Genomic DNA, 56,529 nt, shown 5'->3' on the forward strand with positions numbered 1-56,529 from the left:
CATCGGGCCTATATCGAACTCGCTGCCGCTACGCCACTTTGCATCTCGGCCGAAACTCTCGCAAAATAGTCAAGAAGATTCCATTAGTCGCGCAATCAAGTATATGCGGTGGGGGTATTCCCCGTGGCGCAACTTTGGGAGCGTGAAACCCGGCTCCCCCACTTTGGTGTGTAGCGTTTGGTCGTTGGCCCAGCTGGGCGGCGCGTCGGTGAGCATCTAGGATCAAGGTCACTCGAGGATGAGGATTCCTACATGCCGCATCCGGCCGAAATCGGCCTGCAAATCATCGACCTACACCTCTGACCGGGTCGCGCGGTAATTCCTTACCGTGGGCCGAGCAGGATCGCCGGGACGGGCCGCGAGGTCAGAACCGAGCGGTGTCTGGTGGCTGCGCAAGGTGTAAGTCGAACTGGGGGACCGGCCCGTCCTCGACATCGAGATAGAGAAGCACTTCAGACTGGCCGGATCGGCGTGCCTCGGCCAGATGCACGGTGATTCCTCCACGTCGACGCACTGACACCTGCAGTTGAGTAGTTCGATAGCCGAGCTGGTCGAGTGCCGCTTGGGTCTTGGGTTCCAGATCGAGGTCGGACTTCCAGTCTCTCTTTGTGCCGGCACGACTAACGGCGATCCATTGCCCTGACGCACTTCGTCGCATTCGCAGGAGCACTCTTGGCACGTCTACGGCCATCAGCCGGGTTACCAGCATCGACTGACTTACTCGCAGTTGGTTGGATGCTGCGCGCATCTCGTCGAGCGATCGACACGGGATAGCCAACTCGGCAAGGTAGGCGCGGGGAAGGAGCAGCTCCGCAGCGATAACGTCGCAGACGATCTCCGGTTTGCGTGCGAAGGCTTCAAGCAAGGCAGAGTCGGCATCCTCGTGAGGATCGAGATGGGCACTGGTGATGATGTGTCCGATCTCGTGGCCAAGAGTAAACCGGCGCCGGCCGTCACTACGCGAGAAGGCTAGGAAGATGACTGGACGTCGCGCCGACCAATCGGTAAACCCGTGCATCCTCTCGGCTCGGTACCGAATATCGGCTGCGCCCAACTGGCGTGCAATCGAGTTCAGATCAATCGGATCAATCTGAGCGTCATAGTCCGGTAGAAGTCGCTTAAGCAGTTGAGGCACTTGGTCGCGCCACCGGGTAGGCGGCGGTCGATTTGGTCCGGAACCGCGACGGTCCATCCACCGCTCCAGACCCTGCGGCTTAGGTGCCGACAGCGACATAGGGTCAGTTCGTAACGGGACTGCATTCGGCTCGAGACCGCTCATCTGGCAAACCTAAGGTCGTAGGCCTTACTCCAGTCATCTGAGTGCGTGCGGCCCTGGCGAGCGTCTGCCGACTGCGCGATCACTTCCGCCATGTAGTCGTCAAGAAGGGTAAGTGTGCGGTTGGGCGGCCAGGCGCCGAGCTGCTGGGCCGACTTGAGTGCCTGCCACTCCAGTGTGGAAAGCCGATCACCTGATCCTGTGTTGGGAGGCTGGGCCTCGGCCTGGCTGGCGTCCCCGTCAGTGGCCAGACTCACCTTCAGGATCTGGCTGACCAGCCGGCCAGCCTCGATACCCATGAGGTCTTCGAGTTCAGCTAGTTCCCAGGCTGCTGCTTGTCCCAAATGGATCGGGTCATTACTGCGGTAGCGGGCACGTTCAGGTGAGAGCCGCTTGTGCTCGAAGGTTGCGATATCGGCATTACGGAGGCGAACCGAGAGCCAGCCGGTGACTCTGGCGAGACGCTCGATCATGTCGAGAAGCTCTTGATGACGGGCGCGGATTTGCTGCTCATGATGAGTCAGGAAGTGCCGCAACTTGGCGAGCATGTCCTCATCGTCGAGATAGGAGACCTCGATGCGGCGCGCGTGGCGTGCACCAAAGGCGACCATGAATGGCTCGGCATCCTGGTCGTAGATGAACACCGGCGCACCGGCGTCTTCCATCTGCTTCACGGCGTAGCCTGCCCCGCGGCCACAGAGGTGGCCATCCACGAGCACGAATCCAGAGGCATAGTCCAAGGCAGAGTTAGCCATGTAGTCGGCGCTCTCGGCGTCAGGATCGGCTCCTTGCCCGGGACGCCTGTGCTTGCCGGGGATGTCGGCCACCATGCCGAACTCATTCTCGATGACCTCGACGCACAGTACAGCGCGATGGATCGCGTCTCGCTGCTGCTTGCGGGAGACACGACCGATGGGGGTGCCGATCTGCACCAATGGCCGGGAGTCGAGAACTAGCCGCGGCCGCGGCGGCCGCGTCGCTACAGCGGCCCGGCCGATCAGCGCCGTAACGGCGTCGAGGCGTTCCGCGGGAATCAAGTGATGGTCGGACAGGGCGTCGACCAGGTCGGCAGCGCGGATGCGGTCGAAGATGTCCCCCAGTCCGGCGTCCGATGCCGTCGTCGAGGCCATCATGAGTGCATAACCGTGGTTGACGTCGTGAGAGAGGTGCGGGTTCTTCGGCGCGACTCGAAAGGGCTGAGCTTCAGTGATCGCGGTCAGGATGATCGCAAGGGCGCGAGTGTCCGGTTCACCGAGCCCGATGGCGTGGTTCATCGCGATGGCAACCCGCTGCACAGCCGCTTCGTCGAGTTGGACATGGGGCAGCTTCGAGTCGATCGGGTCTTCGGGTAGACGAACGGAAAGTACGAGTTGGAGGGCACGCGCGTGCTCGAGCAACTTCTCGCGGGTAGGGGCCTGGATACGCACGTGCAACCTCCGCTACTACTCGTCGGGGTGTGTCCCTGGTTGGCTGCTCGAGCCGACCGTCACGCCGCGCCTCAGTGGCCAGACCTGCGACCACTCGCTGTGCGTTGTGTTGGTACGCGGCCCAGCGGCGTTGTCAACGGTTCTGACGAGGCTGCGACCCTCCGACGTGTGACCGCTGTTGGGCACGTCGCCCCGGCCGTGGTGGTCCCGGGCCGGCGGAGTCACACACAGCCCGCCGGCCCGGGATCGGCCCGAACGCGCTTCGGACTTGGTTCGAATCTGTGTAGAGACAGCTCTCCTCGGGACGCCTGAGGCGGGTTGGATGAAGTGAGGCATGCGCGGTCCCGCCTCCTTACTACTGGTGGGTGGTTAGATCCCGAACAGAACGAGCTCTCGTTGGGTCTGCGCGTTCGGATCGTCGACGACGATCTTGTTTCCCGCTTCCTGCTGTTCGAGCAGGTACTTGTGGACCGCGATCGCCCGCTTGAGGACCTCGGTCATGGTGGTGTCGTCCCGTTGGGCCATCTCCTTAAGCGTCTTGACGACGTCGTCGGACAAGTTGACGGTCACCTTGGTGGACTTCTTGGACATGGTGCTCCTGTCTGATGCGGCCACTTCTTGACAACTCCTGACAGGTGGGTCGCGCCGGCAAGTGGCCGGTGGTGAAACCTGCGCAGGAGTGGTGGTGTCTCCTCTCTTGGGCAGCTCTTAACCCGGACGTTAGCCGTACACGATTGGCAGTTCCAAACACCTAGGGTGAGTGTCATGTATGGGAACGACCCGTACATGATACGGTATATGTACGGGTGTTAAGCGTCAAGACGGTTGCGATCGTCATCCCCGTCAACTGAATGACCAAGTCGGTGAGTGGCCGATCGTGGGTGCTGACGGGCGAGCTTCCTCGACGCACCTCGGCAGCAACGACGATGCGGCTCCGCGCCTGAACGGCCGATCGCGCCAGCGCAATTCCGCAGGACTTGCCGTACTGGCGGGCGCGTTGTCGGCAGTCACCGAGCCGACATATACGGACTTGTATGACGTCCATCGGCACCTTGTCGCGTCGCAGCATCGGCGGCGCTCACGGTTCGTTCTCTCGCGACTGCAGGCTGATCAAGACGCAGTTGAAGAGTTCCCAGGTCGCGGCATCCTCGGTCTTGCTCGTGATCCACCCATTTGGGCTTGGGATAGCGTGTCGTTCGTCGGCGTCGGACATGCGCTCCCGCGCTTGGACCAGTACATCGGCGACGTACGGAGCGCCAGGGATTCGGATGCTTACGCGACAAATGTCCGACCCAAGTTGCATCGCGCTGACTTCGAGTTCACCATCCTTTGACACCAGCGGACGCCCGACAAGGAAGGCGCGCAGGGCGGCGCTCAACTCGGAGGAGTCAAAGTTCTTGATCCTGAGGGCCCATTGAATCAGTGGGTCGGCCCCGGACCGCGTGGCGATGCCCTTCCCCATGGCTCCCAGCCGTTCTAGGCGGACTCAAGTGGCTGTGAGGATGAAAGTGCGAGTTCGCCATCGAAGTCGAGGGCAGCGACGACCCTCGTTGTCAGGTCGAGCGCAGCCGCAGGTGTGCCGGAGACGGCATGCAGGCGTGCGAGCTCAAGCATTGCTTGGGTTACTCGTCGCTCCACGAAGGGGTCTCCGTCGTTTTCGAAGAGTTCGACGACCTTCTCGAAAGTGTTTCGCGCCGCGATCAGGTGTTCGGCGCGCTCAAATGCGAAGCCGCGAATGATGAGCGCGTCACTGAGCAGCCGGCGCTCCGACTTCTCGTCAGGCGTAGCGCCGGCCACCCCATGGAGAAGCGCAGCGTAGACCGACCTGGCTGCGCTTGGGGAGCGCTCCGCCGACCCGACCGCGTCGTGAGCCGTGACGTGCGCGACTGCTTGGGCGAACTCAGCAGGGGTTGCGTCTGGGTGATCGGCCTCGAACTTCTCAAGCAACTTCTCCTGCTGATCAGGGTCCTCCACCGCTTGGCCAGTCGTATGACCGCTGATGACACCAAATACCTTGCTGTTACGCGTGAGCAACGAAGTCACCCCGCGCTCGGCTAGCCGGATACTTTCGGACGGCGAGCCCTGAGCGATGTCCGATGCGTTGAGTTCGCGCAGCGAATCCGCGTAGTCCACTGCAAAGTCCGCCATCAACGGAGCATGTTCTGGGGCGGAAGCTGGTGAGATCGCAGCGACCACTCGCCCGTACCGGGAGATGAGTACCCGTCTGCCATCTGCGAGGGCATCGAAGATCCGTCCCGCCTCCGCTTTGAACTGCGAGATCGGGATAGGCCCGTAGTCCGTCGCCATGCGTGCGCCTTCCCTCCGTCGAGAAACTTGAACTTCACTGTAGGCGCTTTGTTACCTAGATCCCTTGGTCAGATGCTACCCGGTTGCCAAGGATGAAACAAGAGCCCATGATCTTGCCATGTCCGTCTACGACAGTGGCGTCTCGGCCTATCGCGACACCACTAAGTGGCTCGTTGCCTTCGTACCCATTGGCTCGCTCATTGCTGCCGCAGTCACCCTCGGCCCGGACCTAGTAGAGAGCATCCAGGCCTCCAACGGAGTCGGCAACTGGCTAGGCGACTACTGGTTCGCAGTCATCTGTGGGGTCGTCTTCCTCCTTGGGATCGGCGCGATTCTCTACTTCGGCGCCGCCGTCCTCAGCGTTGCACCAACTGACATCGGCGCCATACAAGAGGACGCGTTCGCACCTACCCTCGCCAAGGCCATCGGCGAAGGAGTCGCCGCACCAGAATTCTTCACACCCGAGGCCTTCAGAAGCGCAATGGCAGATCTAGCAAACGCGTGGGACGGCAAGGACCCCGTCAGTGACGACGACCCGCGGCTCACCCGTCTCCGAACACCCCTCGAGAACCTGCGCCAGTGGTCGATCTTCAACAGTGTCCAAGCTAGGTTTAGCGACTTTGTTCTGGCCTTCATCCTTGGAGTCGCCGCCATCAGCACAGCGATCATCCTTGCTCCCGCTCAGCTCAACGTGGGCCCAGCGATCGAGAAGCCCACCGTGGTCCTGGTCGAACTCAGCGATACCGGCGAAGCCGACCTCGAGAAGGCCACCAGTTGCTCAGGAACAGACACGGTGTTTACCGCAATCGACGGGACGTGGAAGCATCCCACCCTCGCAGTGGATGGCACTGGGTGTGACTTCGGCGCAACCTGGAGACCGGGCCCCGGCGAAGCAGAGATCCGTCCTCAACCGGCGAACCCGTAGTGGCAACGCCCAGCGCGATACCGCCTCCCGACGAAGACGATTCCGGGACCTCAAGCCAGCAGATGAGTTCGCCTTCTGCGTGAGCGGCCGCGACTCCCTGCGCCAAACGTTATCTGGGCCACGCGCCCGCCAGGCGTCCTGTTTCGAGCGTCTTCACCCTGACTCCGCTCGCACCCCAGTGCTGGGCACCATCATCTCGTCGACGCGACTTCGCCGCAGCATCAACTCAGCGCCGGGACCTTTGGCGCAAGACCTGGCACCAACGCCGGTCTATCGCCACCGACCGTCCTGTGGCTACCGTGAAGCCGTCCGGTGCGCATCATGAAACGGAATGCACTATGCGCAACTTCAGCACAGCAGCCAACGGCGGCCTCGCCGATCTGCTGGAGCGCCCGCGCTTCGAGGTGCTGCCCACGGCAGGGGCGCCCGACACCGTCGCCGAGCACCTGCCGCCCGGGCGGTCGGTGACGGTCTCCGCCTCCCCGCGGAAGGGCCTCGACGCCACCCTCGACACCGCGGAGAAGCTCTCCGCCTTCGGCTACGACGTCGTCCCCCACATCGCGGCCCGGATGGTCGCGGACGACGCTCACCTCAAGGACATCGTCGACCGCCTTCACGAGGCCAGCGTCAACACCATCTTCGTCCCGAGCGGCGACGCCACCGAGCCCGGCGCCTACCCCGACGCGGTGGCGCTGCTCGCGGCCCTCCACGAGATGGGCAACCCGTTCCACGCCGTCGGCATCACCGCCTACCCCGAGTCCCACCCGACGATCCCCGACGACGTCACCATCCAGGCGATGTGGGACAAGAGCCGCTACGCCACCGAGATGGTCAGCAACCTGACCTTCGACGCCGGCGTCGTCGAGGCCTGGCTCGGCCAGGTCCGCGGCCGTGGCGTCTCACTCCCGCTTTGGCTGGGTGTGCCGGGCCAGGTCGACCCGGCCAAGATGCTCGCCGTCGCCACCCGCATCGGCGTCGGCGACTCCGTCCGCTTCCTCATGAAGCAGCCACGCACCGTCGCGCGCCTGGTCAACCCCCGCGGCTTCGACGCCGACACGTTCCTGCGCAGGCTCGCCCCTGCGATCACCCGCGACGAGGCCGTCGTCGCCGGGCTCCACGTCTTCACCTTCAACCAGATCGCCGCCACCGAGGCGTGGCGGGTCCGACTGATCGAGCGGCTGCGGGAAGGAGGTGCCCGCACCCGTCCGACCCTGCGGGGTCCGACCACGCCTCGCCAGCTGTGACCCGCCCCCGGGTCCGACACACCAGGAGCACTGAATGATCAGCACGAACTACCCCTCCGTCGACCAGTCCGACCGCCTCGTCCCGATCAACCTGCGCCAGTCGGGACGCACCCCGGTTGAGATGCTGATCGACACCCGCATCCGCAAGTCGCCGTACTGGCAGCTCTCCGCCGAGGCCGGCTGCTGGCGCGCCTCGGTCTACAACCGGATGTACCACCCGCGCGGCTACGTGCGCCCCGAGGACGGCGGCGCGATGGTCGAGTACGACGCCCTGGTCAACCACGTCACCATGTGGAACGTCGCCGTCGAGCGGCAGATCCAGGTCAAGGGCCCCGGTGCGGCCGACTTCGTCAACTTCGTCATCACCCGCGACGCCACCAAGATCCCGCCGATGCGGGCCCGCTACGTGATCCTCTGCAACGAGGCCGGCGGCATCCTCAACGACCCGGTCCTGCTGCGCATCGCCGAGGACGAGTACTGGTTCAGCCTGTCCGACTCCGACCTCATGTTCTGGCTGCAGGGCGTCAACGTCGGGCGCCGCTTCGACGTCGACATCAACGAGATCGACGTCGCGCCGGTGCAGATCCAGGGCCCGAAGTCGATCGACCTCATGACCGACCTGTTCGGGCCCGCCATCGGCGAGCTGCCGTCGTACGGGCTGCACGCAGGCACCGTCGACGGCTGCGGCGTGATCGTCTCGCAGACCGGCTTCTCCGGGGAGAAGGGCTACGAGATCTACCTGATGGACGCCACGATCCACGCCGAGAAGCTGTGGAACGCCGTGCTCGAGGCCGGCAAGAAGCACAACCTCGCCGTGATCGCGCCCGCCCACCACCGCCGGATCGCGGCGGGCATCCTGTCGTGGGGCCAGGACATGGACGTCGAGACGCTGCCCTTCCAGGTCAACCTCGGCTACCAGGTGCCGCGCACCAAGGAGGCCGACTACATCGGCAAGGCAGCGCTCGAGGCCGCCCGCGACGCACTCGAGTCCGGCCATCCGCCGTACACCCACACGCTTGTGGGACTGCGCCTCGGTGGGCTGCCCATCGACGACTACGCGCCCGACTTCTGGCTCATCAGCCCGCGCGACGGCGGCGACCCGATCGGCTACGTCACCTCGCCGTGGTTCTCCCCCGAGCTCGAGGGCAACATCGCGATGGGCCACGTCCCGATCGCGTCGGCCGCGATCGGCACCGAGCTGCTGGTGCACCTGCCCGACGAGTACGCCGACACCTCGGGCGTGCCCGTCGAAGCGGAGGTGGTGGAGATGCCCTTCCGCCCCTCGGTGAACCCCAACCAGCGCGAGCTGCTCAAGGCGCGCGGCCTCGACGCGGCGGTGTGAGCACCCGGGTGGGCGGGCACGAGACCGGCCGGATGCCCTCCGACGGCGAGATCGCGCAGGCCGCCGAACTCTGGCCGATCGCCCGGGTGGCGCGGGAGATGTGCGACGTTCCGGAGGAGGCGCTGCTGCCCCACGGCCGGCACATCGCCAAGCTCGACCGGGCCTGGCTGGCCACGATCGAGGACGCGCCGCTCGGCAAGCTCGTGCTCGTCACCGGCATCTCCCCCACGCCCGCCGGCGAGGGCAAGACTACGACCGTGGTCGGCCTCGTCGACGGGCTGCGCCGGATCGGGGTGAAGGCGGCCGCGGCGCTGCGGGAGCCGAGCATGGGCCCGGTCTTCGGGATGAAGGGCGGCGCGGCCGGCGGCGGCTACGCCCAGGTCGTGCCGATGACCGAGATCAACCTGCACTTCACCGGCGACTTCGCGGCCATCGCGGCGGCCAACAACCTGCTGGCCGCCCTGCTCGACAACTACCTGCACCACGGCAACGCCCTCGACATCGACCCCCGCACCATCACCTGGCGCCGGGTGCTCGACATGAACGACCGAGCGCTGCGCGACGTCGTCATCGGGCTGGGTGGCACCACCAACGGCGTGCCGCGCGAGGACGCGTGGGACATCGTGGTGGCGAGCGAGCTGATGGCGATCTTCTGCCTGGCGACCTCGCTGACCGACCTCAAGGAGCGCATCGGGCGCATCGTCGTGGCCCACACCCGCGGCGGTGCTCCGGTCACGGCGGCGGACCTCGAGGCCCAGGAGGCGCTGACGATCGTGCTGTCGCAGGCGCTGCAGCCCAACCTGGTGCAGACCCTCGAGCACTCCCCCGCGTTCGTGCACGGCGGGCCCTTCGCCAACATCGCCCACGGCTGCAGCTCCGTGCTCGGCACGCGCACGGCGTTGCGGCTCAACGACGTAGTGGTGACCGAGGCCGGGTTCGGCTCCGACCTGGGGGCGGAGAAGTTCTTCGACCTCAAGTGCCGGCTGTCCGGACTCCGGCCCAGCGCTGCGGTGGTGGTGGCGACGGTGCGGGCGCTCAAGCACCACGGCGGGGTCGCGGTGGGCTCGGTCGGCTCGGAGGGCGAGGACGTCGACGCCGTACGCCGCGGCGGTGCGAACCTCACGCGGCACCTGCAGAACCTGCGTGACGTCTTCGGGGTCCCCGCCGTGGTGGCGATCAACCGCTTCCCGACCGACACCGACGCCGAGGTGCAGGCCGTGCGCGAGATCGCCGACCTCGAGGGCTGCCTGGCCGTGGCCAGCACCCACGCGGCCGACGGCGGCGCCGGGGCGGTCGAGCTGGCCGACGCCGTGCAGGACCTGCTCGACAAGGACGAGGTCGACTTCTCCTTCTGCTACCCCGACGAGGGCGGGGTGGCGGACAAGGCGGCGACGGTCGCGCGGCGGGTCTACCGGGCCGACGGGGTGACGTTCGGCGCGAAGGCGCAGAAGCAGCTCGACCGGATCACGGCCGACGGCTTCGGCCACCTGCCGGTGTGCTTCGCCAAGACGCAGTACTCCTTCACCACCGACCCCGCCAGGGTGGGCGCGCCGGAGGGGCACGTGGTCGACGTACGGGAGGTGCGGCTGAGCGCCGGGGCCGGGTTCGTCGTGCTCGTCGCGGGAGCGGTCATGACGATGCCAGGACTGCCGAAGGTGCCGGCGAGCAGCCGGATGTCGATCGACGCCGAGGGACGGATCAGTGGGCTGTCGTGAGCGGCTGAGATGCGTCCCGGAGCGGTTGCGTCCTGCACAACGCGTTGCGTGATGCGCAACGCGGCTAGGCTGCCACTATGAGCGACGAGACCGGAAGCGAAACTGACGTCGTCCGCGTGCAGTCGGTGGACCGCGCCATCACCATACTCGAGATCCTCGCGCGCGAGGGTGAGGCCGGCGTGACCGACGTCGCCACCGAGCTCGGCGTCCACAAGAGCACCGCCTTCCGGCTCATCGCCACGATGCAGGCGCGTGGGCTCGTGGAGCAGGCCGACGACCAGCGGAAGTACCGCATCGGGCTCTCGCTCGTGCGCATCGCCGGCACCTCGGCCGCCCGCAGCGACCTCGTCCAGCTGGCGCGACCGATGTGCAAACGGCTCGCGGCCGAGACCGGCGAGACGATCAACCTGGCCGTGCTCGTCGACTCGACCGCGCTCTACGTCGACCAGATCGCCGGGGAGTCCACGCTGCAGCCGCACAACTGGGTCGGCCAGCGCATCCCGCTGCACGCCACCAGCAACGGCAAGGTGCTGCTGGCCCACCTCCCCAGCGAGGAGGTCGACGAGCTGGTGCCCCACCTGGAGCGGCACGGCCCCCGCACCGTTACGCGACGCGCCACCCTGCACCGCCAGCTCGCGCAGGTCCGCGAGCTCGGCTACGCACTCGCCGTCGACGAGCTCGAGCAGGGGCTCACCGCCCTGGCCGCGCCGATCCGGGACGCCCACGGGGAGGTCGTCGCGGCCGCCAGCGTCAGCGGCTCGACGCACCGGATGGACGCCGGCACGGTCACCGCAACGATCGAGCCGCTGCTGCGCGCCGCCCGGGACGCGTCGCTGGCGCTGGGGTGGACCGACACCGAGGACGATGATCCGTTGACACCGCGACGGCCCGCACACGAGAGTTGAGATCGTCTCGCATGACGCGATGACGTGCGCATGGCGCAACATGCGCGCCACACCCACCGGAGGTCTTCGTGCCCCTGCCGCAGTCAGCCCAGGTCGTCGTCATCGGAGCCGGCATCGTCGGCAACAGCCTGGTCCAGCACCTCGCTCGCCTCGGCTGGCGCGACATCGTGCAGATCGACAAGGGCCCGCTGCCCAACCCCGGCGGCTCGACCGGCCACGCGTCGAACTTCATCTTCCCCGTCGACCACTCCCGCGAGATCACGGACCTGACGCTCGACTCGGTGAAGCAGTACCAGGAGCTCGACGTGTTCACCCAGTGCGGCGGCTTCGAGATCGCCCGCACCGAGGAGCGCATGGAGGAGCTGCGCCGACGGATGTCGAGCGCCAAGGCGTGGGGCATCGAGGCCGAGCTGGTCACGCCCGAGCAGGTGGCCGAGCGCGTGCCCTTCATCGACACCTCCGAGATCATCGGCGCCTTCTGGACACCCTCGGTCGGCGTCGTCGACTCGCTGCGCGCAGGCACGCTCATGCGGGAGGAGGCGATGGCCGCCGGCGCGCTGACCGTCGTACCCAACGTCGAGGTCACCGGCATGGACGTCGTCGACGGCGCGCTGCGCGCCGTGCGCACCGACCAGGGCGACATCGCCTGCGACACCGTCGTCATCGCCTGCGGCGTCTGGAGCCCGCACCTCGCCGCGATGGCCGGGGCGTCGATCCCGCTCACCCCCGCGGTGCACCAGATGATCAGCGTCGGGCCCATCCCCCAGCTCGCCGAGCTCGAGGGCGAGATCTCGTTCCCGATCATCCGCGACATGGACTCGCTCTGCTACGAGCGCCAGCACGGCGCCGACATGGAGGTCGGCTCCTACGCCCACCGCGCGATCCTGCACGACCCCGAGGAGATCCCCTCGATCGACCGGGCCAAGCTGAGTCCGACGGAGATGCCCTTCACCGCCGACGACTTCGACCCCCAGCTCGAGACCGCGCTGGAGCTGATGCCCGAGGCGCTCGGGGCCGACGGCGCCGAGATCCGCTACGCCATCAACGGATTGTTGTCACTCACACCAGATGGCGCTCCGATCCTCGGCGAGAGCCCCGAGGTGCGCGGCCTCTGGTCGGCGGCGGCGGTCTGGATCAAGGAGGGCCCCGGCGTCGGTCGAGCGGTCGCGGAGTGGATGACGCACGGCTACTCCGAGATCGACCTGCACCACAGCGACATCGCCCGCTTCCACCCCCACCAGCGCACCCGTGAGCACGTGCGGGCGCGCACGTCGGAGGCGTTCATCAAGACCTACGGCATCGTGCACCCCGGCGAGCAGTGGACCTCCGAGCGCCGCAAGCGCCTCTCCCCCATGTACGACGACCAGGTCGCGCGGGGCGCGGAGCTCTTCGAGACCGTCGGGTGGGAGCGCCCGCAGTGGTACGCCTCCAACGAGGCGTTGTTGGGCGAGTACGGCGACGCCGTCATGCCGCGCGAGGCCGAGTGGGACAGCCGGTGGTGGAGCCCCATCATCAACGCCGAGCACTTGGCCATGCGGGAGCGGGCCGGCATCGTCGACCTGAGCGCGTTCTGCATCTTCGACGTCGCCGGGCCGGACGCGCTCGCGGCCGTGCAGCGGACCGTGGTGGCGCAGGTCGACGTCGCGCCCGGCCGGGTCGTCTACACCCCCGTGCTCGACGCCAAGGGCGGCTTCCGCTCCGACCTGACCGTGATGCGCCTGGGCGCCGACCACTTCCGCGTCGTCACCGGCGGCGCGCACGGGATGGCCGACCTGGCCTGGTTCCGCGCCCACGCCCGAGGCCTCGGCGCCGCGGTGACCGACCTGACGTCGGCGTACACCACGATCGGGCTGTGGGGCCCGCGCGCCCGCGACATCCTGGGGCGCCTCACCGTGGCCGACATCAGCCACGAGGGCTTCGGCTTCGCCACCGCGCGCGGCATCGAGGTCGGCAGCCTCGACGTGCTGGCCTCGCGGATCTCCTACGTCGGCGACCTGGGCTGGGAGCTCTACGTGCCGATGGAGCAGGGCGCCCGGCTGTGGTCGCTGCTGCACGAGGCCGGCGGGCCCGACGGTGCGGTGCCGGTCGGCATCGGCGTCTACGGCACGACCGGGCGGCTGGAGAAGGGCTACCGGGCCTACGGTGCCGAGCTCGACACCGAGCGCACCATCGTCGAGGCCGGCATGCAGCGGCCGCGGGTCAAGGAGGCGGACTTCACCGGGCGCGACGCCTACCTCGCGCAGCGGGAGAAGGAACCCGACCGGGTCATGTGCACCCTGGGCGTCGACGACCACACGTCGGCGTCAGGGGTGAAGCGCTACATGCTCGGCGGCGAGCCGATCCTGACCGCGTCCGGTTCGCCGATCACCGATGCGCACGGGCATCACCCCTACGTCACCACCGCCGGCTCGGCGCCGAGCCTCGGCAAGCACCTGCTCATGGCCTACCTGCCGCCGGAGCAGGCGGCCGTCGGCACGTCGCTCGCGGTCTCCTACATGGAGGAGCTCTATCCCGTCACCGTGCTCAGCGCGGACGCGACGCCGGTCTTCGACCCCGACAACGAGCGGCTGCGGTCGTGACCCGGGTCCTCGTGGCGGTCAAGCGGGTCGCCGACACGTCCGGCGAGGTCGTGCTGACCGACGACGGGCAGGGCCTCGACGGCCGGTTCACCGGCTACACGATCGGCGACCACGACTCCTGCGCGGTCGAGCTGGCCATCCGGGTCGCGGAGGCCGGGGACGGTGACGTGACCGTGCTCAGCGTCGGGTCGTCGGACGCCACCGACCAGATCCGCTCCGCGATGGCGCTGGGCGCCGGGGCGGGGATCCTGGTCGAGGCGGACGTCGCCGCGATGGGCCCGGCCGACGTGGCGGCCCAGATCGCAGCCGTGGTGCGCGACGCGTGCGCGAGCGGGTCGACGTACGACCTGGTGGTGCTGGGCAACGACGCGGCTGACACCGGTGACTTCCAGGTGCCGATCCGGGTCGCCCACGCGCTCGGTCGCCCGATCGTCACCGGCGCGCGGATGCTGGAGGTCAGCGATGGCGTACTGGTGGCGCAGGTGCAGGGGCCGTACGCCGACGAGACCTACGAGCTGCCGCTGCCCGCGGTCGTCTCGGTGCTCGAGGGTGGCGCCGAGCCGCGCTACCCGACGCTGCGAGGGCGGATGGCGGCGAAGAAGGTGCAGATCGAGGAGCGCGGGCCCGTCGGTACGCCGGCCGGCGGTGGCCGGGTGCGCTGGCACGTGCCGCCACCGGCGCCCAGCGAGGCCGAGGTGATCGGCCAGGGCGCGGCCGCGGCGCCCGCCGTCGTCGAGGTGCTGGAGAAGCTGGGGGTCCTCCGATGATCCTGGTGGTCTGCGAGGTCGACCCGTCGACCGGTGAGGTCGACGAGGTCTCGCTGGAGTCGCTCGCGCTGGCGCGCTCGTTCGGCGCCGCCGCCGGCTCGGACGTGCATGCAGCCGTGGTGGGCCCGGTGCCCGACGCGGGCGCCGTGGCCGCGACGCTGGGCCGGCACGGCGCCGTCGCAGTGAAGCAGGCGGTGGGCGACGGCGTGGCCCGGTACGGCGGGGCGGCGTGGGCGACGGCCGTGGAGACCCTGCTCGACGACGCCGTCGACGTGGTGGCCGTGCTGGCCGGCGGCACGCCGCGGGGCATGGAGGTGGTCGCCCACCTCGCCGCACGGTGGGAGGTGCCGATGGCGGCGAACGTCGTGTCCTTCGAGGGCGCGTCGCCGCTGACCGTGCGGCGCCAGGTCGCGGGCGGGTCGGCGTTCGAGGAGATGTCGCTGAAGGAGCAGCCCGCCGTGTTCACCGTGGCGGGTCACGCCTGGAGGGCCGAGGAGACCGGTGGTGAGCCGGCCGCCTGGACCGAGCACGCGGTCGCCGTACCTCCTGAGGAGCTGGCGGCCCGGGTGGTGCGCACGACCGAGCGGGTCGCGGACGCATCCGGCAGCCTGACCTCCGCCCCGGTCGTCGTCGGCGCCGGGCGCGGCGCCGGAGGGCCGGGCGGGTTCGGCCCCGTGACGGAGCTGGCCGAGCTGCTCGGCGGCGCGGTCGGCGTCACGCGCGTGGTCACCAGCCTGGGCTGGCGGCCGCACCACGAGCAGGTCGGTCAGACCGGCAGCCGCATCGCCCCTGACGTCTACATCGCCTGCGGCATCAGCGGCGCCATCCAGCATTGGGCCGGGTGCGCGTCGTCGAAGACGATCATCGCGGTCAACACCGACGACGAGGCGCCGATGATGACGCGAGCGACGTACGCCGTGGTGGGTGACATGCACGAGGTCGTGCCGGCCGTCGTCGAGGAGATCCGCAAGCGTCGCTGAGCCGACGCCGACCTCGGTCGTTGGTCGGAGTTTCGTGCTCTACTGCACGCCATGCACCACGTCGTCACCGCAGCGCTAGTCCGGGACGGGCGGGTCCTGCTGGTCCACCGGAGTCCACTTCGTCAGTCCTACCCGGACGTGTGGGACCTGCCCGGAGGGCACGTCGAGCAGGGCGAGACCGAGCTGGGGGCGCTCTGCCGGGAGATGCGCGAGGAGCTCGGGGTCCAGATGGCAGCTGAGTCAGCGACGTGGCTGTGCCGTCTGGACCTGGGAAGCGGTCCGGAGTCCTTGCGTCTCAGCGCCTGGCTCGTCGCCGAGTGGGAGGGGACACCGGCGAACGTCGCACCGGACGAGCACGACGAGATCGGATGGTTCCGCCTCGAGGAGCTGCCTCCGCTGGCTCACGAGGCCATCGGCTCCGTGGTGACCACGGCCCTCCGGGGCGGCCGAGCCTGACCTGGAGACGGTCGTGGCGGTGCACGCGCACGCTCAGCTGCTGCGGAGCCGGTCGAGGTAGTCGCGCCGCTGGTCGAGGTCGACGTCGTCGAGGAACATCGACTCCCCACCCAGCGCCGACCGCAGCCGCACCGCGACCCGCTCGGGCACGAACTTCATCGCCGCCGTCATCCCTCCGGCCACCTTCGTCACCCGCACGAACGGCCGCGGCCGCTCGATGAGGTCCGCGGTGGCCCGCGCGATCTCCTCGGGCTCCGCGTTGCGCACGCCCTTCACCCCACCCGTGCCCGCGACCAGCTCGGTGTTGGTGAAGGTCGGCCGCACGGTCGACAGGTGGACGCCGGAGGTGCGGTACTCCTGGCGCGCCGCCTCGGTGAACCCGATGACGGCGTACTTCGTGCCGCAGTAGGCCGCCAGCCCCGGCATCGCGAGCTCGCCGGCGAGCGACGCGGTGTTGATGATGTGGCCCGAGCGTCGCGGCAGCATCCGCTGGAGCGCGAGCCGGGTCCCGAACATCACCCCGAGCACGTTGATCTCGACCTGCCGTCGCGTGACGGCGTCGTCCTCCTCATGCACGTGCCCGGTCGGCATGATCCCGGCGTTGTTGACGAGCACGTCGAGCGGCCCGAGGTCGCGCTCGACGAGGTCGAGGAAGTCGCGGAACGAGTCGGGGTCGGTGACGTCGAGCCGGGTGTACGTCGTGACGCCGAGCTGGTCGGCCGCCTCCTTCAGCCGCGCCTCGTCGATGTCGCCGAGGGCCACGCGGTGCCCGCGGCGCAGCAGCTCTCGCGCCGTCTCGTAGCCGATCCCGCGGGCTCCCCCGGTGATCGCCACCGTCCTGCTGGTGTACGACGTCGTCCGCTTGCTCATGCGCTCTCCTTCATCGACGGGTCAGGGTGATCGGCAGGCCGTCGGCCGGCACGGGAAGCGACGTGTAGTCCCATCGAGCCGCGTAGCCCTTGGGCAAGGTCCAGGTGTAGGTGCGCAGCATCTGGTGGAGAATCGCCTTCACCTCGAGGGTGCCGAAGTGCATCCCGATGCACTTGTGGGCGCCGCCACCGAAGGGCACGTAGCCGAACCGGTGATTCTTGTCCTCGCGACGTGAATCGGCGAAGCGCTCGGGATCGAACTGGTGGGGGTCGCTCCAGCACTCGGTGTCGAAGTGGTTCATCACCTGCGCGACCGCGACGACCGTGCCGGCCGGGATCCAGCGGCCGCCGACCTCGACGTCCGCGACCGACCGCCGCATCGCGATCGGCACCGGCGCGACCAGGCGCAGCGCCTCCTTGACGACGAGGTCGAGCGACGTGAGCGACTCGAGGTCGTCGATGTTCGGCGGCCCGTCACCGAGCCGGTCCGACTCGGCGCGGACGCGTTGCTGCCACTCCGGGTGGAGCGCCAGGTAGTACGCCGCCGCCGCCGTCGCGATGGTGGAGGTGTCGTGCGCGGCCATCATCAGGAAGATCATGTGGTCGACCACGTCGGTGTCCGTGAACGCCTCGCCCTCATCGGTGCGCGCCCGGCACAGGCCGGCGAAGAGGTCGTCCCCGTCACCCTGGCGCGCCGCCGGGAGGTGGCGGCGGAAGTAGTCCTCGAGCACCTCGCGACCCCGCATCCCCGCCCGCCAGCGCGTGCCGGGGAGCGGGTGGCGCACCAGGGAGTTCCCCGCACGCACGGTGGCGACGAAGGCGTGGTTGAGGCGCTCCATCTCGTCGGTCCCGCCACGCCCGCCCATGAAGACCTCGCTCGCGATGTCGAGGGTCAGCGTCTTGAGCCGGGGATAGATCGGCGAGGCCTCGTCGACGGGCCACGCGGCCACACCTTCCCGCACGACCGGGGCGAGCTGCGCGCCGTACGCCGCGAGGCGGTCGCGGGTGAACGCCTCCTGCATGATGCGGCGGTGGAGCCGGTGCTCGTCGAAGCTCAGCAGCATGAGGCCCCGGCGGAAGAACGCCTCGATGAGGTGGTTCCACCCGTCCTGGGAGAACGACTTCGCCTTCGTCGTCAGCACCTCCTGCGTCGCGCTCGCCCCCGTGACGACCACGACGCGCGCGCCCGGCGAGCCCATCCACCAGACCGGCCCGAGCCGCTCGGAGCGCGCGCGCAGGTAGTCGGTGCCGAAGCGGATGTAGTCGAGGCTGTGCCCGACCACCGGGAGACCCTGCGACCCCGGCACCGGCTGCGCGCCGACCTCGGCCGGCGGCGGGGTGAGGTCGCTGATCGCCCAGCGCGCGGTGAGTCCGGACCACGCGTCGTCGACGCGGGGCGGCAGGGGGGCCACCAGGACCGACGAGAGGCGCTCACGCCGCCTCGTGGTGGTGGATCGCGCCAGGTTGGTCATCGAGCCGTCCTTCCCGTACGCCGACCGCCGTGGCGGGTGCCGTCCAAGGGCCCGGGCGACAGGAAGCAGCCTGTGACAGAAGTAGTGTTTTTGTCAACGGACGGCACAGGAACGTGACGCGTGTCGCTCAGGCCAGCCTGAGGTAGCGCAGCGCGACGTCGCAGATCAGCCGTCCCGTCCCCGCCGGGTCGTCGCCGGGAAGGGCGACGTAGCTGACGGTCAGGCGGATCAGGGCATCGGCGCCCTCGCGCAGCTCGACCGGGTCCCGATCGGGCAGTCGGCTCCCCAGCCAGGCCACAAGCGTGTCGCCGGCGAGGTCGACGAGCTGCTTCGACGCGGTCAGCAGCGGCAGTGCCCCGGCGGCGGTCTCCGGCACCCTGGGCCCGACGGAGGGCTCGCGGTGGGTCACCAGCATGGCGCGTAGCAGAGGGCTCGCCGCGGCCTGTGCCATTGTGTAGTCGACCGAGGCGCGGACGGCGCCCACGACGTCAGCCTCACCCTCGTGCTCGGCGAGGACCTCCTGGATGCCGACGAGGAACCGCTCGCTCTCGTGGAGGACCAGCGCCTCCCCCAGCCCCTGCTTGTCGCCGAACTCCTTGTAGACCATCGCCCGCGACGTGCCGACGTTCTCGGCCACCTGCCCGACCCGGACCTTGTCCCAGCCCTTGGCGACCGTCTCGTCGTACGCCGCCGCGAGCGTGCGCTCGCGCAGGTGGGTCCGGAAGGACTCGCGCAGCGACGGCGTTCCCTTGGACGGCATGGGACCGAGGCTAGCGGCGCGGCCATCCCCGGACTTGGCAGCGCGCGCGAGCCCACCACAGGTGTTGGCATATACTGCCAACGGAGGTGGTTGTCGTGGCGACACGCAACGTGGTCCTGACCCAGCACCAGCACGAGCTCGTCGAGCAGCTTGTCAGCTCCGGGCGCTACCAGAACGCCAGCGAGGTGCTCCGCGAGGGACTCCGACTTCTCGAGCGCGAGCACGCGGAGGACGAGGCGAGGCTTGCTGCGCTGCGCAGAGCCGCCGACCTGGGATGGTCGGACGTCGTCGCAGGGCGCTTCGACGACGTCGGTGACGAGAGCCTGGACGCGTACATCGCGGGGCTCGGCCGCCCGGCAACCACCGATCCCCGATAGGGGCGCATGTGGCGCAGTACCGTCTCAGCCGGGCAGCGCAAGCCGACATCGCCGCGATCCTCGAGTGGTCGGCCGACGAGTTCGGCTCAGCAGCCCGCGCACGCTACGCGTCGCTGTGGCTGCCGCCGTCCGCGACGCCGCCGCTCCCGACAACAGCATCGGCCGGAAGGAAAGGCCTGAGCTGGGCGTCGGCATCTTCTCCTGGCACCTGTCCCAGAGTCGCCCGAACGTTCGCGGAGGCACGGTGCGCCGACCGCGCCACTTCCTGATCTGTCGCTGGGACGGCGACGTCCTCGTCGTCGGACGGGTCCTCCACGACTCGATGGACACCCGACGACACCTCCCCTCCCCGCCCTTGTGGGAGTGAGGCGGTCCGCATGATCGCTCGACGCCCAGGACATCCTGCTACCCGAGGAAACACGACATGACTCCGCTCACCGCCGCCGAGATCCGAGCGTCCTTCGTCAACTGCTCCCGGGGCGAGGCGAAGCGCGCCGCGCTGCCGGACATCGCCGCCGTGCCCTGGACGGACCTCGACTTCCTCGGCTGGGTCGACCCGTCCGGCTCGTCACGCGCCTACCTGGTCGTCGAGCGTGACGGCGCTCCGCTCGGGATCCAGCTGCGCCAGACAGCTGGCGTCGGCGCCGCCCGCAAGACGATGTGCCACGTCTGCATCACCGCGCACTCGGGCAACGGCGTCGCCCTCAGCGTCGCGCAGAAGACCGGCGCGGCCGGCAGGAAGGGCGACTCGACCGGCCTCTACCTCTGCCGCGACCTCGCTTGCTCGCTCTACGTGAGGGGAAAGAAGCGCACCGGCACGGTGAGGCTGCCCGAGACCCTCAGCGTCGAGGCTGCTATCGAGCGTCTGCGGCGCAACCTCGACCAGTTCGTCGATCGCGTGACCCAGCCGTGAGACACGGCTAGGTCCGCACGTCAGCCCCGTCGGACCACGCGCGCTCCTGCGCGGAGCACCCGCGGGATCTCCGCGACCTCGTCGACCACGGCGGCAAGGCGTGCCTGGTCCTCGACGGGGGCCGGCGAGTCGATCGTGACGTCGTAGCTGATGCCGGTCGACTTCCAGTCCTCGTCGAAGCCACCGTCAGCCTCGACCGCGACGCCGTCGATGGTGATGCCGAGGCGCTCGGCCTCCCGGTAGGTGTCGTTGAGGACGCACAGGGCCACCGAGAGGTTGAGCACCTGCGCGCCGTTGGCAGCAGGTCCCGCGACCACGCCTTCCTCGGTCCAGGCATGACGGAGCGCGACCGTCTCGGGTCCGACCGCAGCGCGCAGGGAGCCGGCCGTTGCGCGCACGCCTGACGTGTACAGATCCATGCCCCCATGATGCTCTCGGCGAGATCGGCGTGGGCTGCGCCGTGCCAGCGGAGCGTCAAGGGCAGCAGGTCACATCCGGACCGGTGACACACTGCGCGGATGGAGGTCTTCCGCACGCCCGACTCCGCTTTCGAGAACATCCCGGACTTCGCGTGGGAGCCGAGGTACGCCGAGGTCGCCGACCCCGACGGCGGCACGCTGCGCATGGCGTACGTCGACGCCGGCCCGGCCGACGGACCCGTGGCGGTGCTGCTCCACGGCGAGCCGTCCTGGTCGTTCCTCTACCGCCACGTCATCCGCGTGCTCACCGAGCGCGGGATCCGCTGCGTGGTGCCCGACCTCATCGGCTTCGGCCGCTCCGACAAGCCGCTCGACCAGGCCGACTACTCCTACGCCCGCCTGGTGGAGTGGACCCGTGAGCTGGTCGTCGACCACCTCGACCTGCGCGAGGTCACCCTCGTCGGACAGGACTGGGGCGGCCTGATCGGGCTCCGCCTGGTCACCGAGAACCCGGACCGCTTCTCCCGCGTGGTCGCATCGAACACCGGACTCCCGACCGGGGACTTCGACATGCCCGAGGTGTGGTGGCAGTTCCGCCGCGCGGTCGAGACGACCGAGGTGCTCGACATCGGCCGCCTGGTCGCCGCCGGCTGCGTGCACCCGCTCTCCGACGAGGTGCGGGCGGCGTACGACGCCCCGTTCCCGGAGGAGCGCGCGAAGGCGAGCGCCCGCGTCATGCCGACGCTGGTGCCCACCCGGCCTGACGACCCCGCGACCGAGGCCAACCGCGCTGCTTGGGAGGTGCTCTCGACGAGCGAGGTGCCCTTCCTCGTCGCGTTCAGCGACCGCGACCCGATCACCGGCGCGATGGGGCCGATCCTCCAGAAGCTCGTCCCCGGCGCCCGCGGCCTGAGCCACCCGACGATCCGCGACGCGGGCCACTTCCTGCAGGAGGACGCCGGCGAGGAGCTGGGACAGGTCGTCGCGGCCTTCATGGGGGGAGGATGACCGAACGGTCGGGTCTGAGGTGATCGCCGGACAGCGACGTCGGGCGGCCGCTAGAAGTGGGGCATGGACTCGATGCCTCCACCCGTCGCCCCGCACGCCACCGCCGACGCCTCCGTCGGCCAGCGTGTCGGAGCCCTGCTCCTCGACACGCTGCTGGTGATGCTCCCGCTGTTCATCGTCTCGGGGATCCTCTTCGGCGAGAGCCAGGCCGACGGCGGCGGCGCGAGCGTGTCGCTGACGGGCATCCCGTTCCTGCTCACCGTGCTCGTGGCCTTCGGCTACTTCTTCGGCCTCGAGGCCGCCAACGGCCAGACCCTCGGCAAGAGGATCGTCGGGACACGCGTCGTCTCCGACAAGGGCCCCGAGCTGACCGCCGCGCAGGCCCTGATCCGCACCGTCATGCGCGTGGTCGACGGATTCGCCTTCTACCTGGTCGGATTCGTCGCCGCTCTCGCCAGCCCGAAGAACCAGCGGCTCGGCGACATGGCCGCCTCGACGAGGGTCGTCAGGAGCCGGTAGCGACGGAGGTCCGGAAGACCTCGACCGGCCCGCAGCGGACGTCGTACGTCGTCGCCATCGTGTCGAGGGCTGCCTGGTACGCCGGGCGCTTGCGCTTGTGCGCGACGACGAACCGCAGGGTGTCGACGAGCGTGCGGGGCGGGGCGTACCAGAGGTTGAAGTCGAGGCCGAAGGTCGCGAACACCGAGCGCGGCACGGCGTCGAGCACCAGCCCGAGGTTGTACTGCACCAGCGTGGCGGCGGCCGCCGAGAACGCGGCCTTCGACTTCAGCAGGAGGTCGTCGCCGTCGAGCTGGTAGAGCGGGACCTCGGTGATCTTGTCGAGGAAGGCCAGGTGCGTGAGGAAGTAGCCGGCGAACGAGGTGAACCCGAACATCGGGGTCCGCCCGATGACCACCGTGCGCCCTGACTCCGACACGTAGGGCTCGTGGACGTTGTCCTCCCGGCCGTTCAGGTAGCCGGTGCAGTTGACGACCCAGGTGCCGGGCTCGACGGGCACGACCTCCCCACTGCGCAGGCGAAGCTCTACCCCTTCGCTGGTGTCGACGGCGTCGACGAGGTAGTCCAGGCGGACCTGGTCGAGGCCGGCCCGGATCTGCCGCGCCTCGTCGTCGCCGAGCAGTCCGAAGATGTAACGGTCCGCGCGCTCGGTGACCGCATGACCGAACCTGCGGTGCGTCGCGTCCAGGACCTCCTGAGCGTTCGTGCCGTCGAAGGCATCGGCCATCATCGCGAAGTGACGGACGGCCAGGGTCCGCCGCCACCACCGGGCACCACCGGTGGCGAAGAAGTAGTCGCGCCGCGAGAAGAAGGTCCCCGCCCCTGCCAACAGGTTCACGCTGCGCCCGGGTTGCGCCGTGACCAGCGCCAGAGCCGTGTCCATGGCGGTCTTGCCGCCACCGACGATCCAGACCGGGGCGGAGTCCTGGGCGATCCCACCGTCGCGCATGTCGCAGAAGTCAGGAGAGACCGAGTGGACGGCGGTGCTGCTGAGCGCCAGCGCGGGGTTCGTCTCGACGGACAACCCGACGGCCTTGACCAGCCGGTCGGCGACGACGGTGACGCGCTGGCCGTCGGCCCCGCGACACACCACGCGCACGGTGCCGTCGACCTCGTCGTGCTGCTCCAGCTCGTGGCCGAACAGCTCGACCACGGTGGTCTTCTTCTTGATCTCGTCGAGGCAGTGCCGGAGGTGGTCGAGCACCTCCCCCTTGTCGGCGAGGTACTCCGGGGGCTTGTCGATGGTCCACGCGACGTTGCCCGTGGTGAAGAAGGGGTGCGGCTGGTGCAGGCGCACGTAGTCGTAGGTGTTCACCCACATGCCGCCGGGACGGTCGTTGCGGTCGACCAGCACCGCGGTCTGGTCTGGCCCCAGGTACTGAGCCGCCACCCACAGGGCGTTCAGCCCCGCGATCCCGGCGCCCACGACGCACACGTCCGCGCGGATCTCCGCCGATCCGCCTCGATCGTTCTCCACTGTCACCAGGCCACGCTCCCCACGCCGAGCCCCGTCTCCGTGCCGCTCAGAGGAATCGTGGCACCGCGTGCGCCTCCGGTCGAGGGTCGTTCGGCCCCATCGCGGGAGTCAGTCGACGGCGTCGATCAGTCGGCGCAACGCGGAGACGTGCTGCTGCAGGGCGGTGCGTCCGGCCTCGGTCAGCGCCACCCACGTCGTACGTCGTCCCGCGCGCGTGCCCTTGTGGCTGCGGACGTAGCCGGCGTTCGCCAGCGCCGACACGTGCTTGGAGAGCACCGAGTCGCTGACCTCGAGCGCGTCGCGAAGGGTGGCGAACTCGGCCTCGGAGACCGCCGACAGGGTGGCGAGGAGCTGCAGGCGCGCGGGGGCGTGGACCAGCGGGTCGAGCTTCTCCATCAGGCCAGGACCAGGAGCACGACGAGCCCCAGGCCGGCCACCAGGACCAGCGCGGCGAGCATCCGCGGGGAGGAGCCCCGCGCGTGGGTGACGGGGTCGGCGACGTACGCGTCCCACCACCGCCGTACGCCGAGCGCGTAGCCGGCTCCCCCGGCCACCGCGGCGACCACCGTGATCCACCACGCGGCCTCGAAGGCCGCCCAGGTCGCGCACGCCAGGGCGCCCATGTAGGCACCCGTCGCCAGCGGGCCCGTCCCGAGCACGACCTGGCTGGCCAGGCCGTCGACCCGGGCGCCGTTCACGCCCCGGAACAGGCGCAGCGCCACCGCGGCGACGACGGCGAAGACCACGAGACCGGCGAGCAGGACGCCCATCCCGGTGGCTGTCTGCTGAGCGATGCCCCAGGCGGCGGTGGCGATCTGCACGGAGACGGCGGCGCCGAGCGCGGGCACGAGACCGGCGGGCAGGCGGATGCCCGACGTCATGCGCTCACGGGCCTGGTCCGCGCTCGCGAGCGCGGCGCGGGCCGTGGCGGGATCCGGACCGGCAGCACTACTTTCCATAACGGAAAGTTTGCTCCTCACTTTCCAATCTGGCAAGAAGAGATCTGGACGGCGACCCCCAGCTGCCGCCGCTGAGCCCCTCCGCGAGCCCTCCGCGTGGCACGACCCGTCCGACGCGGACGGTAGGATGACCGGTCGCAGCGCCATCGAGAGGAACACACCCGCACATGGGTCTCCACCACCTCCTCGGCTCGACCTCATGAGCGGCGCGACGTCACCCGACACCGACGTCGACGTCCTCCGCGAGGCCCGACGCCGTCGTACCTTCGCGGTCATCAGCCACCCCGACGCCGGCAAGTCGACCCTCACCGAGGCACTCGCGCTGCACGCCGAGGTGATCTCCGAGGCCGGCGCCGTCCACGGCAAGGCCGGCCGCCGGGGCACCGTCTCGGACTGGATGGAGATGGAGCGCGCCCGCGGCATCTCGATCACCTCCGCGGCGCTGCAGTTCGCCTACGGCGACCACGTCGTCAACCTCGTCGACACCCCGGGCCACGCCGACTTCAGCGAGGACACCTACCGCGTGCTGTCCGCGGTCGACGCGGCCGTCATGCTCGTCGACGCGGCGAAGGGGCTGGAGCCGCAGACGCTCAAGCTCTTCCAGGTCTGCCGCTACCGCCGCATCCCGGTCATCACCGTCATCAACAAGTGGGACCGGCCCGGCCGCGACGCCCTCGAGCTGCTCGACGAGATCGACCGGCAGATCGGGCTGCGCCCCACTCCCCTGACCTGGCCGGTCGGCGTCGCCGGCGACTTCCGCGGCGTGCTGCAGCGCACCAGCGGCGACTTCATCCGCTACACCCGCACCGCCGGCGGCTCCAAGCGCGCCCCGGAGGAGCACCTGTCCTCGGCCGAGGCGCGCGAGCGTGAGGGCGAGGCCTGGGAGGCGGCCGAGGAGGAGCACCAGCTGCTCGAAGCAGACGGCGCCGACCACGACCAGGAGCGCTTCCTGGCCGGTGACACGACCCCGGTCCTCTTCGCCTCCGCCATCAGCAACTTCGGGGTGGCACAGCTGCTGGACACCCTGGTCTCGATCGCCCCGCCGCCGTCCGACACGGCGGACGCCGAGGGCTCGCTCCGCGCGCTGGCCGAGCCCTTCAGCGCCTTCGTCTTCAAGGTGCAGGCCGGGATGGACACCGCCCACCGCGACCGGCTGGCCTACGCCCGGGTCGTCTCGGGCGTCTTCCGCCGCGGCATGGTCGCGACCCACGCGGAGACCGGTCGTCCGTTCCCCACGAAGTACGCCCAGGCCGTCTTCGGACGTGAGCGGACCATCGTCGAGACCGCCTACCCCGGCGACATCGTGGGCCTGGTCAACGCCGGGTCGCTGCGCGTGGGCTCCACGATCTTCGAGAGCGACCCGGTCCGCTTCCCGCCCATCACCAGCTTCGCCCCCGAGCACTTCGCCACCGTCCGCGCGGTCGACTCCGGGCGCTACAAGCAGTTCCGCCGCGGCATCGAGCAGCTCGACCAGGAGGGCGTCGTGCAGGTCCTGCGCTCGGAGATGCGCGGCGACCAGGCCCCGGTGCTGGCTGCGGTCGGCCCGATGCAGTTCGAGGTCGTCGAGCAGCGGATGGGCAGCGAGTTCAACGCTCCGGTCCGGCTGGAGCGGTTGGGCTACTCGCTGGCACGTCGTACGACGCCCGAGCACGCCGTCGAGCTCAACAGCCTGCGCGACGTCGAGGTGCTCCAGCGCTCGGACGGCGACCTGCTCGCGCTGTTCCCCGACCGCTGGCGGGCCGGCGCGGTCGAGCGCATGCACCCCCACCTCGTGCTGGAGACCCTGGTCGCCGGCGTCGGCTGAGCCCTGCGCAGCCTAGATTGGCTCCCATGGGTACGACGAGCGAACCGGTGCCGTTCGAGGTCTACGAGCCGGGCACCTACCTCCACGGCACCAAGGCGCACCTCGTGGCCGGTGACCTGCTGGTGCCCGGCCGGGAGTCGAACTTCGAGGCCGGCCGGGTCATGAACCACATCTACTTCACCGCCACCCTCGACGCGGCGGTCTGGGGCGCCGAGCTGGCGCCGGGCGAGGGCCGTGGCCGGATCTACGTCGTCGAGCCGGTCGGCGACTTCGAGGACGACCCCAACGTCACCGACAAGAAGCTCCCGGGCAACCCGACGCAGTCCTTCCGCAGCCGCGAGCCGCTGCGCGTCGTGCGCGAGCTGCACGACTGGGTCGGCCACTCCCCCGAGAAGCTCCAGGGCATGCGCGACGGTCTCGCCCGCATGCAGCGCGAGGGCACCGCGGTCATCTACGACTGAGGCACCGGACCGGACCACCGGGGAAATGCCCGTGCCGGGTCGGGCGGACGCGGTCCACGATGGGGCGATGAGCGAGTCGCTGCTGCCGGACGAGGGAGAGCACCTGACCGACGGCTGGGAGCCCGACGCGCCCCCCGACGACACCCTCAAGCGCCGCGCGGTGCTCGTGCACGCGTCGTGGCCGCTGGCGGTGGCCGCCGCGCTCAGGCGACCCTCACGGCGTACGGACCGCTGGTCGGGCGCCTGGGTCGGCGACACCGGCGACCTGACCAACCCGGTCGTCCTCACGCAGCCGGTCCCCGACGCCGACGCCGCCACGCTCGTCGCCGAGGTCGCCGAGCTGGTCCCGCCGACGTCGCCGTACTTCCTGCTGAGCCCGTGGCTGGGCCCCGACCTCGCTCCCCACGGCCTGGCGCTGCTCGGCCACCCGCCGGTGATGGTGCGGTTCCCCGCTCCCGGTCCCGACCGTCAGCCGGAGGGCGTGAACGTCGTCGAGGTCCGCAGCCCCGAGGAGCTGGCCCGGGCCGAGCAGGTGTTGATCAGTGGCTTCCCGATGCCCGGCAGCGGCCCGGGCAGCGTGCTCCAGCCGGGTCTCCTGGACGGCACCACCCGGGTGTGGGTCGGGTCCGTCGACGGGGAGCCGGTCTCGGTGGCCGCCGCCCACCAGGCCGCCGGCGCCACCCTCGTCGAGTACGTCGCTGCGCTCCCGTCGGCGCGGGGTCGCGGCGCGGGGGCGGCCGTCACCTGGGCGGCGACGCTGGCGGACCCCGACGTGCCGGCCGTCCTGGTCGCCAGCGACGACGGACGTCCGACGTACGAGCGGATGGGCTACGTGGCGCTCGAGCGCTGGACGGCCTGGCTCCGACCAGCGCAGGAGTGACCGGCTCGTCGGGAAGCGCGGCCGGTGGTTCCGTCGTCGCGAGCGCCGCCAGGGCGGCGGCCACGACGGCCACCGCGGTGATCCGCAACGTGAAGTCGACCAGGCCGGCGCACAGCGGCGCTGCGGCCGCCACCTGCAGCCAGCAGTCCTGCGTGGTCCACGAACGGCAGCGTCGGAGGGCGAGCACCACCACCAGGACGCCGAGCGCGAGGCCGACGAGGCCGTACTCCACGCCCCACTGCAGCAGCTCGTTGTGGGCGTGCGTGGTCACCCGGGCTCCGGGGACCGAACGCTCGTAGGGCTCCGGGAGCGTCCCGGCCCCGACCAGCGGGTGCTCGGCGATGCGACCGAGCGCCTGCTGCCACAAGTGGGGTCGCTGCTCGAGCGGCTCGGTCGCCACCCGCCACGCGACCATGGCGCCGCCGACGAGCACCGCGAGACCGGTGAGGGCCCGGAGCACGCGGCTGGGACGGGTGGCGGCGTACCCCAGGAGCAGGACCCCGGCGACCAGGATGGCGGTGCGGCTGCCGGTCGCGAGCAGCGCCGCTCCCTGGAGGCCGAGCGCGAGCCCGGACAGACGGCCGCCGCCGCGCTCCGCCTCGCGAGCCGTGAGGACCGAGGTGGCGACCAGCAGCATGCCGAGACCCGTGGCGGAGCCCAGCGTCGACGCGGGGCGCGAGGGGTAGGGCACTCCCTGTGCCACCGCGAGGGCGAACTCGCCGAGCACGACGACCGCGTGCAGGCATCCGAGGACGACCAGGCCGGTGACGAAGAGCTCCCGCTGGGCCCGGTCGAGGCGGGCGACGACGAGCACGGTCAGCGTCGCCGCCCCGACCAGCAGGGGGATGCGGGCGGTCTCCAGCGAAAGGCCGTCGCGCAGTGGCCCGAGCGCGACCAACCAGGTCAGCAGCGCGGCCAGCGACCCGACCAGCAGCGGGTCGCGCGGCAGCCGCGCCCGGACGGCGACCCCGGCGCTCCCGAGGAGCGCGAGGACGACCACCAGGTCGCGCAGGTCCGTCCCGCCGCGAGTGGCGAGCGACCACGCGACCGCCGCCAGCAGCAGGGACGCCGTCACGGCCCCGGGCCGGGCGGTGCGCCGGGCCCCGCGCCGGGCCCCGCGCCGGGCCCCGCGCCGGGCGCAGGATCGGCAGTGGCGGCCTTCTGCCGCTTCGACCACTGCGAGTGGAGCCCGACCGCCGCCGCCAGGACCGCGAGGATCGGCCCGAGGTAGAGGAACGGCTTCTGCAGCGTCGCCCAGAACGAGTCGCCCGGCTCGACGGCCCGCACCGTCTTCGTCACCGGCACGGCCTGCGCGAGCGCCTGCCCCTCGGCGCGCCCGGCGACGTCGGCCACGAAGACGAGGTCGACCTGGCCGGGCTCGTCCGGGATCACGGTCCACCGGCGCTCGACGGTGCCCGCCGGCGCACTCACCAGCGACAGGCCGGGCGCGACCTCGGCCCCGGTCCCGACCGAGGCCGACGGACCGGGCGGGGCCTCGGTGATGGTGACCTCGGCGGAGTCCTCCCCCTGCTCGAGGCGGATGTCGGCCGACACCGAGTCCGCGGGCGCCGCCAGCGGCATCGACGCGCCCACGTCGTGCTCCTTGCCGACGGTCATCTCGTCGGGGACCTCGGTCTCCATGGCGGCGGCGGCGTTGACCACCGCGTCGAAGTCGCGCTGGACGGGGTTGACCTCGACGGTGACGGGGACCGGCTGGTTGACGTCGGCGAGGTTCGGGATCGTCCGGCCCTCGACGACGACGGTGGGGCTGACCTGGACCATCAGCGTCTGGTCGCCCGGCTTCAGGGGGGTGACGTCCCACGTCCAGTCGAGCTGGAAGCCGCCGCCGGGGCGCCGCGCGCCGTCGTCGAGGAACTGGCGCGACGCCGAGGTCGGCTCGATCACGAACGCTTCCTCGTCCTGGGCCGTCAGGGTCGCCGCGTTGCTCCAGGCGACACGGACCGTCGGCAGGTCCGGGGTCGTCGCGGTCCCGTAGATGAGGCGCGCGGTGAACCCGACGGTCTGGAACTGCGTGACCTCGTCGGCGTCGAACCGGGGGTCGAGGTTGGCCTTTGTGAGCGCGTCACCGATCCCGCCCGGCCCGTCGCCGGGCGTCGGGTAGACCTGCGCGTAGAGCGGGCTGACCGCGGGGAGCGCGACGGCCAGCAACGTCGCGGCCGCGACCACGATCGCCGCCCGCGCCGACCCTCCTGCCGCCGTCACCCCATGCATGGCCTCTTCCCTCGAGCTGAGCGCCTGGGTGCTTCACCTTCGACGCTAGGGACCCCACCCGGCACTGTCCACGCTGGTGCAGACCACGTGACCGGTCCACTCCACCCGCCCGGGTGCGGCGTGCGCTTGGGCCCGACGGTAGAACTGACCCATGAAGCTGTTGCGAAGTGCCGCCGCGATCGGCGTGGCCAAGAAGCTCTACACCGAGGCCCAGAAGCCGGAGAACCAGCGCCGGATCCGCGAGGCCGTCGACAAGGCCAAGGCCAAGCGGGAGCAGCGCCGCCCCCGCTGACCGGCTCCTAGCGGACGGGGTGGCCAGCCTCGGCCAGGCCAGCCTTCACGTCGCCGATGCTCATCTGGCCGAAGTGGAAGACGCTGGCCGCGAGGACCGCGTCGGCGCCCGCCGCCACGGCCGGCGGGAAGTGCTCGACCTTGCCGGCTCCGCCCGAGGCGATGACCGGGATGGAGACGGCGGCGCGCACGAGCTTGATCAGCGGTACGTCGAACCCGTCGCGCGTGCCGTCGGCGTCCATGGCGTTGAGGAGGATCTCGCCGGCGCCGAGCTCCTCGGCCCGTGCCGCCCACGCCACGGCGTCGATGCCGGTGCCGGTGCGGCCGCCGTGGGTGGTGACCTCGAAGCCGGACTCGGTCGTCGTGGCCTCGCCCACCCGGCGGGCGTCGACCGACAGCACGAGCACCTGGTTGCCGAAGCGGTCGGCGATCTCGGCGATCAGCTCCGGACGGCGGATCGCGGCGGTGTTGACCGCCACCTTGTCGGCGCCGGCGCGCAGCAGCGTGTCCACGTCGCTCACCGAGGCGACTCCCCCGCCGACGGTCAGCGGGATGAAGACCTGCTCGGCGGTGCGGGCGACGATCTCGATCGTGGTGGCGCGGCCCTGGTGGGAGGCCGAGATGTCGAGGAACGTCAGCTCATCGGCGCCCTCGGCGTCGTACAGCTTGGCGAGCTCGACCGGGTCACCGGCGTCGCGCAGGCCCTGGAAGTTGACGCCCTTGACGACGCGCCCACCGTCGACGTCGAGGCACGGGATGACGCGGACGGCCAGGGTCACGCCGGGCCTCGGGTCAGCGCGAGCGCGTCCTCGAGGGTGAAGCGGCCCTCGTAGAGCGCGGTGCCGACGATGGCGCCCTCGACGCCCTCGTCCACCAGGCCCGCGATGGCCTCGAGGTCGGCCAGCTCGGTGATGCCGCCGGAGGCGACGACCGGGCGGTCGGTGCGCTCGCACACGGTGCGCAGCAGGTCGAGGTTCGGGCCCTGGAGCATGCCGTCCTTGTCGACGTCGGTCACGACGTAGCGGGCGCAGCCCTCCGCGTCGAGCCGCGCGAGCACGTCGTAGAGGTCGCCGCCCTCGCGGGTCCAGCCGCGCGCGGCCAGGGTGCGTCCGCGGACGTCGAGGCCGACCGCGATCCGGTCGCCGTGCTCGGCGATGGCCCGGGCGCACCACTCGGGCTGCTCGAGCGCGGCGGTGCCGATGTTGACCCGCCGGCAGCCGGCGTCGAGCGCGGCCTTGAGCGACGAGTCGTCGCGGATGCCGCCGCTCATCTCGACCTTGATGTCGAGCTTGCCGACGATCTCGGCCAGCAGCGCGCGGTTCTCGCCGCGCCCGAACGCAGCGTCCAGGTCGACGAGGTGGATCCACTCGGCGCCGCGGTTCTGCCAGTTCAGCGCGGCCTCGACCGGGTCGCCGAAGACCTTCTCCGAGCCCGCGACCCCCTGCACCAGCTGGACGGCGTGACCGCCCTGCACGTCGACGGCGGGCAGCAGCTCGAGGTACGAAGACATGGCTCAAGCCTAGGGCCGCGGGACGGGTCGTCCGCGCCGGGCTCAGACTGCGGGCGCACGCCGCAGGCCGCGCGCCACGAGGGCTGCCACGACACCGGCACCGACCGCCACGCCGACCAGGGCAGGGCCCGCGCCGAGCACCTGGGCCAGGGGCCCGGCGAGGGCCGAGCCGACGGCGATCGCTCCCACGTTGAGCTGGTCGTAGACGCCGAAGACCCGCGCCAGCACCGCCGGGTCGCTGTCGCGCTGCAGCACCGTGACGGCCGCGATCTCGGCCACCAGGGTGGCCGCGCCGGCCAGCCCCACCAGCGGCAGAGCGAGGCGCAGGTCGACCCCGGCCGCTCGAGTGGCCAGACCCGTGCCGAGGAGCGCGAGCACGAAAGCCAGCAACCCCGCCGTGGCCAGCCGGGTGGTGCGGACCGCTCGCGCGAGACGGCCAGTGACCACCACGGCCACCAACGCCCCCACGGTCAGCGCCCCGGGCAGCACTCCGCCCGCTCCCCCTGCCAGCAGCACCAGCGTCACGACGACGTAGCCGTAGAGGAAGTTGTCGACCATGGCCAGCCCCATCGCTGCGCGCAGCCGGGGCCGCGACGCGACAAGACGCAGCCCGGCGAGCGCCTCCGCGGCCCAGCCGGGGGACGTCTCACTGCCGCGAGCCGGCCGCGACAGCCGTACGCCGAGGACCGGGAGGACCGCGACCGTGCAGACGACGGCGGCGACGAGGGCCACGACCGACGGCGGGCACCCCACGACCATCAGCAGACCGAAGAGCCCGGGCCCGACCAGCCAGGCGAGGTTCTCCACCCCGGTGGCCACGGCGTTCCAGCGCTCGAGCCCCTCGTCGGGAACGCACTGCGTCACCGACGCGGCCACCGACGGGTACGCCGGCGTCGCGGCGACCGCTGCCAGCACGGCCAGGACCGCGAGCCAGCCGACCGGACCGTCCAGCACCATCACGCCGGCCGAGGCCGCGACCAGCAGCGCCCGCAGGCCGCAGGACCAGGCCAGGACCGTGCTGCGCGGGAGCAGGTCGGCCACCAGGCCGGCCAGCCCCGAGAGCACGACGTACGGCAGCACGCCGAGGGCGACCGTGAGCGAGGCCAGGGACGCCGAGCCGGTCCGCTCCAGCGCGTAGGCGCCGGCGGCGAGGCTGGTCGTCGTCTGGGCCAGCGTCGCCAGGCCGTGGCCGGTGAGGAGCCGGACCAGTGCCCGCCGTCCGGCCAGGCCCTGCGGGGCCTCCGACACCTCGACCGGCCGCGGAGCCGTGGCGCTGGGCCGCTCCGGGTACGCCGGCTCGGGAGCCCGACGCTGCCGCGGGACCCGCACCTCCACCGGCCCGTGCGTCGGCAGCGGCCGGTCGGCAGGGACCGGGCGGTCGGCCAGCGCGGTGGGTCGGAAGTCGGGGGTCGGCACCGGCGCTCCCTCCCGGGGCCGGGCAGGTGCCGGCCTCGGACGTCAGGAGCGGAGCCGGTGGAGGTTGATACCCGCCGGTCCGGACCACTGCGCGTCGTACGGCGGGGGTGCCGGCGCCCGACCGGGGTCATCCGGAGCCATCTGGTGGCAGCGGACGACCCCGATCAGGCCGGAGCTCGTCTCAGTCGCCCTTGACGTTGACGATCTGCCGGAGCACGTGGCGCACCTCGACGAGGTCCTTCGCGTCCTCCATGACGACGTCGATGTCCTTGTACGCCGCCGGGATCTCGTCGACGAAGGCGTCGGTGTCGCGGTACTCGATATCCCCCATCGCCGCCCGCAGGTCGTCCTGGGTGAAGGTGCGCCGCGCCGCCGACCGGCTGTACTCCCGCCCCGCCCCGTGCGGGGACGAGTTGAGCGACAGCCGGTTGCCCTTGCCGACCACGACGTAGGACCGCGTCCCCATCGACCCGGGGATGAGCCCGGGCACGCCCGCGGACGCGTCGATGGCGCCCTTGCGGGACAGCCACACGTCCTTGCCGAAGTGCCGCTCCTTGGTCGTGTAGTTGTGGTGGCAGTTGATCTGCTCGGTCGGCTCGACCGCGTCGACGCCGGCCCACGCCGCGAAGGCGGTCGCGACCCGGTCCATCATCTCCTCGCGGTTGAGCAGCGCGAACCGCTGCGCCCACCGCAGCTCACGGATGTAGGCCCAGAACTCCGGCGTGCCCTCGACGAGGTAGGCCAGGTCGCGGTCGGGCAGCTGGATCCACCACCGGGCGCACTCGCGCTGCGCCACCTTGATGTGGTGCTGGGCGATCTTGTTGCCGACACCGCGCGAGCCCGAGTGCAGGAACAGCCAGACCCGGTCGTCCTCGTCGAGGGAGACCTCGATGAAGTGGTTGCCGGAGCCGAGGGTGCCCAGCTGGAGCCGCCAGTTCGCGGCGTACGACGCGGGGTCGAGCTCGGCCTTCTCGGCGGCGGCCTCGAGGTCGGCGATGCGGGCGACCGTGTGCTCGCGCGTGACCTCGGTGTTGTAGGCACCCGCCGACGTCGGCACGGCGGCCTCGATCGCCTCCCGCAGCGGACGCCGGTCCGCGGGCAGGTCGTCCCGGCCGAGCTGCGTGCGGACCGCGATCATGCCGCAGCCGATGTCCACGCCCACCGCGGCGGGGATGATCGCGCCGAGCGTCGGGATGACCGAGCCGACGGTGGCGCCCTTGCCGAGGTGCGCGTCGGGCATCAGCGCGATGTGCGGGTGGATGAAGGGCAGGGTCGAGGCCGTCGCGGCCTGCTGCCGCGTCGTGTCCTCGAGGATGGAGGCCCAGCTCATGAGCCTCTTGCTGATCTGCTGCACGAGGAGACACTCTGCGTCAGATGCGACGCGGCGGCCACCGGTTTTCGCCGGCCCCGTGCCACGGGATCGTGTGCATCCCGAGTCACCTGGTGGCACCAGGTGCACACGATCGCCCCTGAGGGGCGAGCGTCAGTGGCGCCAGACGGGGGCGATGCGGCGGCGGTAGCCGAGACCGACGACCCGGCTCAGCAGGAACACCACCGGCGTCGGCACGGCGGAGCGCACGTAGGCGTCCTCACGTGGCGGCAGACCGTCGAGCACCCAGGCGAAGAACCCGCCCGCGACACCGAGCGGCTGCTTGCGGAGCCGCCTCTCGACGAGCTTCCACTCGGGGCTCTCGACGTGCTGGAGCAGCTGCGGCTCGAGCTCGTCCTCCTCGTGGCGCAGGTGGCGCTCGGTGACGGTGCGGGTGTGCTCGAGCGCCTCGGCCGCGACGGTGGCGTCCTCGTTGCGGGCGGAGGCGCCCAGTCGCTTCATGTGTCCCGACGTCTCCTCCAGCGCGTCGTGCATGGCCTGGTGCTCGCTCTCCATCTCCCCGAGCAGCACCGGATCCACCCCGAGGCTCTCCAGCGCCGGCCAGATGAGCGTGTCCTCCTGCTCGTGGTGGTGGGTCAGCTGGTGCGCCAGGTGGTCCCAGGCACGGGCCAGCTCAGCCGCCCGGGTGGTGTCGCCGTCGCGGAACGCGTCGAGCGCCTTCGCCGTGCGCTCGAAGTCGCGGCGGACGGCTGCGTGGATCACGCGGTTCATCGTCATCTGCGGATCGGTCGCCATGCTCGGCAGGCTAGCCCCGACGCGACGGGGGCGGTAGGTCTCGACGAGCTCGGGCCCACCGTTGGTCGAGCAGCGAGCGCCAGCGAGCGGCGTCGAGACCTGGGCGACCACCTCACCGGGTCTCGACGACGGGCGCTGGCGCGCCCTGCTCGACCGACGTCAGCGGCGGGAGAAGAGCAGCAGGCGCAGGACCGGGAAGGCCAGCACCACCAGGACGACGATGCCGAAGCGGGCGGCCCAGTCGGGTCGCACGACCCAGACGACGATCACGAGGACGAGCAGCAGCGCGACGAGCAGGCCGTTCTGCTGACGGCGCCGACGCTCGAGGACGCCCGTGGGCCGGCCCATCCCAGGCGCCGGTCGGAGCACACCGGCCGCAGCCTTCAGCGGTCGCGTCCGGGCGGCGCGGCGCTCACGCCGCTCCTGCTCGGCCGCCTTGGCCGCTGCCCGCAGGCCCGCCTCGTGCTCGCGAGCCGCGCGCCGCTGGGCGCGCTCCTTGCTCACGAGCCCACCGTCGCGGGCACGAGGCCCTCGACCCAGTGGCGCAGGAGAGCGGCGCCGGCGTCGCCGGACTTCTCGGGGTGGAACTGGGTGGCGGTCAGGGGCCCGTTCTCGACGGCAGCGACGAACCGGTCGCCGCCGTACTCGCACCACGTCACGCCCGGCGGCGTGGTGCGCCCGTTGGTGACCAGCTCCCAGCGGCGTACGCCGTAGGAGTGCACGAAGTAGAACCGCTCGTCCTCGAGGCCGGCGAACAGCCGCGAGCCCTCGGGCGGCTGCACCGTGTTCCAGCCCATGTGGGGCACGACCGGGGCCTGGAGCCGCTCGACGGTGCCGGGCCACTCCCCCAGCCCCTCGGTCTCCTGGCCGTGCTCGACGCCGCGGTCGAAGAGGATCTGGAGCCCGACGCAGATGCCGAGCACGGCGCGCCCGCCGGCCAGCCGGCGACCGATGATCTCCTCGGCCCGCACCGCGCGGACGCCCTCGACGCAGGCACGGAAGGCGCCGACCCCCGGGACCACGAGGCCGTCGGCCTCCCGGGCGCGGTTCTTGTCGGCGGTCAGCTCCACCCGGGCGCCGGCGCGCTCCAGCGCGCGTACGACGGAGCGCACGTTGCCGAAGCCGTAGTCGAGCACGACGACGTCCGGGCCCGAGCTGGGCTGGTCGTGCGTGAGAGCCGGTACGGCGACGGGGTCGGCGCCCGAGACGGCAGCGGGGGTCTCCCCACCGGTCACAGGGTGCCCTTGGTCGACGGCACGCCGGTCTCGCGCGGGTCGTAGGCGATCGCGTCGCGCAGCGCGCGGGCCACGGCCTTGTACTGCGTCTCGACGATGTGGTGCGGGTCGCGACCGCCGAGGACGCGCACGTGCAGCGCGATCTGCGCGTGGTGGGCGATGGTCTCGAAGACGTGACGGGTCAGCGACCCGACGTAGCCGACGCCGGAGCCACCGATGGTGACGAACTGCTGGCCCTCCGGCTCACCGGTGTGCACGCAGTAGGGACGCCCGGACACGTCGACGACGGCCTGCACGAGCGCCTCGTCGAGCGGCACGGTGGCGTCACCGAAACGACGGATGCCGCTCTTCGGTCCGAGCGCCTCGAGCAGCGCGTCGCCGAGCACGATGGCGGTGTCCTCGACGGTGTGGTGGCCGTCGATGTGGAGGTCGCCGTCGGCGTGGACGGTGAGGTCGATGAGCGAGTGGCGCGAGAGCGCGTTGAGCATGTGGTCGTAGAACCCGACGCCGGTGCTGATGTCCGCGCGCCCGGTGCCGTCGAGGTTGACCTCGACGAGGACCTTCGACTCCCGGGTGGTCCGCTCGATGCGTGCGGTGCGGGCGGGGCGGGCGCTCGTGGGCGTGCCCGTCTCGTCGCTCATGTCATGACCTCCATCAGGGCCGCCCGGAAGGCGGCCGTCTCGTCAGGTGTGCCCACGGAGACCCGCAGCCACCCCTCGGGTCCAGTCTCGCGGATCAGCACACCGCGGTCCACCAGGCCCTGCCAGACCGCGTGGCGGTCCTCGAAGAGCCCGAACAGCACGAAGTTGGCGTCGCTGTCGGCCACGGTCAGCCCCTGCTCGCGCAGCCAGACCACGAGCTCGTCGCGCTCGCGGCGCAGCCGGTCGACCTGGGCCAGCAGCTCGTCGGCGTGACGCAGCGCGGTCAGCGCGACGGCCTGGGTCACCGCCGACAGGTGGTAGGGCAGGCGCACCAGGCGGAGCGCGTCGGTGATCTCCGTCGAGGCCGCGAGGTAGCCGAGCCGCACGCCGGCGAAGGCGAACGCCTTGCTCATGGTGCGGCTGACGACCAGGTTCGGCGTGGTGTCCAGCAGCTCCAGGGCCGTCGGGGTGCCGGGTCGACGGAACTCGGCGTAGGCCTCGTCGACGACGACCAGCCCCGGGGTCGGCAGCGCCGCCGCGGCCGCGCAGAGCGCCTTCACGGTGTCGAGCGGCAGCGCGGTGCCGGTCGGGTTGTTCGGCGACGGCACGAGCACGACGGTCGGCTCGACCTCGCGCACCAGCGCGACGGCCTTGTCGACGTCGACGGCGAAGTCGGTCTCGCGGTGGCCGACCACCCAGCCGGTGTGGGTGTCGCGGGCGTACTCGGGATACATCGAGTACGTCGGGGCGAAGGAGATCGCCGTACGACCCGGACCGCCGAAGGCCTGCAGCAGGTGCAGCATGACCTCGTTGGAGCCGTTCGCGGCCCAGACGTGCTCGGGGCCCAGCGCGTGCCCGAGGTACGCCGCCAGCGCCTCGCGCAGGGCGGTGAACTCGCGGTCGGGGTAGCGGTTGAGCTCGCCGGCGACCGCGCTCACGGCCGCGGCGAGGTCGGCCGCCACCGCGTCCGAGGGCGGGTAGGGGTTCTCGTTGACGTTGAGCAGCACGGGCAGGTCGAGCTGCGGGGCGCCGTACGCCGCGACCCCCTCGAGCTCGGGGCGCAGCGGCAGCCGGAACGCCCCGGTCGCGGGCGCGCTCACCGGCGCGCTCACCGGGCCTGCGTGCGTACGTCGATCGCCGCACCGTGCCCGGGAAGGTCCTCGGCGTTGGCCAGGGACACGACGTGCGCGGCGACGTCGGACAGTGCCTCGCGGGTGTACTCGATGACGTGGACGCTGGTGCGGAACGAGCGCACCGACAGGCCCGAGGAGTGGCAGGCGCAGCCGCCGGTGGGCAGCACGTGGTTGGAGCCGGCGCAGTAGTCGCCCAGCGACACCGGGCTCCACGGCCCGACGAACACCGCCCCACCGTTGCTGACCCGGCGCGCCCAGGCGGCGGCGTCCTCGGTCTGGATCGACAGGTGCTCCGCGGCGTAGGCGTTGACGACCTCCAGGCCCTGCTCGAGGTCGTCGACCAGGACGATGCCCGACTGCGGACCGGTCAGCGCGGTGCGGATGCGCTCGACGTGGCGGGTGGCCGAGACCTGCTTGTCGAGCTCGGCCACGACGTCGTCGGCCAGCGACTCGGAGTCGGTGACCAGCACCGAGGCGGCCAGCGGGTCGTGCTCGGCCTGGCTGACCAGGTCGGCCGCCACGAAGGCCGGGTCGGCGGAGGCGTCGGCCAGCACGGCGATCTCGGTCGGGCCGGCCTCGGAGTCGATGCCGACGACGCCCTTGACCAGCCGCTTGGCGCTGACGGTGAAGATGCCGCCGGGGCCGGTGACCAGGTCGACCGGTCGGCACGGGCCCGCGCCGTGGGCCAGCATCGCGATCGCCTGCGCACCGCCGACGGCGTACACCTCCTCGACGCCGAGCAGGGCGCACGCGGCCAGGATGGTGGGGTGCGGCAGGCCGTCGTTGTCGACCTGCGGCGACGAGGTGAGCGCGATGGAGCCGACGCCGGCGACCTGGGCCGGGACGACGTTCATCAGCACGCTGGAGACCAGCGGCGCGATGCCGCCGGGCACGTAGAGCCCGACGCGGTCGATGGGGACGAGTCGCTGGGTCACGGTGCCGCCGGGCACGACCTCGGTGGTGACGTCGGCCTCGAGCTCGGCCTCGCTGGTGATCCGCAGCCGCCGGATGGACTCCTCCAGCGCGGCCCGCACGGCGGGGTCGAGCGCCTCGAGGGCGGCCTGGGTGGCCTCGACCGGCACCCGGATGTCGGTCTGCTCGACGCTGTCGAAGCGGGCGGAGAACTCGCAGACGGCCTCGAGCCCGCGCTCCCGGACGGCGGCGATGATCGGCTCGACGACGGCGAGGGTGGCGGCGACGTCCATCTCGGCGCGCGGCACCGCGGCCCGGTAGTGCGAGCGAGCGTCCGTGTCGGGTGCGACGGCCTGGCCACGGAGGTCGATTCTGCGGATCATGCCCCCAGTCTAGGTAGGTTGACGGCATGACCGAGCAGCTGCCCATCTTCCCGTTGGGCATGGTCGCGTTCCCCGGGATGACGGTGCCGCTGCACATCTTCGAGGAGCGCTACCGGGCGATGGTGCGCCACCTGCTGACCATCGACGACCCGGCCCGGCGTCGCTTCGGCATCGTCGCGATCCGTGAGGGCTACGAGACCGGCGGTCACGAGGCCCGGTCGATGTACCGCATCGGCTGCGTGGTGCAGCTCGGCACCGTCTCGCAGTACGACGACGGGCGCTTCGACCTGGCCGCCGTCGGCCAGGAGCGGATGCGCGTGATGGGCACCGACGCCTCCGGCCCGTTCCTGGTGGCCGACGTCGAGGTCATGCCCGAGGAGACGCGCCCCTCGGTCGACACCGCCCGCGAGGCCGCGCACGCGCTGGCCACCTTCGCCGACTACCGCGACCTGGTCTCCGAGCTGCGCGGCGACGACGTGATGACCGGCAGCCTGCCGCGCGACCCCGAGCTGCTGTCCTACGTGCTGGCCTCGACCTGCTCGCTGACGCTGCGCGAGCGCCAGCAGCTGCTGGAGTCGCCGACCACCCACGAGCGGCTCGGCCTGCTGCGTCGACTGATGCGCCGCGAGATCGGCGCCATGAACGCGATCCCGTCGCTGCCCGCCACCGAGGTCGCCCGGTCGGGCTGGAGCCCCAACTAGCCCCGACTAGCCCCAACTAGCCCCACAGCGCAGGAGCAGACCCATGGCACGGACCACGTCGGCCGACGGCACGCCTCTCGGGTTCGACCGCCTCAGCGACGGCGGCCCCGTGGTGGTCCTGGTGAGCGGCGGACTGGACGACGGCACCGAGAACCTCCCGCTCGGTGAGCACCTGGCGGGGTCGTTCACCGTCATCACCTACCGACGGCGCGGGCGCGGGGACAGTGGCGACACCCAGCCCTACGCCGTGCAGCGCGAGATCGAGGACCTCGCGGCCGTCGTCGAGGCCGCGGGCGGGAAGGCCCACCTGTTCGGCGCCTCGTCCGGCGGCGCGCTCGCCCTGCTGGCAGCGGCGGCCGGCGTGCCGGTGGACCGTGTCGCCGTCCACGAGGTGCCCTACCTGCTCGGTGACGAGATGCTCGCGGCCTGGCGCGCGTACACCCGTGACCTCGCCGGCGCGCTCGACGCCGACGACCGGGACGGGGCCCTGCGGCTGTTCATGCGGCTCGCCGGCTCCTCCCACGCCGACATCGCCGCCGCCGAGGCCGCGCCGGTCTGGTCGGACCTCCGGGCGCTCGCGCCGACCCTGCGCTACGACGCCGCCTGCCTCGGCGACGGCGCGCCCCCGGGCGAGCGGCTCGCGGCGGTCAGCCAGCCGGTGCTGCTCACCACGGGCGCGACCCTCGACCCGCACTCCGCCGGGTTGCCCGCCGACTTCTTCGGCGCCGCCTCCGACGCGGCCGCCGCTGCCCTGCCGGACGCGCGCCGCGCCACGATCGAGGTCGCGAGCCACGTCCCCGACCCGGCCGTCCTGGGCCCGCTCGTCGCGTCCCACTACGCCCCCTGAGCAGGGTCGCCGCGCCGGACGTGCGTCGGCCCGGCCGGACCCCTGAGGGTCCGACCGGGCCGTCGGTACGTCGTGCCGCGTGCGTCAGTCCGTGGTGATGCGGACCGTGTAGGAGAAGCCGTCCTCGTTGGCCGTGGTCGACACACCTGCGGCCTGCAGCGGCTCGATGTTCTCCTGGATCTTCGCCGAGTCCTCGCCCGGGAAGCTGCCCACCAGAGCCGAGAGCCAGTCGCCCTCGAAGCTGACGAAGAACGCACCCTGGTCGCCGCTCAGCTCCGAGAGCACGCTCTCGAAGGCCGGCTCGCTGCCCAGCTCGCCGGTGCCGGCGAGCTCCGCGACGTAGTCGGGGTTCAGCCCGACCGCGAGGGCGCCCTCACCCTCCTCGATGGTGAGGAAGCCCGGCGGCGCGCCGGAGGCGTCGAGCGCGCGCTCGAGCACCTCGCGGATCTCGGCCGGGTCGCCGTTGATGCGGATGCCGGCGGGGATCTGGTCGGGACCGGACGACCCGGAGGTCAGGCCTCCGAAGTCGACCGAGTCGTCGAGGGAGATCGTGAAGCCGTCGCCCAGCAGGGTCTGGATGTCCTCGGGGACCGACAGCCCGGTCGCGGACTCGAACTCGGTGATGCCCTGCTCGAGCTCGCCCTCGGTGTCGAACTTCTCGGCGAACTCCAGGATCTGCGCCACCGCGTCGTCGCCGACCGGGATGCCGTAGGCCGCGATGGTGGTCGCGGGCAGCTCGGTCATGCCCGTGTCGCCCTCGGACAGCGCGGCGGAGAGGTCCTCCTGGACCACGCCGGCGGCGGTGACCTTGAACTCGACGCCCTCGTCGGCGAAGCGCAGCGACATCGCGGCGCCCTCGAAGTCGGCGAAGGCCTCCTCGAGCAGCTCCTTCTCCTCCTCGCTCGGGGCGGAGCCGCCGAGCGTCTCGGTCTCGTTCGAGACCGTCTCGAGAAACTCGGTGGCCGCCTCGGGCGAGGCGTAGCCGGTCACGAAGCCGGTGCCGCCGGCCTCCTCGACGCGGGCCTGGAAGGTCTCGTCGTCGGCCAGGGTGCCCTTGTCGATCTCGGCGAGCACCTCGTCGACGTCGTCCTGGCTCTCGGCGAAGACCATGTAGTCGCCGCTGAAGTCGTAGGCCGGGCCGTCACTGTCCTCGGAGTCCTCCGAGGAGGCGGACTCCGAGGGGGCGGGCTCCGAGGAGTCCGCCGCGTCCTCGCTGGACCCGCACTCCGCGAGCGTGGCGACGCCCTTCTCGGCGGCGTCCTGGTCGGTGGTCTCGACGACGGCGAACGCCGTGGGCTCCTCGTCACCGGGGAGCGCCGCGAAGGCGACGCTGTTGCCGAGCCACGGCTCGATGTCGTCGGCGAAGCTGAGGTCGTCGCAGCCCGACTCCTCCTTGATCAGGTTGAACAGGCTCTCGCGCAGGTCGCTCTCGCTCTCGAGGCCGAGCTCCTTCTCGAGCGCGGGGAACTTCTTCAGCGTCTGGTAGGCCTCGAGCTGCTGGTCCTTGCCGGGGTCGATGTCGATCCCGATGTAGCCGATGGCGCTGGCCGGGATGGCCTGCGCGGGGGTGGTGCTGTCGGACAGGAACTGGGTCACGCCCCAGGCCGCGGCTCCGACCACGGCGACGGTGACGACCGCCGCCCCGGCCACCAGCGGGCCCTTGCGCCGCTTCTTCGGCGCCGCGTCCTCCAGGTAGTCCACGTGTGCCGGCTCGCCGGCGCCTGCTCCGCCGGGCGTCCCCGGAGTGTCGCTGGACATTGCTCTCCCTCGTTGTGGGCCCCCGACCACTTCGGGTGGCACCCGCCCAAGGTATCCGCTCGCGACCTCAGGAGGGCGCTTTGCCGGACCGGTGGGGAGAGTCCGATTCAGGACCTGACCGTTCGGTCACCGGGTTGTAGTCCGTGTCGGTGGTCTGCTGCAGGCGCGGTGGCTTGAGCAGCAGCACCACCAGGGAACCGAGCGCGGCGGCGAGGGGCCAGACCACCAGCACCACCCAGGTGTGCACCGTCAGCTGCGCCGGCGCCTGCTCCCCCGGTGCGGCGTCGCGCAGCGCCTCGATCGGGTCGCCGGGCCCGATCAGCAGCCCCACGGCGACGCACAGCCCGGAGGCGAGGATCGCCCCGGCGACCACGGAGAGGACACCGACGACGGGGTCGGTCCGGGTGCGCAGGGCCATCACCATCCCCGCGGGCACGCAGACGAGCAGGCCGAGCACGGCGAACCACGCGTCGCTGTCGATCTGCTTGGCCAGCTCGGGGCCGGCGGTGACCACCCCGGCGGTGTCGCGGGTCAGCTGGGGGGTCTCGACGACCAGGCCCCACACCACGCCCGCGGCCACGCCGAGCCCGGCGAGGAACGCCAGGACCGTCAGGACCTGCTTCATGCCTCGGCGAGACAGTTCGGGCCCAGGAGGGTCTTGAGGTCGGCGTACAGCGCGGAGGACGCCTCCACCCGCAGCCGGTCGTCGAGGCGCATCACCGTGGTGCTGTTGCGCGACAGGAGCTTCAGCCGGACCTCGGTGACCCCGGGGTGCGTGCCGAGGACGTCGCGCAGCTGGTCGACGACCGGCGGCGTGCACCGGGTGGAGGGCAGCGAGATCACGATCGGCCCGGACGGGCCCTCGGTCAGGTCGGGGACGCTGACCTCGCGGCCGTGGATCTCCGGCTGGTCCTTCGAGCGCGACAGCGAGCCCTTGACGGTGATGATGATGTCCTCGTTGAGCGAGGTGCTCACCAGCTGGTAGACGGTGGGGAACAGCAGCACGTCGACGGCACCCTCGAGGTCCTCGACGGTGACCAGCGCCCACGAGTCGCCGCGCTTGGTCACCTTGCGCTGGATCGCGGTCACCAGCCCCGAGATCTTGACGGGCGCGCCGTCGCCGCGGCTCTCGTCGAGCAGCACCTGCCCGATGGTGCAGTCGGCCTCGCGCGAGAGGATGTGCTCGAGCCCGGTCAGCGGGTGGTCGGAGACGTAGAGGCCGAGCATGTCGCGCTCGTGGGCCAGCAGCGCCTGCTTGTCCCACTCGGCCATGTCGGGGATCGCGATGGTGACGCCCCAGCCGGCCTGGTCGGCGGCGTCGTCGAGGCCGGCGAAGAGCGAGTCCTGGCCGATGGCCTCGTTGCGTTTGATGTCGACGTACTGGTCGACGGCCGACTCGGCGACCGCCACCAGCGCGCGGCGTCGGTGGCCCAGGGAGTCGAAGGCGCCGGCCTTGATGAGCGACTCGATGACGCGCTTGTTGCACGCCACGACGTCGACCTTGCCGAGGAAGTCGCCGAAGTCGACGTACCGGCCCTGCTCGCGGCGGGCGCGCACCACCGCGTCGACGACGTTGGCGCCGACGTTGCGGATCGCGGTGAGGCCGAAGCGCACGTCGCCCTCGACCGGGGTGAAGTCGGCGTCGGACTCGTTGACGTCGGGCGGGAGCACCTGGATCTTCATCCGCCGGCACTCGTTGAGGTAGATCGCGGACTTGTCCTTGTCGTCCTTCACCGAGGTCAGCAGCGCCGCCATGTACTCCTGCGGGTAGTTGGCCTTGAGGTAGGCGGTCCAGTAGGAGACCAGGCCGTACGCCGCGGAGTGGGCCTTGTTGAAGGCGTAGTCGGAGAACGGCAGCAGGATGTCCCACAGCGTCTTGATGGCGGCGGCCGAGTAGCCGCGCTCGCTCATGCCGGCGGAGAACGCCTCGAACTGTTTGTCCAGCTCGGCCTTCTTCTTCTTGCCCATGGCGCGGCGCAGCAGGTCGGCCTGGCCCAGCGTGTAGCCGGCCAGCTTCTGCGCGATCGCCATGACCTGCTCCTGGTAGACGATGAGACCGTAGGTCTCACCCAGGACGTCCTCGAGGGCGTCGGCCAGCTCGGGGTGGATCGCCTCGACCGGCTCGCGCCCGGTCTTGCGGCGGGCGTACTTGTTGTGGGAGTCCGCACCCATCGGACCCGGGCGGTAGAGCGCACCGACCGCGGAGATGTCCTCGAACGTGTCGGGACGCATGCTGCGCAGCAGCGCCCGCATCGGGCCGCCGTCGAGCTGGAAGACGCCCAGGGTGTCGCCGCGCTGGAGCAGCGCGTAGGTGTTCTCGTCGGTCAGCTCGAGCTCCTCGAGCACGACCTTCTCGCCCCGGTTGCGCTCGATGTTGCGCAGCGCGTCGTCGAGGACGGTGAGGTTGCGCAGCCCCAGGAAGTCCATCTTGATGAGGCCGAGGCGCTCGCAGGTCGGGTAGTCGAACTGCGTGATGACCGCGCCGTCCTGCGGGCGGCGCATGATCGGGATGACGTCGAGCAGCGGCTCGCTCGACATGATGACGCCGGCCGCGTGCACGCCCCACTGCCGCTTCAGCCCCTCGAGACCGATGGCGGTGTCGACGACGGTCTTCACGTCCGGCTCGGAGTCGTAGAGCGCCCGGAACTCGCCGCCCTCGCCGTACCGCGCGTGGTTGGGGTCGAAGATCTCCTTGAGCGGGACGTCCTTGCCCATCACCGCGGCGGGCATCGCCTTGGTGACCCGGTCGCCCATCGCGAAGGGGTAGCCGAGGATGCGCGAGGAGTCCTTGACGGCCTGCTTGGCCTTGATGGTGCCGTAGGTGACGATCATCGAGACCCGGTCGTCGCCGTACTTCTTGGAGACGTAGTCGATGACCTCGCCGCGGCGACGGTCGTCGAAGTCGATGTCGAAGTCGGGCATCGAGACGCGGTCGGGGTTCAGGAAGCGCTCGAAGATCAGGCCGTGCTCGAGCGGGTCGAGGTCGGTGATGCGCATCGCGTACGCCGCGATGGAGCCGGCGCCGGAGCCACGACCGGGACCGACCCGGATGCCGTTGTCCTTGGCCCAGTTGATGAAGTCGGCGACGACGAGGAAGTAGCCCGGGAAGCCCATCTGGGTGATGACGCCGGTCTCGAACTCGGCCTGCTTGCGCACCTTGTCGGGGATGCCCTGGGGGTAGCGGAAGGCCAGCCCCTTCTCGACCTCCTTGACGAACCAGGAGTCCTCCGACTCGCCCTCGGGCACCGGGAACCGGGGCATGTAGTTGGCCGAGGTGTTGAACTCGACGTTGCAGCGCTCGGCGATCAGCAGGGTGTTGTCGCAGGCCTCCGGCAGACCGTTGCGGTCGGCCCAGAGCTCGCGCATCTCCTCGGGCGACTTGATGTAGTAGGAGTCGCCGTGGAACTTGAAGCGGCCCGGGTCCGACATCGTGCTGCCCGACGAGACGCACAGCAGGTGCTCGTGGGCGCCGGCGTCCTCGGGGCGGACGTAGTGGGAGTCGTTGGTGGCGATCGGCGGGATCGACAGGTCCTTCGACAGGCGCAGCAGCCCCTCGCGGACGCGGGTCTCGATGTCGAGGCCGTGGTCCATCAGCTCGAGGAAGTAGTTGTCGGCGCCGAGGATGTCGCGGAAGTCGGCGGCCGCCTGGCGGGCCTTGTCGTAGTCGCCGATGCGCAGCCAGGTCTGGACCTCGCCCGAGGGGCAGCCCGTCGTGCCGATGAGGCCGCCGGCGTACTCCTGGAGCAGCTCGCGGTCGGCGCGCGGCTTGTAGAAGTAGCCCTCCAGCGAGGAGCGCGACGACAGCCGGAAGAGGTTGTGCATGCCGGCCGTGGTCTCGGCCAGCAGCGTCATGTGGGTGTAGGCACCGAAGCCCGAGACGTCGTCGTCGCCGCCGTTGTTCCACCGCACCCGCTTGCGCTCGAAGCGCGAGGTGTTGGGCGTGAAGTAGGCCTCCATGCCGATGATCGGCTTGACCCCGTGCGCCTGCGCCTTGGAGTAGAAGTCGAACGCGCCGAACACGTTGCCGTGGTCGGTCATGGCGATCGAGCCCATCCCGAGCTCGGCGGTGCGCGCGAACATGTCGTCGAGGCGGGCGGCCCCGTCGAGCATGGAGTACTCGGTGTGCACGTGCAGGTGTGCGAAACCGGCCTGGGTGCTGCTGGTCCCACCTGACATCGGGCGACCGGCTCCTCTCGAGGGTGCGGGCAGGGGCGGACCGGACGGGTTCACGCTCCGGGCAGGAGGGCGATCGGCCGAGTCGGGGGGAAGGAGACCACCCTAAGCGACCGACCCTCCTGCGACCACGGTGCCACTCCGCTCCGACAGAACCGCGAGCCAGCCCTCCTCGATCCCGGGCCGTCCGGCGCTGCGGTGGACGTGGAGGATCCGCCACCCGGCCCCCTCGAGCACGGCGCGCAGCGCCGGCTCCCGCCAGAAGGTGAAGTGGCGCGGGGCGCCGACCGAGCCGTGGGAGGACCAGCCGTCGCCGTCGCCCTCCTTCATGGTCAGCGCGAGGACGCCGCCGTCGCGGACCGCGTCGTGGAGGCGCCGCAGCAGCCGCGGCAGGTCGGCGCGGGCGACGTGCAGGAGCACGGCGTCGGCCCAGACCGCGTCGTAGCAACCGTCCGCGCCTGCTTGCGGGCCGCCCTGTGGGCCTGCCTGTGGGCCTGCCTCTGGGTCGCGCAGGTCCTCGTGGAGCGGGTCGAGGACGTCGGCGGCCTGCCCGAGGCGCCGGAGCCGGTCGACGAACGCCGGCGTGATGTCGGTGCGCCGGACGCTCAGCCCGCGCTCCTCCAGCGCGAGCGCGTCCCGGCCGGGTCCGGACCCGATCTCCAGCACCCGGGCCCCGGGCCGGAGCCGCGCGCGGGTGCGGTCCATGAGGTCGAGGACCTCGGGCGGGGCGGCGGGTGAGGCCTCGGCGTACGCCTCGGCGCCGGCCTGGTACGCCGCGAGCGTCGCCTCGGTCTCGCTCGACCGACGGCTGCTCACCGACGGCGCCGCTCGGCCACGTCCAGACCGGTCTCGACGAGCCGGTGGACCACCGGCGTCCAGTCGGACGCGTCGAGACCGGGCGTGCGGGAGGCCAGGCGGGCGGCGATCTCCGCCTCCCGCTCGGGGTCGCGGCCGGCGTGGCCCGGGGTGTCCTTGACCGCCTGGACGGCGGCGGTGAGCGCGACCCGGCGGTTGACCACGGCGGCGAGCTCCTCGTCGACGAGGTCGATCTGGTGGCGCAGGAAGGCGAGCGGGTCCGGCCCGGGCCAGACCATGCGCACGTCGGGGGCCTTCTCCTCGTTGGCCGAGCCGTCGGTCGTCTCCAGCTCGAGCAGCCCCTGCCGGCGGTAGAAGGCGCGGGCGCCCTCGTTGGTGGAGAACACCCACAGCCCGAATCCCTCGGGCCGGCAGGCCTTGGCCAGGTCGAGCAGCGCCGCCCCGACGCCCCGGGCCTGGGCACGCGGGTGGACGTAGAGCGAGTGCACCCAGTGGCCGTCGAGGTCGAGGTGGCCCACGACCTCGCCGGCGATCTCGGCCACCCAGACCTCGTGGTCGCAGACCCGGCCGGCGAAGAAGGCGCGGTCCTCCTCGACGGTGTGCACCGGGGGCGGGAAGGCGCGGCCGGCTCCGCGCCGGGCCGCGATCACCACCTCGGCGCAGTCGGCGGCGTCCTCCGGCACGGCACGGCGCACCAGGACGTCGGGCCCGGCGGTCTGCGGGTCAGTCGAGCTCACGGACGAGCTCCAGGGCGTGGGCGAGGTCGGCCGGGTAGGGCGACTCGTAGCTGACGTGCTCCCCCGTCCCGGGGTGCTCGAAGCCGAGGCGTACGGCGTGCAGCCACTGGCGTGTCAGGTCGAGGCGGGCCGCGAGGACCGGGTCGCCGCCGTACAGCGGGTCACCGGCGCAGGGGTGCTTGAGCGCCTGCATGTGGACCCGGATCTGGTGGGTGCGGCCGGTCTCGAGGTGGACCTCGAGCAGGCTGGCGAAGCGGTGGGCCTCGAGGGTGTCGTAGTGGGTGACGCTGTGGCGGCCGCCCTCGGCGACGTGGAACTTGTGGTCGAAGCGCGGGTGGCGCGCGATCGGGGCGTCGATCGTGCCGCGCAACGGGTCGGGGTGGCCCTGGACCAGCGCGTGGTAGGTCTTGTCGACCGTGCGGTGGCGGAAGGCGTTCTTGAGCCGGGAGTAGGCGACCTCGCCCTTGGCGATGACCATGACCCCGCTGGTGCCGACGTCGAGCCGCTGGACGATGCCCTGCCGCTCCGAGGCGCCGCTGGTGGCGATCCGGAAGCCGGCGGCGACGAGGTGGCCGACGACGGTGGGTCCGTTCCAGCCCGGGCTCGGGTGTACGGCGACCCCGACCGGCTTGTCGATGACGACCAGGGAGTCGTCGTCGTGGATGATCCCGATGCCCTCGACGATCTGGGGCACGATCGCCACCGGGTCACGCAGGTCGGGGATCTCGACGTCGAGCATCGCGCCGCCGTGGACCCGGTCGGACTTCGCCACGTCGCGCCCGTCGAGGCGGACGTGCCCGTCGGCGACGAGGTCGGCCGCGCGGGTGCGGGAGAAGCCGAACATGCGCGCCAGGCAGGCGTCGACGCGCTCGCCCTCCATGCCGTCGGGGACGAAGACGGTGCGGTGCTCGCTCACGGCGCGTTCCGCTCGCCGCGGAGGCTGATGCCGCGGAAGGCCTGCACGACGATGACGACCGCCGCCAGGTTGATGCACATGTCGGCGACGTTGAAGACCGGCCAGTTCGGCAGCTGGAACATGTCGACGACGTGGCCGCGCAACGGTCCGGGGTCGCGGAAGAGCCGGTCGGTCAGGTTGCCGAGGATGCCGCCGAGCAGCGCACCGAGCCCGACGGCCCAGAGCGGGTCGCCGACCTTGCGGGCGACGACGAGCACCACGACGGCGGCCACCATCGCGAAGATCGTGAGGTAGACCGTGGAGGACGTACCGAGGCTGAAGGCGGCGCCGGGGTTGAAGACCAGGGTGAGGCGGAACAGGTCCCCCACCACCTCGACGGGCTGCCCGCGCTCGAGCGCGGCGAGCGCCCAGGTCTTGGTGCCGAGGTCGACCAGGTAGGCCACCACGGCGACGGTCGCGAAGAGGCCGAGCCGACGTCGTCGGTCCGGCGGTGTCGGGGGGTGCTCGTCGTCGCTGTCGTTCAGCGACGCTCCTCGCGCTGCTTGCATGGCACGCACAGTGTGGCACGCGGGAACGCCATCAAACGATTCTTGCCGATGGCCTCACCGCAGCTCTCGCACCGGCCGTAGGTGCCGTCCTCGATGCGCTCGAGGGCGTGCTCGGTCTGGGTCAGCATGTCCCGCGCGTTGTTGGCGATGGACACCTCGTGGTCGCGCTCGAAGGTGGCCGACCCGACGTCGGCCTGGTCGTGACCCGCCCCGTCCCCGGCGTCGCGCATGAGCCCGTCGAGCTCCTTCGCCGCCAGGTCCAGCTCGCCGCGCAGGCGCTCGACGTCGGCGGCCAGCTCGGCCTTGACCTGGTTGAGCTCCTTCGCCGTCCACGGCGACTCGTCGGCCTTCACCGCCAGCGAGGAGGCGCGGATCGGGCCGGACTTCTTGGCCGGCTTCTTGGCCGTCGTCGGGGTCGCGGCCGTGGCCGTCTTCCGCGTCGCGGTCGTCGCGGCCGACGCGGTCTTCTTCGCAGCCGTCGCAGCAGCGGAGGCCGTCTTCTTGGCCGCGCTCGCGGCAGCAGCGGTCGCCGCGGCGGCAGCCGGTGCGGTCTTCTTCGCCGTGCTCGTCGACGAGGCCTTCGAGGTCGCGAGCTTCGCCGTCGACGCGGCCGGGGACGGCGCCTTCTTCGCGGCCGCCTTCTTCACCGAGGCCGTGGTCGCCGCCGACTGCTTCGCGGGCGCCGGAGCGGTCGCCTTGGTGGCCGACTTCTTCGTCGCGCTGGCCTTCTTCGACGCGCCGGCCTTCTTCGCCGTGGCCGTCGACGTGCCCTTCGTGGCGATGGCCTTCTTCGCCGCGGTCGCCTTCTTGACTGGCGTCGCCTTCTTCGCGGGCGTCGCCTTCGTCGCCGTGCTCGCTGACGCCTTCTTGACTGGCGTCGCCTTCTTGGTGGGCGTCGCCTTCGTCGCCGTGCTCGCTGTCGCCTTCTTGGCGGGCGTCGCCTTCTTCGCCGTGCTCGCGGCGGACGCCTTCTTGGCGGGGGCTGCCTTTGTGGCCGTGCTCTTCGCCGGGGCCTTCTTCGCCGGGGTCTTCTTCGCCGCACTCGCGGCGGGCGCCTTCTTGGCGGGGGCCGCCTTCGTGGCCGTGCTCTTCGCCGGGGTCTTCTTCGCTGGGGTCTTCTGCGCCGGAGCCTTCTTCGCCGGGGCCTTCGCGGCCGGCGCGGGCGACGGCGCCTTCGCGGCAGCCGCCTTCTTCACCGACGCGGCCGTGGCCGCCGACTGCTTCGCGGGTGCCGGCGCGGTCGACTTCGCCGAGGTCTTCTTCGCCGGGGACTTCTTCGCGGCGGCCTTCGCCGGCGCGGCGGCGGTCTTCGCGGCGGACTGGGCGGCGGACTTGGCGGCCTTCCCGCCCCGACCGGTGACGCGCTTGGCGGCAGCCGCCGTCTTGCCCGCCAGCTTGGCGGCGCTCATCCGAGCCATCGTCGTGCCCTTCTCGAGAAGGAGATCGCTTCGCCGATGGGTGGAACACCTGGCCCCGCCCGGCGTACCTGCACGTCCCCAGCCCGCACAGTGCGGTGAGGATATGCCCGGGCACCCCCCAGGACAACAGGCCACGCCACGCGCGAGGCCGCGAAGTCACGCCGGTCCGGATACCGAGTTGGTCGCGACCGGGGCGGCTGGCAGACTGGCACCCGCGTACGCACGGTGTCGACGGGACGAGTAGGTCCGGGACCAGCCGAGAGCGACCTGGGGACGGTGGGAGCCCAGGGGTGTTGGCCGGATCGAAGATCACCCCGAGCCGCCGGAGGAGCGCCCCCGACCCCGGTCGCGGGCAGGTAGAACCGGCAGCGGACGTGCACGAGAGGGCTTCCCCCAGCACCACGGGAGGACGCCAAGGAGGGTGGTACCGCGGGACCGGCTCGATCGAGCGGCCTCGTCCCTTCGTCGCAGGATCGACGTACCCCCGGGTCGTCGAACGACAGACGAGGACGCACCCCGTGGACACCAGCACCGACCGCCCCGGCGGCTCTTCCTACCGCCCGGTCCCCGCGCAGGTCGACCTGCCCGCGCTGGAGCACGAGGTGCTCGACCTCTGGCGGGAGAACGACACCTTCGCCGCGTCGCTGGAGCGCACCCGCGGCGCCGAGCCGTGGACCTTCTACGAGGGCCCGCCGACGGCCAACGGCCTGCCCGGCACCCACCACGTCGAGGCCCGCGTCTTCAAGGACGTCTTCCCGCGCTTCCGCACGATGCAGGGCTACCACGTCGAGCGGAAGGCCGGCTGGGACTGCCACGGCCTGCCCGTCGAGCTCGCGGTCGAGAAGGAGCTGGGCTTCACCGGCAAGAACGACATCGAGGCGTTCGGCGTCGCCGAGTTCAACGCCCGCTGCCGGGAGTCGGTGCTGCGCAACGTCGACCAGTTCGCGAAGATGACCGACCGGATGGGCTACTGGGTCGACCTCGAGCACGCCTACACCACCATGGCCCCCGAGTACGTCGAGTCGGTGTGGTGGGCGCTCAAGCAGATCCACACGTCGGGCCTGCTGGTCGAGGACCACCGGGTGGCGCCGTACTGCCCGCGCTGCGGCACCGGGCTGTCCGACCACGAGCTGGCCCAGGGCTACGAGACCGTCACCGACCCCAGCGTCTACGTGCGCTTCCCGCTGACCAGCGGCCCGCTCGCCGGGCGCGCGAGCCTGCTGGTGTGGACGACGACCCCGTGGACGCTGGTGTCGAACACCGCGGTCGCGGTCAACCCCGAGGTCACCTACGTCGTGGCCACCGACGGCACCGAGACGCTCGTCGTCGCCGAGCCGCTGCTGGCGGAGACGCTCGGCGAGGGCTGGGAGGTGCTGGAGACGGTCGGCGGCGCGGACATGGAGCGCTGGACATACACCCGGCCCTTCGACCTCGTCGAGTTCCCCGCCGACGAGCCCGCGCACTACGTCGTGCTCGGCGACTACGTCACCACCGAGGACGGCTCGGGCCTGGTGCACCAGTCCCCCGCCTTCGGTGAGGAGGACATGGCGGTCTGCCGCCGCTACGGGCTGCCGGTGGTGAACCCGGTCAAGGCCGACGGCCACTTCGAGGACGCGATCCCGCTCGTCGGCGGGCAGTTCTTCAAGCACGCCGACGCCGACCTGGTGAGCGACCTCGAGGCTCGGGGGCTGCTGTTCCGCCACGTCGCCTTCGAGCACTCCTACCCGCACTGCTGGCGCTGCCACACCGCGCTCATGTACTACGCGCAGCCGTCCTGGTACGTCCGGACCACCGAGCGCAAGGACGAGCTGCTGCGCGAGAACGCGGCCACGAGCTGGCACCCCGAGACGATCCAGTGGGGCCGCTACGGCGACTGGCTCAACAACAACATCGACTGGGCGCTGTCACGGCGTCGCTACTGGGGCACGCCGTTGCCGATCTGGCGCTGCGAGGACGACCACCAGACGTGCGTCGGCTCGCGCGCCGAGCTGACCGAGCTGACCGGGACCGACCAGTCCGACCTGGACCCGCACCGTCCGTTCGTCGACGACATCGTCTTCGCCTGCCCGGTCTCGACCGGCTCGACCACCTGTGGGCTCGAGGCCCGACGCGTACCCGAGGTCATCGACGCGTGGTTCGACAGCGGCTCGATGCCGTTCGCGCAGTGGGGCTACCCCCACGTCGAGGGCTCGAAGGAGCGCTTCGAGGCCGCGTTCCCGGCTGACTTCATCTGCGAGGCGATCGACCAGACCCGCGGCTGGTTCTACACGTTGATGGCGGTGAACACGCTGGTGTTCGACCGCTCGTCGTACAAGAACGTCGTGTGCCTGGGCCACATCCTGGCCGAGGACGGCCGCAAGATGAGCAAGCACCTCGGCAACATCCTCGAGCCGCTGCCGCTGATGGACCGCCACGGCGCCGACGCGGTGCGCTGGTTCATGGCCGCGTCCGGCTCCCCCTGGTCGGCGCGGCGCGTCGGGCACCAGGCGATCGAGGAGACCGTCCGCAAGGTGCTGCTGACCTACTGGAACACGGTCGGCTTCCAGGCGCTCTACGCCCGGTCGGCGGGCTGGTCGCCGACCGACGCCGCGCCGGCGCCCGCCGAGCGGCACGTGCTCGACCGCTGGGCCCTCTCGGAGGCTCACCGGCTGGTCCGCGACGTCACCGAGGCGCTCGAGGGGTTCGACACCCAGCGCACCGGCGCACGCATCGCGGCGTACGTCGACGTGCTGTCGAACTGGTACGTCCGTCGCTCGCGGCGGCGCTTCTGGGCCGGCGACCCCGGCGCGCTGGCGACGCTGCACGAGTGCCTGCGGCTGGTGACGCTGGTGTCGGCGCCGCTGACGCCGTTCATCACCGAGCGTGTCTGGCAGGACCTCTTCGCCGCGACCGGAGCGGAGGCGTCGGTGCACCTGGCGTCGTGGCCCGAGGTCGACGAGGCGCTCGTCGACGTGGACCTCGACCGGCGCATGCAGCAGGCGCGCCGGATCGTCGAGCTGGGACGCGCGGCACGCGCCGACGCCAAGGTGCGCACGCGGCAGCCGCTGCGGCGCGCGCTGGTGCCGTCGGCGGCGTGGTCGGCTCTCGGCGAGGACCTGCGGGGCGAGGTCGCCGAGGAGCTCAACATCGGCGCCGTCGAGTCGCTGGACTCGACCGGCGACCTGGTCGACGTCAGTGCGAAGGGCAACTTCCGCGCGCTCGGCAAGCGGTTCGCGAAGCGTACGCCGCAGGTGGCCGGTGCGATCGCTGCCGCCGACGCGGCCGTCCTGGCCGCCTCGCTGCGGGAGTCGGGCTCGGCATCGGTCGCCGTCGACGGCGAGGAGCTGTCGGTCACCGCCGAGGAGGTCATCCTCTCCGAGCGTCCTCGCGAGGGCTGGTCGGTGGCCAACGAGCACGGCGAGACCGTCGCGCTCGACCTCGAGCTGACGCCGGAGCTGCGTCGAGCGGGACTCGCGCGCGAGGTCGTCCGGCTGGTGCAGGAGGCCCGGAAATCGAGCGGCTTCGAGGTCAGCGACCGGATCTCGCTGGTGTGGCAGGCCGACGGCGAGCTGGGCGAGGCGCTGGCCGAGCACGAGGCCGCCGTGGCCGACGAGGTCCTGGCGATCTCGGTGTCGCGCTCCGAGCCGAGCGGCGACGTCCGCGAGGACGCCGACCTGGGGCTGCGGTTCTCGGTCGCCCGCGTCTGACGCACGTCGCTCGGTCGGGACGTGGACCGGCCTCACGTCGTTGACGACGTGGAGCAGCACGCCGTACGTCGTTGACGACCTGAGGCACCACGCCGTAGGTCGTTGGCGACGTGAGGCCTCTGCCAGCAGCCCCTGGACCGTCCCCATGTCGTTGACGACCTGAGGCAGCACGCCGTACGTCGTTCACGACGTGAGGCTGGGCGGAGGCGAGTTCTCATACGCCTGGACGGTCAGGACGGCCCCCGGACCGTCCAGGCGTATGACGAGCGCGCGCCGGCCGGGTTGGCTCGACGATCGGGGTCACGGCTCCGCGATCGTCAGGTCGACGGCTCGGAGACGACCGTGCCGGTCGGCGGCGAGCACCAGGGCGAAGTCGTTCGCGCAGGTGCGGTCACCCAGGCTGGGTCTGAGGACCACCCGCCGCCCGGACGGCACCGGACCGGTCCTCGTCGGTGCACAGGTGACGGCTCCGACCCGCGGGGTGAGGACGAGGGTGCGGCCGTTCGCCTCGGCGTTGGTGATCTGCGCAAGGGAGTCCACCGGGCAGGACCCGGCGCCGTACGTCGTCCAGCCGGGCGGGCAGCTCCTCCACGTCCGACGCGTCGACAGCGCCTGCGAGAGGTCGTCGAGCGTGCCGGCCGCCTCTCCGCCGAGCGACAAGGAGATCGTGACAGCGTGCGGGAACGTGCGCGCATCACCCACGGCGTACGCCACGAACGACGTCGCCAGGCGCACCAGGTCGGGGTCGACCGCGGCGGGGCGGCCGTCCGGCAGCAGCTGAGCGGGCCGTTCGTCGCGCTCGCGCACGGACGACCCGGACGACGGTCCGCGGGGCGACGCGGCGTGGCGGCTGTCCGTCGACGGCTTCGCGGGAGGAGCGGGGGTCGCAGCCTCGTTGCCGCCGCTGCAACCGCCGAGGCCGATCCCCACGACGAGCGTCACCACTCCTGCGACGACCTTCTGCACGGCGTTCATGTCACTGACACTCCCCACGGAGCCGCGAGGTTGTCGTCGACGCCCGTGTGGGGCTCATCCGTCCGAGGGCCACTGATCGCCGCTCATGATCCTGAGGATCGTGTGCAGCTCGAGTCACCTGGTGGCACCAGGCGCACACGATCAGGCGGCCCCTGGCGGATCGCCTGCGTCAGGCGTGGGGGCGAGAGCCGTCCTCGGTCGCCTCGCCCTGGTCCTCACCGGACGCCTCGGAGCC

At 71.2% G+C, this 56,529-nt stretch carries 54 protein-coding genes (1 of these 54 cut by a window edge); 20 read left to right on the forward strand and 34 right to left on the reverse strand.

Annotation, left to right across the window (positions count from 1 at the left end; all coding sequences use genetic code 11):
• Positions 1 to 364 precede the first annotated feature (364 nt).
• From G7072_RS11230 to G7072_RS11250, 5 genes are all read right to left on the reverse strand, one after another.
• Positions 365 to 1,279 (reverse strand): ImmA/IrrE family metallo-endopeptidase, encoded by a 915-nt coding sequence (locus G7072_RS11230; RefSeq protein WP_166086390.1) that lies wholly within the window; start codon positions 1,277 to 1,279, stop codon positions 365 to 367.
• Positions 1,276 to 2,703 carry a hypothetical protein gene (locus tag G7072_RS11235; protein ID WP_166086392.1) on the reverse strand — a complete coding sequence of 476 codons (1,428 nt, stop codon included), beginning with the start codon at positions 2,701 to 2,703 and terminating at the stop codon, positions 1,276 to 1,278. The genes G7072_RS11230 and G7072_RS11235 overlap by 4 nt, the downstream gene beginning before the upstream one ends.
• A 369-nt stretch (positions 2,704 to 3,072) precedes the next feature.
• Complete coding sequence (locus G7072_RS11240) at positions 3,073 to 3,294, reverse strand: ribbon-helix-helix protein, CopG family (RefSeq protein ID WP_166086394.1); 222 nt, start codon at positions 3,292 to 3,294, stop codon at positions 3,073 to 3,075.
• 487 nt (positions 3,295 to 3,781) lie between these two features.
• Entirely contained in the window at positions 3,782 to 4,165 is a 384-nt protein-coding gene (locus G7072_RS11245; RefSeq protein ID WP_166086396.1) for a hypothetical protein, read from the reverse strand.
• Between the two features lie 14 nt (positions 4,166 to 4,179).
• Entirely contained in the window at positions 4,180 to 5,010 is an 831-nt protein-coding gene (locus G7072_RS11250; protein ID WP_166086398.1) for a hypothetical protein, read from the reverse strand.
• A 118-nt stretch (positions 5,011 to 5,128) separates the two neighbouring features.
• On the opposite strand from G7072_RS11250, the gene G7072_RS11255 reads away from it, so the two are divergent.
• From G7072_RS11255 to G7072_RS11295, 9 genes are all read left to right on the forward strand, one after another.
• Positions 5,129 to 5,935 (forward strand): hypothetical protein, encoded by an 807-nt coding sequence (locus G7072_RS11255; RefSeq protein ID WP_166086400.1) that lies wholly within the window; start codon positions 5,129 to 5,131, stop codon positions 5,933 to 5,935.
• Positions 5,936 to 6,273: 338 nt separating this feature from the next.
• Positions 6,274 to 7,179: a 5,10-methylenetetrahydrofolate reductase gene (locus G7072_RS11260; protein ID WP_166086402.1), complete on the forward strand. Its 906-nt coding sequence runs from the start codon at positions 6,274 to 6,276 to the stop codon at positions 7,177 to 7,179.
• Between the two features lie 34 nt (positions 7,180 to 7,213).
• On the forward strand, positions 7,214 to 8,521 hold the full coding sequence (locus G7072_RS11265) for a glycine cleavage T C-terminal barrel domain-containing protein (protein WP_166086404.1): 1,308 nt from the start codon (positions 7,214 to 7,216) through the stop codon (positions 8,519 to 8,521).
• Between the two features lie 32 nt (positions 8,522 to 8,553).
• Complete coding sequence (locus G7072_RS11270; RefSeq protein WP_166090019.1) at positions 8,554 to 10,236, forward strand: formate--tetrahydrofolate ligase; 1,683 nt, start codon at positions 8,554 to 8,556, stop codon at positions 10,234 to 10,236.
• Positions 10,237 to 10,313: 77 nt separating this feature from the next.
• Entirely contained in the window at positions 10,314 to 11,141 is an 828-nt protein-coding gene (locus tag G7072_RS11275; protein ID WP_166086406.1) for an IclR family transcriptional regulator, read from the forward strand.
• Positions 11,142 to 11,209: 68 nt separating this feature from the next.
• A complete protein-coding gene (locus G7072_RS11280; protein ID WP_166086409.1) occupies positions 11,210 to 13,720 on the forward strand; it encodes an FAD-dependent oxidoreductase in 2,511 nt (836 codons plus the stop codon).
• Positions 13,717 to 14,487, forward strand: a complete 771-nt coding sequence (locus tag G7072_RS11285; RefSeq protein ID WP_166086411.1) for an electron transfer flavoprotein subunit beta/FixA family protein — start codon at positions 13,717 to 13,719, stop codon at positions 14,485 to 14,487. Before G7072_RS11280 ends, G7072_RS11285 begins: the two co-directional genes overlap by 4 nt.
• Positions 14,484 to 15,467: an electron transfer flavoprotein subunit alpha/FixB family protein gene (locus G7072_RS11290; RefSeq protein WP_166086413.1), complete on the forward strand. Its 984-nt coding sequence runs from the start codon at positions 14,484 to 14,486 to the stop codon at positions 15,465 to 15,467. Before G7072_RS11285 ends, G7072_RS11290 begins: the two co-directional genes overlap by 4 nt.
• A 51-nt stretch (positions 15,468 to 15,518) precedes the next feature.
• Positions 15,519 to 15,923 carry an NUDIX domain-containing protein gene (locus G7072_RS11295; protein ID WP_166086415.1) on the forward strand — a complete coding sequence of 135 codons (405 nt, stop codon included), beginning with the start codon at positions 15,519 to 15,521 and terminating at the stop codon, positions 15,921 to 15,923.
• 33 nt (positions 15,924 to 15,956) lie between these two features.
• Here G7072_RS11295 and G7072_RS11300 read toward each other — a convergent pair whose 3' ends face one another.
• From G7072_RS11300 to G7072_RS11310, 3 genes are all read right to left on the reverse strand, one after another.
• Positions 15,957 to 16,793, reverse strand: coding sequence for an SDR family oxidoreductase (locus G7072_RS11300; protein WP_166086418.1), 837 nt, complete (start codon positions 16,791 to 16,793; stop codon positions 15,957 to 15,959).
• 10 nt (positions 16,794 to 16,803) lie between these two features.
• Positions 16,804 to 18,264, reverse strand: coding sequence for a cytochrome P450 (locus tag G7072_RS11305; protein ID WP_166086420.1), 1,461 nt, complete (start codon positions 18,262 to 18,264; stop codon positions 16,804 to 16,806).
• 127 nt (positions 18,265 to 18,391) lie between these two features.
• On the reverse strand, positions 18,392 to 19,024 hold the full coding sequence (locus tag G7072_RS11310; protein ID WP_166086422.1) for a TetR family transcriptional regulator: 633 nt from the start codon (positions 19,022 to 19,024) through the stop codon (positions 18,392 to 18,394).
• A gap of 95 nt (positions 19,025 to 19,119) precedes the next feature.
• On the opposite strand from G7072_RS11310, the gene G7072_RS11315 reads away from it, so the two are divergent.
• Both G7072_RS11315 and G7072_RS11320 read left to right on the forward strand, forming a co-directional pair.
• On the forward strand, positions 19,120 to 19,401 hold the full coding sequence (locus G7072_RS11315; RefSeq protein ID WP_166086424.1) for a type II toxin-antitoxin system ParD family antitoxin: 282 nt from the start codon (positions 19,120 to 19,122) through the stop codon (positions 19,399 to 19,401).
• A gap of 424 nt (positions 19,402 to 19,825) precedes the next feature.
• Positions 19,826 to 20,314, forward strand: coding sequence for an FBP domain-containing protein (locus G7072_RS11320; protein ID WP_166086426.1), 489 nt, complete (start codon positions 19,826 to 19,828; stop codon positions 20,312 to 20,314).
• A gap of 20 nt (positions 20,315 to 20,334) precedes the next feature.
• On the opposite strand, the gene G7072_RS11325 is transcribed toward G7072_RS11320, so the two are convergent.
• Positions 20,335 to 20,733 (reverse strand): OsmC family protein, encoded by a 399-nt coding sequence (locus G7072_RS11325; protein WP_166086428.1) that lies wholly within the window; start codon positions 20,731 to 20,733, stop codon positions 20,335 to 20,337.
• A 99-nt stretch (positions 20,734 to 20,832) separates the two neighbouring features.
• On the opposite strand from G7072_RS11325, the gene G7072_RS11330 reads away from it, so the two are divergent.
• Positions 20,833 to 21,741 (forward strand): haloalkane dehalogenase, encoded by a 909-nt coding sequence (locus tag G7072_RS11330; RefSeq protein WP_166086430.1) that lies wholly within the window; start codon positions 20,833 to 20,835, stop codon positions 21,739 to 21,741.
• Between the two features lie 63 nt (positions 21,742 to 21,804).
• Positions 21,805 to 22,260 (forward strand): RDD family protein, encoded by a 456-nt coding sequence (locus tag G7072_RS11335; RefSeq protein ID WP_166086432.1) that lies wholly within the window; start codon positions 21,805 to 21,807, stop codon positions 22,258 to 22,260.
• Here G7072_RS11335 and G7072_RS11340 read toward each other — a convergent pair.
• From G7072_RS11340 to G7072_RS11350, 3 genes are all read right to left on the reverse strand, one after another.
• Entirely contained in the window at positions 22,247 to 23,737 is a 1,491-nt protein-coding gene (locus G7072_RS11340) for an FAD-dependent oxidoreductase (RefSeq protein ID WP_206063088.1), read from the reverse strand. The two genes, G7072_RS11335 and G7072_RS11340, sit on opposite strands and share 14 nt — an antisense overlap.
• A 108-nt stretch (positions 23,738 to 23,845) precedes the next feature.
• Entirely contained in the window at positions 23,846 to 24,133 is a 288-nt protein-coding gene (locus G7072_RS11345; RefSeq protein WP_166086434.1) for a transcriptional regulator, read from the reverse strand.
• Entirely contained in the window at positions 24,133 to 24,696 is a 564-nt protein-coding gene (locus tag G7072_RS11350) for a hypothetical protein (protein WP_166086436.1), read from the reverse strand. Before G7072_RS11350 ends, G7072_RS11345 begins: the two co-directional genes overlap by 1 nt.
• Before the next feature lie 199 nt (positions 24,697 to 24,895).
• Between G7072_RS11350 and G7072_RS11355 the strand changes: the two genes are divergently transcribed.
• Entirely contained in the window at positions 24,896 to 26,500 is a 1,605-nt protein-coding gene (locus G7072_RS11355; RefSeq protein ID WP_166086438.1) for a peptide chain release factor 3, read from the forward strand.
• A gap of 26 nt (positions 26,501 to 26,526) precedes the next feature.
• Positions 26,527 to 26,961, forward strand: coding sequence for an NAD(+)--rifampin ADP-ribosyltransferase (gene arr, locus G7072_RS11360; RefSeq protein ID WP_166086440.1), 435 nt, complete (start codon positions 26,527 to 26,529; stop codon positions 26,959 to 26,961).
• A 740-nt stretch (positions 26,962 to 27,701) separates the two neighbouring features.
• Here arr and G7072_RS11365 read toward each other — a convergent pair.
• Positions 27,702 to 28,916 carry an O-antigen ligase family protein gene (locus G7072_RS11365; RefSeq protein WP_166086442.1) on the reverse strand — a complete coding sequence of 405 codons (1,215 nt, stop codon included), beginning with the start codon at positions 28,914 to 28,916 and terminating at the stop codon, positions 27,702 to 27,704.
• A complete protein-coding gene (locus G7072_RS11370) occupies positions 28,913 to 30,073 on the reverse strand; it encodes a hypothetical protein (RefSeq protein WP_166086445.1) in 1,161 nt (386 codons plus the stop codon). The genes G7072_RS11365 and G7072_RS11370 overlap by 4 nt, the downstream gene beginning before the upstream one ends.
• A 151-nt stretch (positions 30,074 to 30,224) precedes the next feature.
• On the opposite strand from G7072_RS11370, the gene G7072_RS11375 reads away from it, so the two are divergent.
• A complete protein-coding gene (locus tag G7072_RS11375; RefSeq protein WP_166086448.1) occupies positions 30,225 to 30,365 on the forward strand; it encodes a hypothetical protein in 141 nt (46 codons plus the stop codon).
• A gap of 7 nt (positions 30,366 to 30,372) precedes the next feature.
• Here the strand turns inward: G7072_RS11375 and hisF are convergent, their stop codons facing one another.
• The 10 genes from hisF to hisD form a co-directional block, all read right to left on the reverse strand.
• The gene (gene hisF, locus G7072_RS11380; protein ID WP_166086450.1) at positions 30,373 to 31,143 is read right to left on the reverse strand and encodes an imidazole glycerol phosphate synthase subunit HisF; all 771 of its coding nucleotides are present in this window, start codon (positions 31,141 to 31,143) and stop codon (positions 30,373 to 30,375) included.
• On the reverse strand, positions 31,140 to 31,874 hold the full coding sequence (gene priA / locus G7072_RS11385; protein WP_166086452.1) for a bifunctional 1-(5-phosphoribosyl)-5-((5-phosphoribosylamino)methylideneamino)imidazole-4-carboxamide isomerase/phosphoribosylanthranilate isomerase PriA: 735 nt from the start codon (positions 31,872 to 31,874) through the stop codon (positions 31,140 to 31,142). Before priA ends, hisF begins: the two co-directional genes overlap by 4 nt.
• Positions 31,875 to 31,916: 42 nt before the next feature.
• Positions 31,917 to 33,290, reverse strand: a complete 1,374-nt coding sequence (locus G7072_RS11390; RefSeq protein WP_166086454.1) for an MFS transporter — start codon at positions 33,288 to 33,290, stop codon at positions 31,917 to 31,919.
• 181 nt (positions 33,291 to 33,471) lie between these two features.
• Positions 33,472 to 34,644: an RtcB family protein gene (locus tag G7072_RS11395; RefSeq protein WP_206063089.1), complete on the reverse strand. Its 1,173-nt coding sequence runs from the start codon at positions 34,642 to 34,644 to the stop codon at positions 33,472 to 33,474.
• Between the two features lie 129 nt (positions 34,645 to 34,773).
• Entirely contained in the window at positions 34,774 to 35,415 is a 642-nt protein-coding gene (locus G7072_RS11400) for a hemerythrin domain-containing protein (RefSeq protein WP_166086456.1), read from the reverse strand.
• 159 nt (positions 35,416 to 35,574) lie between these two features.
• On the reverse strand, positions 35,575 to 35,919 hold the full coding sequence (locus G7072_RS11405) for a hypothetical protein (protein WP_166086458.1): 345 nt from the start codon (positions 35,917 to 35,919) through the stop codon (positions 35,575 to 35,577).
• Positions 35,916 to 36,551, reverse strand: coding sequence for an imidazole glycerol phosphate synthase subunit HisH (gene hisH / locus G7072_RS11410; protein WP_240917281.1), 636 nt, complete (start codon positions 36,549 to 36,551; stop codon positions 35,916 to 35,918). The genes G7072_RS11405 and hisH overlap by 4 nt, the downstream gene beginning before the upstream one ends.
• Positions 36,552 to 36,646: 95 nt before the next feature.
• Positions 36,647 to 37,291, reverse strand: a complete 645-nt coding sequence (gene hisB / locus G7072_RS11415) for an imidazoleglycerol-phosphate dehydratase HisB (RefSeq protein WP_166086466.1) — start codon at positions 37,289 to 37,291, stop codon at positions 36,647 to 36,649.
• On the reverse strand, positions 37,288 to 38,403 hold the full coding sequence (locus G7072_RS11420) for a histidinol-phosphate transaminase (RefSeq protein WP_166086468.1): 1,116 nt from the start codon (positions 38,401 to 38,403) through the stop codon (positions 37,288 to 37,290). Before G7072_RS11420 ends, hisB begins: the two co-directional genes overlap by 4 nt.
• On the reverse strand, positions 38,400 to 39,629 hold the full coding sequence (hisD, locus tag G7072_RS11425; RefSeq protein WP_240917282.1) for a histidinol dehydrogenase: 1,230 nt from the start codon (positions 39,627 to 39,629) through the stop codon (positions 38,400 to 38,402). Before hisD ends, G7072_RS11420 begins: the two co-directional genes overlap by 4 nt.
• Positions 39,630 to 39,745: 116 nt before the next feature.
• On the opposite strand from hisD, the gene G7072_RS11430 reads away from it, so the two are divergent.
• Positions 39,746 to 40,420, forward strand: a complete 675-nt coding sequence (locus tag G7072_RS11430) for an LON peptidase substrate-binding domain-containing protein (RefSeq protein WP_166086472.1) — start codon at positions 39,746 to 39,748, stop codon at positions 40,418 to 40,420.
• Positions 40,421 to 40,463: 43 nt separating this feature from the next.
• The gene (locus tag G7072_RS11435) at positions 40,464 to 41,267 is read left to right on the forward strand and encodes an alpha/beta fold hydrolase (RefSeq protein WP_166086475.1); all 804 of its coding nucleotides are present in this window, start codon (positions 40,464 to 40,466) and stop codon (positions 41,265 to 41,267) included.
• Positions 41,268 to 41,351: 84 nt separating this feature from the next.
• Here the strand turns inward: G7072_RS11435 and G7072_RS11440 are convergent, their stop codons facing one another.
• The 8 genes from G7072_RS11440 to G7072_RS20040 all read right to left on the reverse strand — a co-directional run bounded on the left by G7072_RS11440 (position 41,352) and on the right by G7072_RS20040 (position 50,568).
• Complete coding sequence (locus G7072_RS11440; protein ID WP_166086477.1) at positions 41,352 to 43,025, reverse strand: DUF3352 domain-containing protein; 1,674 nt, start codon at positions 43,023 to 43,025, stop codon at positions 41,352 to 41,354.
• A 67-nt stretch (positions 43,026 to 43,092) separates the two neighbouring features.
• Positions 43,093 to 43,650 (reverse strand): hypothetical protein, encoded by a 558-nt coding sequence (locus tag G7072_RS11445; protein WP_166086480.1) that lies wholly within the window; start codon positions 43,648 to 43,650, stop codon positions 43,093 to 43,095.
• A complete protein-coding gene (dnaE, locus tag G7072_RS11450) occupies positions 43,647 to 47,201 on the reverse strand; it encodes a DNA polymerase III subunit alpha (RefSeq protein ID WP_166086481.1) in 3,555 nt (1,184 codons plus the stop codon). Before dnaE ends, G7072_RS11445 begins: the two co-directional genes overlap by 4 nt.
• A gap of 102 nt (positions 47,202 to 47,303) precedes the next feature.
• Positions 47,304 to 48,014, reverse strand: a complete 711-nt coding sequence (locus G7072_RS11455; RefSeq protein WP_240916889.1) for a class I SAM-dependent methyltransferase — start codon at positions 48,012 to 48,014, stop codon at positions 47,304 to 47,306.
• A complete protein-coding gene (locus tag G7072_RS11460) occupies positions 48,011 to 48,751 on the reverse strand; it encodes a GNAT family N-acetyltransferase (protein WP_166086483.1) in 741 nt (246 codons plus the stop codon). Before G7072_RS11460 ends, G7072_RS11455 begins: the two co-directional genes overlap by 4 nt.
• Positions 48,738 to 49,631, reverse strand: a complete 894-nt coding sequence (locus G7072_RS11465; protein WP_166090027.1) for an RluA family pseudouridine synthase — start codon at positions 49,629 to 49,631, stop codon at positions 48,738 to 48,740. Before G7072_RS11465 ends, G7072_RS11460 begins: the two co-directional genes overlap by 14 nt.
• Before the next feature lie 32 nt (positions 49,632 to 49,663).
• Positions 49,664 to 50,215, reverse strand: coding sequence for a signal peptidase II (gene lspA / locus G7072_RS11470; protein WP_166086486.1), 552 nt, complete (start codon positions 50,213 to 50,215; stop codon positions 49,664 to 49,666).
• Complete coding sequence (locus tag G7072_RS20040) at positions 50,188 to 50,568, reverse strand: TraR/DksA C4-type zinc finger protein (protein WP_166086488.1); 381 nt, start codon at positions 50,566 to 50,568, stop codon at positions 50,188 to 50,190. The genes lspA and G7072_RS20040 overlap by 28 nt, the downstream gene beginning before the upstream one ends.
• 70 nt (positions 50,569 to 50,638) lie before the next feature.
• Between G7072_RS20040 and G7072_RS20045 the strand changes: the two genes are divergently transcribed.
• Both G7072_RS20045 and ileS read left to right on the forward strand, forming a co-directional pair.
• The gene (locus tag G7072_RS20045) at positions 50,639 to 51,877 is read left to right on the forward strand and encodes a hypothetical protein (RefSeq protein WP_166086489.1); all 1,239 of its coding nucleotides are present in this window, start codon (positions 50,639 to 50,641) and stop codon (positions 51,875 to 51,877) included.
• A 274-nt stretch (positions 51,878 to 52,151) separates the two neighbouring features.
• On the forward strand, positions 52,152 to 55,319 hold the full coding sequence (gene ileS, locus G7072_RS11485; protein WP_166086491.1) for an isoleucine--tRNA ligase: 3,168 nt from the start codon (positions 52,152 to 52,154) through the stop codon (positions 55,317 to 55,319).
• Between the two features lie 300 nt (positions 55,320 to 55,619).
• Here ileS and G7072_RS11490 read toward each other — a convergent pair whose 3' ends face one another.
• Positions 55,620 to 56,294, reverse strand: a complete 675-nt coding sequence (locus G7072_RS11490) for a hypothetical protein (RefSeq protein WP_166086494.1) — start codon at positions 56,292 to 56,294, stop codon at positions 55,620 to 55,622.
• Positions 56,295 to 56,463: 169 nt separating this feature from the next.
• Positions 56,464 to 56,529, reverse strand: partial view of a DivIVA domain-containing protein gene (locus G7072_RS11495; protein WP_346766203.1) — the end only. The gene runs 1,014 nt beyond the window's last position; 66 of the gene's 1,080 nt are visible here — the last part of the coding sequence; the start codon falls outside the window, past its right edge; it ends in the stop codon at positions 56,464 to 56,466.

The sequence above is a fragment of the Nocardioides sp. HDW12B genome (assembly GCF_011299595.1).
Taxonomy (GTDB): domain Bacteria; phylum Actinomycetota; class Actinomycetes; order Propionibacteriales; family Nocardioidaceae; genus Marmoricola_A.

Excerpts from the sequence above, each read along its gene's own strand:
- G7072_RS11435 (WP_166086475.1), top strand. The coding sequence starts at position 40,464 with ATGGCACGGACCACGTCGGCCGACGGCACGCCTCTCGGGTTCGACCGC.
- G7072_RS11400 (WP_166086456.1), bottom strand. The coding sequence starts at position 35,415 with ATGGCGACCGATCCGCAGATGACGATGAACCGCGTGATCCACGCAGCC.
- G7072_RS11245 (WP_166086396.1), bottom strand. The coding sequence starts at position 4,165 with ATGGGGAAGGGCATCGCCACGCGGTCCGGGGCCGACCCACTGATTCAA.
- priA (WP_166086452.1), bottom strand. The coding sequence starts at position 31,874 with ATGTCTTCGTACCTCGAGCTGCTGCCCGCCGTCGACGTGCAGGGCGGT.
- arr (WP_166086440.1), top strand. The coding sequence starts at position 26,527 with ATGGGTACGACGAGCGAACCGGTGCCGTTCGAGGTCTACGAGCCGGGC.
- G7072_RS11465 (WP_166090027.1), bottom strand. The coding sequence starts at position 49,631 with ATGGAGGGCGAGCGCGTCGACGCCTGCCTGGCGCGCATGTTCGGCTTC.
- hisB (WP_166086466.1), bottom strand. The coding sequence starts at position 37,291 with ATGAGCGACGAGACGGGCACGCCCACGAGCGCCCGCCCCGCCCGCACC.
- dnaE (WP_166086481.1), bottom strand. The coding sequence starts at position 47,201 with ATGTCAGGTGGGACCAGCAGCACCCAGGCCGGTTTCGCACACCTGCAC.
- G7072_RS11230 (WP_166086390.1), bottom strand. The coding sequence starts at position 1,279 with ATGAGCGGTCTCGAGCCGAATGCAGTCCCGTTACGAACTGACCCTATG.
- G7072_RS11370 (WP_166086445.1), bottom strand. The coding sequence starts at position 30,073 with ATGCATGGGGTGACGGCGGCAGGAGGGTCGGCGCGGGCGGCGATCGTG.
- G7072_RS11335 (WP_166086432.1), top strand. The coding sequence starts at position 21,805 with ATGGACTCGATGCCTCCACCCGTCGCCCCGCACGCCACCGCCGACGCC.
- G7072_RS11350 (WP_166086436.1), bottom strand. The coding sequence starts at position 24,696 with ATGGAAAGTAGTGCTGCCGGTCCGGATCCCGCCACGGCCCGCGCCGCG.
- G7072_RS11250 (WP_166086398.1), bottom strand. The coding sequence starts at position 5,010 with ATGGCGACGGACTACGGGCCTATCCCGATCTCGCAGTTCAAAGCGGAG.
- G7072_RS11345 (WP_166086434.1), bottom strand. The coding sequence starts at position 24,133 with ATGGAGAAGCTCGACCCGCTGGTCCACGCCCCCGCGCGCCTGCAGCTC.
- G7072_RS11290 (WP_166086413.1), top strand. The coding sequence starts at position 14,484 with ATGATCCTGGTGGTCTGCGAGGTCGACCCGTCGACCGGTGAGGTCGAC.
- G7072_RS11305 (WP_166086420.1), bottom strand. The coding sequence starts at position 18,264 with ATGACCAACCTGGCGCGATCCACCACCACGAGGCGGCGTGAGCGCCTC.
- G7072_RS11275 (WP_166086406.1), top strand. The coding sequence starts at position 10,314 with ATGAGCGACGAGACCGGAAGCGAAACTGACGTCGTCCGCGTGCAGTCG.
- G7072_RS11325 (WP_166086428.1), bottom strand. The coding sequence starts at position 20,733 with ATGGATCTGTACACGTCAGGCGTGCGCGCAACGGCCGGCTCCCTGCGC.
- G7072_RS11240 (WP_166086394.1), bottom strand. The coding sequence starts at position 3,294 with ATGTCCAAGAAGTCCACCAAGGTGACCGTCAACTTGTCCGACGACGTC.
- G7072_RS11300 (WP_166086418.1), bottom strand. The coding sequence starts at position 16,793 with ATGAGCAAGCGGACGACGTCGTACACCAGCAGGACGGTGGCGATCACC.
- G7072_RS11270 (WP_166090019.1), top strand. The coding sequence starts at position 8,554 with ATGCCCTCCGACGGCGAGATCGCGCAGGCCGCCGAACTCTGGCCGATC.
- G7072_RS11295 (WP_166086415.1), top strand. The coding sequence starts at position 15,519 with ATGCACCACGTCGTCACCGCAGCGCTAGTCCGGGACGGGCGGGTCCTG.
- G7072_RS11355 (WP_166086438.1), top strand. The coding sequence starts at position 24,896 with ATGAGCGGCGCGACGTCACCCGACACCGACGTCGACGTCCTCCGCGAG.
- G7072_RS11310 (WP_166086422.1), bottom strand. The coding sequence starts at position 19,024 with ATGCCGTCCAAGGGAACGCCGTCGCTGCGCGAGTCCTTCCGGACCCAC.
- G7072_RS11255 (WP_166086400.1), top strand. The coding sequence starts at position 5,129 with ATGTCCGTCTACGACAGTGGCGTCTCGGCCTATCGCGACACCACTAAG.
- G7072_RS11375 (WP_166086448.1), top strand. The coding sequence starts at position 30,225 with ATGAAGCTGTTGCGAAGTGCCGCCGCGATCGGCGTGGCCAAGAAGCTC.
- hisD (WP_240917282.1), bottom strand. The coding sequence starts at position 39,629 with ATGGACGTCGCCGCCACCCTCGCCGTCGTCGAGCCGATCATCGCCGCC.
- G7072_RS11430 (WP_166086472.1), top strand. The coding sequence starts at position 39,746 with ATGACCGAGCAGCTGCCCATCTTCCCGTTGGGCATGGTCGCGTTCCCC.
- G7072_RS11260 (WP_166086402.1), top strand. The coding sequence starts at position 6,274 with ATGCGCAACTTCAGCACAGCAGCCAACGGCGGCCTCGCCGATCTGCTG.
- lspA (WP_166086486.1), bottom strand. The coding sequence starts at position 50,215 with ATGCAAGCAGCGCGAGGAGCGTCGCTGAACGACAGCGACGACGAGCAC.
- G7072_RS11320 (WP_166086426.1), top strand. The coding sequence starts at position 19,826 with ATGACTCCGCTCACCGCCGCCGAGATCCGAGCGTCCTTCGTCAACTGC.
- G7072_RS11265 (WP_166086404.1), top strand. The coding sequence starts at position 7,214 with ATGATCAGCACGAACTACCCCTCCGTCGACCAGTCCGACCGCCTCGTC.
- G7072_RS11440 (WP_166086477.1), bottom strand. The coding sequence starts at position 43,025 with ATGTCCAGCGACACTCCGGGGACGCCCGGCGGAGCAGGCGCCGGCGAG.
- G7072_RS11330 (WP_166086430.1), top strand. The coding sequence starts at position 20,833 with ATGGAGGTCTTCCGCACGCCCGACTCCGCTTTCGAGAACATCCCGGAC.
- G7072_RS11490 (WP_166086494.1), bottom strand. The coding sequence starts at position 56,294 with ATGAACGCCGTGCAGAAGGTCGTCGCAGGAGTGGTGACGCTCGTCGTG.
- G7072_RS11445 (WP_166086480.1), bottom strand. The coding sequence starts at position 43,650 with ATGAAGCAGGTCCTGACGGTCCTGGCGTTCCTCGCCGGGCTCGGCGTG.